The sequence below is a fragment of the Cellulosimicrobium composti genome, assembly GCF_010287905.1.
Lineage (GTDB): Bacteria > Actinomycetota > Actinomycetes > Actinomycetales > Cellulomonadaceae > Cellulosimicrobium > Cellulosimicrobium composti.
On sequence record NZ_JAAFAN010000044.1, the window covers coordinates 1 to 40,488 of the forward strand.

34 protein-coding genes are annotated in these 40,488 nt (G+C 76.2%); 17 read left to right on the forward strand and 17 right to left on the reverse strand.

Features of this window, described 5'->3' with window-relative positions; translation table 11 throughout:
• The 11 genes from GYH36_RS13035 to GYH36_RS13085 form a co-directional block, all read left to right on the forward strand.
• Window positions 1-994 (forward strand): dihydrolipoamide acetyltransferase family protein (locus GYH36_RS13035; RefSeq protein WP_162290054.1); only part of this gene is annotated, 994 nt, incomplete at its 5' end.
• Window positions 995-1,180: 186 nt separating this feature from the next.
• Window positions 1,181-1,576: a hypothetical protein gene (locus tag GYH36_RS13040; RefSeq protein WP_162290055.1), complete on the forward strand. Its 396-nt coding sequence runs from the start codon at window positions 1,181-1,183 to the stop codon at window positions 1,574-1,576.
• An 85-nt stretch (window positions 1,577-1,661) separates the two neighbouring features.
• Window positions 1,662-2,369, forward strand: a complete 708-nt coding sequence (locus GYH36_RS13045; RefSeq protein ID WP_312028632.1) for a DUF6766 family protein — start codon at window positions 1,662-1,664, stop codon at window positions 2,367-2,369.
• Window positions 2,370-2,557: 188 nt separating this feature from the next.
• A complete protein-coding gene (locus GYH36_RS13050; RefSeq protein WP_024839866.1) occupies window positions 2,558-3,997 on the forward strand; it encodes an MFS transporter in 1,440 nt (479 codons plus the stop codon).
• A gap of 41 nt (window positions 3,998-4,038) precedes the next feature.
• Window positions 4,039-6,240, forward strand: coding sequence for a molybdopterin oxidoreductase family protein (locus GYH36_RS13055; protein WP_246209393.1), 2,202 nt, complete (start codon window positions 4,039-4,041; stop codon window positions 6,238-6,240).
• On the forward strand, window positions 6,237-8,039 hold the full coding sequence (locus tag GYH36_RS13060) for an FAD-dependent oxidoreductase (protein WP_162290056.1): 1,803 nt from the start codon (window positions 6,237-6,239) through the stop codon (window positions 8,037-8,039). Before GYH36_RS13055 ends, GYH36_RS13060 begins: the two co-directional genes overlap by 4 nt.
• A 258-nt stretch (window positions 8,040-8,297) precedes the next feature.
• On the forward strand, window positions 8,298-11,027 hold the full coding sequence (nirB, locus tag GYH36_RS13065) for a nitrite reductase large subunit NirB (protein ID WP_312028634.1): 2,730 nt from the start codon (window positions 8,298-8,300) through the stop codon (window positions 11,025-11,027).
• Window positions 11,024-11,443 (forward strand): nitrite reductase small subunit NirD, encoded by a 420-nt coding sequence (gene nirD, locus GYH36_RS13070; RefSeq protein ID WP_162290057.1) that lies wholly within the window; start codon window positions 11,024-11,026, stop codon window positions 11,441-11,443. The genes nirB and nirD overlap by 4 nt, the downstream gene beginning before the upstream one ends.
• Window positions 11,440-12,720, forward strand: a complete 1,281-nt coding sequence (cobA, locus tag GYH36_RS13075; protein ID WP_115941719.1) for a uroporphyrinogen-III C-methyltransferase — start codon at window positions 11,440-11,442, stop codon at window positions 12,718-12,720. The genes nirD and cobA overlap by 4 nt, the downstream gene beginning before the upstream one ends.
• A 56-nt stretch (window positions 12,721-12,776) precedes the next feature.
• Window positions 12,777-13,868 (forward strand): uroporphyrinogen-III synthase, encoded by a 1,092-nt coding sequence (locus GYH36_RS13080; protein ID WP_162290069.1) that lies wholly within the window; start codon window positions 12,777-12,779, stop codon window positions 13,866-13,868.
• Window positions 13,865-14,791 carry a sirohydrochlorin chelatase gene (locus GYH36_RS13085; RefSeq protein ID WP_162290058.1) on the forward strand — a complete coding sequence of 309 codons (927 nt, stop codon included), beginning with the start codon at window positions 13,865-13,867 and terminating at the stop codon, window positions 14,789-14,791. The genes GYH36_RS13080 and GYH36_RS13085 overlap by 4 nt, the downstream gene beginning before the upstream one ends.
• 11 nt (window positions 14,792-14,802) lie before the next feature.
• Here GYH36_RS13085 and GYH36_RS13090 read toward each other — a convergent pair whose 3' ends face one another.
• Window positions 14,803-16,332, reverse strand: a complete 1,530-nt coding sequence (locus GYH36_RS13090; RefSeq protein WP_115941721.1) for an MFS transporter — start codon at window positions 16,330-16,332, stop codon at window positions 14,803-14,805.
• Window positions 16,329-17,360 (reverse strand): alcohol dehydrogenase catalytic domain-containing protein, encoded by a 1,032-nt coding sequence (locus GYH36_RS13095; RefSeq protein ID WP_162290059.1) that lies wholly within the window; start codon window positions 17,358-17,360, stop codon window positions 16,329-16,331. Before GYH36_RS13095 ends, GYH36_RS13090 begins: the two co-directional genes overlap by 4 nt.
• A 144-nt stretch (window positions 17,361-17,504) precedes the next feature.
• Here GYH36_RS13095 and soxR point away from each other — a divergent pair, with 144 nt between their 5' ends.
• Window positions 17,505-17,969 (forward strand): redox-sensitive transcriptional activator SoxR, encoded by a 465-nt coding sequence (soxR, locus tag GYH36_RS13100; protein ID WP_024839856.1) that lies wholly within the window; start codon window positions 17,505-17,507, stop codon window positions 17,967-17,969.
• Window positions 17,970-18,115: 146 nt separating this feature from the next.
• Here soxR and GYH36_RS13105 read toward each other — a convergent pair whose 3' ends face one another.
• From GYH36_RS13105 to GYH36_RS13130, 6 genes are read right to left on the reverse strand one after another with little or no spacing between them, the layout of a single operon-like run.
• A complete protein-coding gene (locus GYH36_RS13105) occupies window positions 18,116-19,153 on the reverse strand; it encodes a hypothetical protein (protein WP_162290060.1) in 1,038 nt (345 codons plus the stop codon).
• Entirely contained in the window at window positions 19,150-20,286 is a 1,137-nt protein-coding gene (locus GYH36_RS13110; RefSeq protein ID WP_115941724.1) for a vWA domain-containing protein, read from the reverse strand. The genes GYH36_RS13105 and GYH36_RS13110 overlap by 4 nt, the downstream gene beginning before the upstream one ends.
• A 7-nt stretch (window positions 20,287-20,293) precedes the next feature.
• The gene (locus GYH36_RS13115; RefSeq protein WP_024839853.1) at window positions 20,294-21,388 is read right to left on the reverse strand and encodes a vWA domain-containing protein; all 1,095 of its coding nucleotides are present in this window, start codon (window positions 21,386-21,388) and stop codon (window positions 20,294-20,296) included.
• Window positions 21,382-21,885 carry a hypothetical protein gene (locus GYH36_RS13120; protein WP_024839852.1) on the reverse strand — a complete coding sequence of 168 codons (504 nt, stop codon included), beginning with the start codon at window positions 21,883-21,885 and terminating at the stop codon, window positions 21,382-21,384. The genes GYH36_RS13115 and GYH36_RS13120 overlap by 7 nt, the downstream gene beginning before the upstream one ends.
• Window positions 21,872-22,774 carry a DUF58 domain-containing protein gene (locus GYH36_RS13125; RefSeq protein ID WP_115941726.1) on the reverse strand — a complete coding sequence of 301 codons (903 nt, stop codon included), beginning with the start codon at window positions 22,772-22,774 and terminating at the stop codon, window positions 21,872-21,874. Before GYH36_RS13125 ends, GYH36_RS13120 begins: the two co-directional genes overlap by 14 nt.
• A 44-nt stretch (window positions 22,775-22,818) precedes the next feature.
• The gene (locus tag GYH36_RS13130; RefSeq protein ID WP_024839850.1) at window positions 22,819-23,817 is read right to left on the reverse strand and encodes an AAA family ATPase; all 999 of its coding nucleotides are present in this window, start codon (window positions 23,815-23,817) and stop codon (window positions 22,819-22,821) included.
• A gap of 259 nt (window positions 23,818-24,076) precedes the next feature.
• Between GYH36_RS13130 and GYH36_RS13135 the strand changes: the two genes are divergently transcribed.
• The gene (locus GYH36_RS13135) at window positions 24,077-26,182 is read left to right on the forward strand and encodes a bifunctional copper resistance protein CopD/cytochrome c oxidase assembly protein (RefSeq protein ID WP_024839849.1); all 2,106 of its coding nucleotides are present in this window, start codon (window positions 24,077-24,079) and stop codon (window positions 26,180-26,182) included.
• Between the two features lie 44 nt (window positions 26,183-26,226).
• Here GYH36_RS13135 and GYH36_RS13140 read toward each other — a convergent pair whose 3' ends face one another.
• Entirely contained in the window at window positions 26,227-27,228 is a 1,002-nt protein-coding gene (locus GYH36_RS13140; protein ID WP_024839848.1) for a type IV toxin-antitoxin system AbiEi family antitoxin domain-containing protein, read from the reverse strand.
• 243 nt (window positions 27,229-27,471) lie between these two features.
• Here GYH36_RS13140 and GYH36_RS13145 point away from each other — a divergent pair, with 243 nt between their 5' ends.
• Entirely contained in the window at window positions 27,472-29,784 is a 2,313-nt protein-coding gene (locus GYH36_RS13145; RefSeq protein WP_162290061.1) for a prolyl oligopeptidase family serine peptidase, read from the forward strand.
• A 112-nt stretch (window positions 29,785-29,896) separates the two neighbouring features.
• Here GYH36_RS13145 and GYH36_RS13150 read toward each other — a convergent pair whose 3' ends face one another.
• From GYH36_RS13150 to GYH36_RS13165, 4 genes are all read right to left on the reverse strand, one after another.
• The gene (locus GYH36_RS13150; protein ID WP_162290062.1) at window positions 29,897-30,508 is read right to left on the reverse strand and encodes an RNA polymerase sigma factor; all 612 of its coding nucleotides are present in this window, start codon (window positions 30,506-30,508) and stop codon (window positions 29,897-29,899) included.
• Window positions 30,509-30,624: 116 nt separating this feature from the next.
• The gene (locus GYH36_RS13155) at window positions 30,625-30,813 is read right to left on the reverse strand and encodes a hypothetical protein (protein ID WP_024839845.1); all 189 of its coding nucleotides are present in this window, start codon (window positions 30,811-30,813) and stop codon (window positions 30,625-30,627) included.
• Between the two features lie 176 nt (window positions 30,814-30,989).
• On the reverse strand, window positions 30,990-31,196 hold the full coding sequence (locus GYH36_RS13160; RefSeq protein WP_024839844.1) for a hypothetical protein: 207 nt from the start codon (window positions 31,194-31,196) through the stop codon (window positions 30,990-30,992).
• A 187-nt stretch (window positions 31,197-31,383) separates the two neighbouring features.
• Complete coding sequence (locus GYH36_RS13165; RefSeq protein WP_162290063.1) at window positions 31,384-32,121, reverse strand: alpha/beta fold hydrolase; 738 nt, start codon at window positions 32,119-32,121, stop codon at window positions 31,384-31,386.
• A 193-nt stretch (window positions 32,122-32,314) separates the two neighbouring features.
• Here GYH36_RS13165 and GYH36_RS13170 point away from each other — a divergent pair, with 193 nt between their 5' ends.
• Window positions 32,315-33,169 (forward strand): helix-turn-helix transcriptional regulator, encoded by an 855-nt coding sequence (locus tag GYH36_RS13170; RefSeq protein WP_024839842.1) that lies wholly within the window; start codon window positions 32,315-32,317, stop codon window positions 33,167-33,169.
• On the opposite strand, the gene GYH36_RS13175 is transcribed toward GYH36_RS13170, so the two are convergent.
• From GYH36_RS13175 to GYH36_RS13190, 4 genes are all read right to left on the reverse strand, one after another.
• Complete coding sequence (locus GYH36_RS13175; RefSeq protein WP_024839841.1) at window positions 33,091-34,092, reverse strand: alpha/beta fold hydrolase; 1,002 nt, start codon at window positions 34,090-34,092, stop codon at window positions 33,091-33,093. The genes GYH36_RS13170 and GYH36_RS13175 overlap by 79 nt on opposite strands.
• A 25-nt stretch (window positions 34,093-34,117) precedes the next feature.
• Window positions 34,118-34,849: an alpha/beta fold hydrolase gene (locus GYH36_RS13180; RefSeq protein ID WP_024839840.1), complete on the reverse strand. Its 732-nt coding sequence runs from the start codon at window positions 34,847-34,849 to the stop codon at window positions 34,118-34,120.
• Between the two features lie 99 nt (window positions 34,850-34,948).
• Entirely contained in the window at window positions 34,949-35,314 is a 366-nt protein-coding gene (locus GYH36_RS13185) for a VOC family protein (protein ID WP_162290064.1), read from the reverse strand.
• Between the two features lie 75 nt (window positions 35,315-35,389).
• Window positions 35,390-36,094, reverse strand: coding sequence for a TetR/AcrR family transcriptional regulator (locus tag GYH36_RS13190; protein WP_081772232.1), 705 nt, complete (start codon window positions 36,092-36,094; stop codon window positions 35,390-35,392).
• A gap of 127 nt (window positions 36,095-36,221) precedes the next feature.
• Here GYH36_RS13190 and GYH36_RS13195 point away from each other — a divergent pair, with 127 nt between their 5' ends.
• Together GYH36_RS13195 and GYH36_RS13200 are read left to right on the forward strand one after the other, a co-directional pair.
• Complete coding sequence (locus GYH36_RS13195; RefSeq protein ID WP_312028635.1) at window positions 36,222-39,191, forward strand: MMPL family transporter; 2,970 nt, start codon at window positions 36,222-36,224, stop codon at window positions 39,189-39,191.
• Window positions 39,188-40,488, forward strand: a 1,301-nt coding sequence (locus GYH36_RS13200; RefSeq protein ID WP_203231840.1) for a YhgE/Pip family protein, incomplete at its 3' end; no start/stop codon positions are given. The genes GYH36_RS13195 and GYH36_RS13200, both read left to right, overlap by 4 nt.

Here is a 40,488-nt window from a genome sequence, read left to right on the forward strand (position 1 = left end):
CCCCGCGCCCGCCGCGCGCCCCGCCCCGAGCGCTCCGCCGGCACCGCGCGCCGCGGCCCCGACGAGCGCGCCCGCGGCCCACGTGCACCTGCCGGTCCTCGCGAAGCCGCCCGTGCGCAAGCTCGCCAAGGACCTCGGCGTCGACCTGGCGAGCGTCGCGGGCACCGGCCCGGGCGGCATCGTCACGCGCGAGGACGTGCAGGCCCACCACGAGCGTGCGCAGGCGCAGCCGCTCGCGACGTACGCCGACGACGACCAGCCCTGGCTCGCGTCCGGCGCCGTCACCCCGGACGGTCGCCAGACGCGCGTGCCCGTGAAGTCGGTGCGCAAGCGCACGGCCGAGGCGATGGTCACGAGCGCGTTCACCGCCCCGCACGTGACGGTGTTCCACACGGTCGACGTCACGAGGACCATGCGGCTCGTGCGCACCCTGCGCGACGACCGCGAGTTCGCTGACGTGCGCGTCACGCCCCTGCTCGTCACGGCGAAGGCGCTCCTGCTCGCGGTGCGTCGGCACCCGGAGATCAACGCCAGCTGGGACGACGCGGCGCAGGAGATCGTCTACAAGCACTACGTGAACCTCGGCATCGCGGCCGCGACGCCGCGCGGTCTCGTGGTGCCGAACATCAAGGACGCGCACCGCCTCGACCTGCACGGGCTCGCGGGCGAGATCGCGGACCTCACCGCCACGGCGCGCGCGGGCCGCACGTCGCCCGCCGACATGTCCGACGGCACGATCACCATCACGAACGTCGGCGTGTTCGGCATCGACACGGGGACGCCCATCCTCAACCCGGGCGAGGCCGCGATACTCGCCTTCGGCGCGATCCGCGAGCAGCCGTGGGTCCACAAGGGGAAGATCAAGAAGCGCTGGGTCACGCAGCTCGCCCTGAGCTTCGACCACCGCCTCGTCGACGGCGAGCTCGGAGCGCGCGTGCTGGCCGACGTCGCGCGCGTCCTGGAGGACCCGGCGCGCGGCCTCGTCTGGGGTTGAGCGCCGGGGGGCCCTCCCGAGGACGGCCCGGCTTGCGGGCGCAGGCAGACGGGCGAGCATGAGCCTCAGGACCCGGTGAATGTCATCGGTGTCGTCCGAGGAGGTCACGTGCGCAGCGCTGGCAGGGCGGGCCGGTCGGAGGCGCCGGGGGTGCGGCCCGCGAGACGTCGCGCGGTTCGGGTCCTCGTGCCCGCCGGTCTCGCGGTCCTGGCGGTCGCGGGGTGCGCCGGGCCCGGCCCGGACGACGCGCGGGACGTCGTCTCCGCGCTCGGCGACGCGGTCGTCGCGGGCGACGGCGCCGCCGCGTGCGCCCTCCTTCTCCCCGATGCCGCGGACGCGCTCGCGGAGGAGTCGGGCGAGCCGTGCGCGCAGGCCGTGACCGCGCCCGACGGGCCGCTCGCCGACCTCGTCGCGACCGGCCGTGTCGTCGTCGAGGACGTCCACGTCGCGGGGCGCCAGGCCCAGGTCGTCACGGCCGACGACACGCTGTTCCTCGCGGTCTCGGGTGACGGCTGGGTCGTCACCGCGGCCGGCTGCACGCCGCGCGAGGGCCGGCCCTACGACTGCGAGGTCGAGGCATGAGGCTCCCGCGGCTGCTGTTCTGGGCGACGCTCGTGCTCGTCGCCGCGGGCCTCGCGCTGACCTTCGTGCTCGCGGCGGTGCACCGGTGAGCGCCGGCTCCGGGAAGGGGCCCGGCGGCGTGCTCGGGGGCCTGCGCGCGAGCTCGCTCAGCCTGTTCTTCGCGGTCGTCTTCCTCGCGTCCCTCGTCGCGCAGGCGGTGAGCGGGGTCGCCGTGTTCAACGCGGACCAGCGCTCCGCCGGCCTCAAGCCGCTGACGCTCGGCCAGTACGTGCTCTCCTCGGCGTTCTGGGTGGACGTCACGGAGAACTGGCAGTCCGAGTACCTGCAGTTCCTCCTCTTCATCACCGCGACCGTCTGGTTCGTGCAGCGCGGGTCGCCCGAGTCCAAGAAGCTCGACCAGGCGGGCCGCGAGTCGGACGAGGACCAGAAGGTGGGCGAGCACGCGACCGACGACTCGCCGGCCTGGGCGCGCACCCGGGGCTGGCGGCTCACGCTCTACTCGCGCTCGCTCTCGCTCGTCATGGGCGCGATCTTCGTCGGCTCGTGGGCCGCGCAGTCCGCCGCGGGCGCCGTCGCGTTCAGCGAGGAGCGGCTCCGCGACCTCGAGGACCCCGTGCCGTGGACCGAGTACCTGTCGATGCCCGACTTCTGGAGCCGGACGTTCCAGAACTGGCAGTCGGAGATGCTCGCGGTCCTGAGCATGGTCGTGCTCGCCATCTTCCTGCGCGAGCGCGGGTCGCCCGAGTCCAAGCCCGTCGGGTCGTCGCACGAGGCGACCGGCGTCGAGGGCTGACGACCCTCACGGCCCGGCGGTCCGGCCCGCGTCCCGGCCCCCGGTCGCGGGCCTCAGCGCGTCGCTCACAGCGGTACCGCCGCGCGTGTGCGGAAGACCTCACACGGGCTTAACGACGGTCGCGCGCGGGGGAAACACGGCGTTCCTAGCGTCTCGGTCACCGACCGGGACCTGCTGAAGGAGCCGCCATGTCCGCGCCCACGAGCCCCACCACCCACGAGGGTGAGCAGTCCGCACAGCACGCGACCGTCGTCGTCCCCGCGCCCGGCCCGACCGCACCGCGGCACCGGTCCGGTCGCTGGATCGACCGCTGGGACCCCGAGGACCCGACCTTCTGGCGCGACGGCGGCCGCACGGTCGCACGCCGCAACCTGTGGATCTCGGTCTTCGCCGAGTTCCTCGGCTTCGCCGTGTGGGCCCTGTGGTCGATCGTCGTGCCGCAGCTCCCCGCCGCCGGGTTCGCGCTCACCGTCGACCAGCAGTTCTGGCTCATCGCCGTGCCGAGCCTCGTCGGCGCGACGCTGCGCATCCCCTACACGTTCGCGGTGCCGGTCTTCGGCGGGCGCAACTGGACCGTCGCGTCCGCCCTCCTGCTGCTGCTCCCGACGGCGGCGCTCGCGGTCGTCGTGCAGGACCCGGGCACGCCGTTCGGGGTGATGCTCGCCGTCGCGGCGCTCGCCGGGTTCGGAGGCGGCAACTTCGCGTCGTCGATGGCCAACATCTCGTTCTTCTACCCCGAGCGCGAGAAGGGCAAGGCGCTGGGCCTGAACGCCGCGGGCGGGAACCTCGGGACGGCCGTCGTGCAGCTCGCCGTGCCGCTCGTCATCGTCGCCGGGGCGGGTGTCGCGCTCGAGCGCGCGGGCCTCATGATGATCCCGTTCGTGCTGCTCGCGGCGTTCCTCGCGTGGCGGTTCATGGACAACCTGTCCACCGCGAAGGCCGACCCGAGGTCGTTCGCCGCCGCGACGCGCAACCGGCACACGTGGATCATCTCGTTCCTCTACATCGGCACGTTCGGGTCGTTCATCGGCTACGCCGGCGCGTTCCCCATGCTCCTCAAGGGCCAGTTCCCCGAGGTGACGCTCTCGATCGCGTTCCTCGGCGCGCTCGTCGGCTCGGTCACGCGCCCGCTCGGCGGGCTCGTCGCGGACCGGGTGGGCGGGACGCGCGTGACGATCGCGTCGTACGGGGTCATGGCGCTCGGGGCGTTCGGCGCGATCCAGGCGCTGCAGTCGCACAGCTTCGGCCTGTTCTTCGCGTCGTTCCTCGTGCTGTTCGTCGCGACCGGGATCGGCAACGGCTCGACGTACCGCATGATCCCGGCCGTCTTCCAGGCGAGCGCCGTCCCCGGCGGCGCGCTCGACGGCGCGACGACCGTCGACCCCGAGGCGCTCGACGCCGCCCGGGCGCGCGCCCGCAAGGCCGCGGCGGGGTGCATCGGGATCGCCGGCGCGGTCGGCGCGTTCGGGGGGTTCCTCATCCCGCGCGGGTTCGCGGCCTCGACGAGCCTCGCCGGCTCGCTCGTGCCCGCGCTGTGGACCTTCATCGGGATGTACGCCGTCATGGCCGTCGTGGCCTGGGCCGTCTACCTGCGCAAGGGCTCGGCCCTCGCGTCGGCAGGGATCTGAGCGTGGACACGCACTGCCCCTACTGCGCGCTGCAGTGCGGCATGACCCTGACGCCGACGGCGGGCCCGCTGCCCGTGACGGTGGCGCCGCGCGACTTCCCGACCAACCGCGGGGGACTGTGCCAGAAGGGCTGGACGAGCGCGACCGTGCTGCGCGCGGCCGACCGGCTCACGACGCCGCTGCTGCGTGCCGCCGACGGTGAGCTCCGCCCGGCCACGTGGGACGACGCGCTCGACGCCGTCGCGGCGGGGATCGAGCGGGTCCAGGCCGAGCACGGGCGCGACGCGGTCGCGGTGTTCGGCGGCGGCGGGCTGACCAACGAGAAGGCGTACGCGCTCGGGAAGTTCGCGCGCACCGTGCTGCGGACGGCGAACATCGACTACAACGGGCGCTTCTGCATGGCGTCGGCGGCCGCGGGCGCGAACCGCGCGTTCGGCGCGGACCGCGGCCTGCCGTTCCCGCTCGCCGACCTCGCCGGGGCCGACGCCGTGCTCCTGCTCGGCTCGAACCTCGCCGAGACCATGCCGCCGTCGGTCCAGCACCTCGCGGGCGTCCGCTCGCGCGGCGGCCTCGTGGTCGTGGACCCGCGGCGCAGCGCGACCGCCGCGCTCACGGGGGAGCCGGGGGACGCCGTCGGGCAGAGGGTGCCCGACGCCGGCCGGTCGCCCCGGCGCCCCGTCCCCGCCCCGGGAGCGGGCCCGGTGGGCGACCAGGGCGTGCACCTGCAGCCCGTGCCGGGCACGGACCTCGTGGTGCTGCTCGCGCTCCTGCACGTCGTCGTGGCGGAGGGGCTCGCCGACGCGGCGTACCTCGCCGAGCGCACGACCGGCGTCGAGGACGTGCGGCGGTCCGTCGCGGCGTGGTGGCCCGAGCGCGCGGAGACGGTGTGCGGCGTCCCGGCCGAGCGGCTGCGTCACGTAGCGCGGCTGCTCGCCGCCGCGTCGCCGGTCCACGGCGGAGCGGGCGCCTACGTGCTCACGGGGCGCGGCGTCGAGCAGTCGTCGCAGGGCACCGCGACCGTGACCGCGGCGATCAACCTCGCGCTCGCGCTCGGCCTGCCGGGCCGCGCCGGCTCCGGGTACGGCGCGGTCACGGGCCAGGGCAACGGGCAGGGCGGCCGCGAGCACGGGCAGAAGGCCGACCAGCTCCCGGGCTACCGGAAGATCGACGACCCGGCCGCCCGCGCGCACGTCGCCGCGGTGTGGGGCGTGGACCCGGCGACGATCCCGGGCCCGGGCAAGCCCGCCGTCGAGCTCCTGCGCTCGCTCGGCGCCCGGGGCACCGGTACGACGTTCGCCGACGACGGGCGCCCGCGCGCGCTGCTCGTGCACGGGTCGAACGTCGTGGTCAGCGCCCCGGACGCGGACCGGGTCACGGCCAACCTGCGCGCGCTCGACCTGCTCGTCGTGTGCGACCTCGTGCCCTCGGAGACGGCGCTGCTCGCGGACGTCGTGCTGCCGGTCACCCAGTGGGCCGAGGAGGAGGGCACCATGACGTCGCTCGAGGGCCGGGTGATCCGGCGCCGTCGCGCCGTCGACGCCCCGGGCGAGGTGCGCTCGGAGCTGTGGATCCTCGCGGAGCTCGCCCGCCGCCTCGGGTCGCCGGTGGCGTTCCCGACCGACCCCGCCGTCGTGTTCGACGAGCTCGCGCGCGCGTCCGCGGGCGGCGTCGCGGACTACTCGGGGCTCAGCCACGCGCGCCTCGACGCGGACGAGGCCGCGGGCGGCCCGGGCCTGCACTGGCCCGTCCCCGCCGCCGACCACCCGGGCACGCCGCGCCTGTTCCTCGAGCGCTTCGCGACGCCCGACGGCCGTGCGCGCCTCGTCCCGGTCGACCACGTGGGCCCCAGCGACGACGTGCGGCCCGACGCGCCGCTCTACCTGGTGACCGGCCGCGTGCTCCAGCACTACCAGTCGGGCGCGCAGACGCGGCGCGTGCCCGAGCTCGACCGCGTCGTCCCCGAGCCGTTCGTCGAGCTGCACCCCGTCCTCGGGCTGCGGCTCGGGGTGGGCGACGGCGACCGCGCCCGCCTGACGACGCGCCGCGGCACGATCGAGGCCGTCGCGCGGTGGACCGACGCGGTCCGGCCCGACACCGTCTTCATGCCCTTCCACTGGAGCGGGGAGGGCAGCGTCAACCGCGTCACGACCGACGCGACCGACCCCGTCTCGGGCATGCCCGAGTTCAAGGTGTGCGCCGTGGACGTGCGGCGCGCCCCCGTGCTGCAGGAGGTCCCCGGATGACGAGGGTCGTCGTGGTCGGCAACGGCATGGTCGGGTCGCGGTTCGCGAGCGACCTCGCGGCGCGGTGGGACGACGCCGCGGGCCGGGACCCGGTGGAGGTCACGGTCCTCGGCGCCGAGGAGTACGAGCCGTACAACCGCGTGCTCCTCAGCGAGGTCGTCGCGGGGAAGGTCGACGTCGCGGCCATCGGGCTGCCCGGCGCCGACGACGCGCGCGTACGGGTCCGTCGCGGCACCGAGGCCATCGCGATCGACCGCGCGGCGCGCCGCGTCGTCACCGGCGAGGGCGCGCACCCGTACGACGTCGTCGTGCTCGCCACGGGCGCGGCCGCCCGCGTGCCCGACGTCCCCGGCCTCACCGACCAGCCGGGCGGCCTGCCCCGCGGCGCGCACGCGCTGCGCACGCTCGACGACGCGCGCGAGGTCGTCGCCGCGTCGGTCAACGCCCGGCACGCCGTCGTCGTCGGCGCGGGAGTGCTGGGGATCGAGGTCGCGTGCGGGCTCGCGCGGCGCGGCGTGCCGGTGAGCCTCGTGCACGGCGGCGAGAGCGTCATGGACCGTCAGCTCGACCGGGCCGCGGGCGCCGTCGTCGCGCGCGGGCTCGCGGGCCTCGGCGTGCGGACGTGGACGGGCGCCCGGACCGAGCGCGTGCTCGTCGTGGACGGGGCCGTCCGGGGCGTGACGCTCCGGGTCACCGACGGCGCGGCAGCCGCCCCCGCGCCGGGCGACCCCGGCGGCCCGGGGCACGGAGGGCAGCGCGCGACGCGCGCCGTCGACCTCGGCGCCGACCTCGTCGTGCTCGCGTGCGGCACCGTGCCCGAGGCGGGTCTCGCGCGCGCGGCGGGGCTCGCCGTCGACCGGGGCGTCGTCGTGGGCCACGACCTCGCGAGCCCCGACGACCCGCGCGTCTTCGCGATCGGCGACTGCGCCCAGCCGCCCGAGGGGGGCACGGGACTGGTCGCGCAGGGCTGGGACCAGGCGCGACGCCTCGCGGAGCACCTCGCGGCACGGCCGACGGCGGACCGCGCGGCAGGGCCGGGAGCCGCCGTGGGCGCGGTGCCGGACGCCACGACCGGCACGGCACCGGGCCGCCCGCGCGTGCGCCTCGGCGACGCCGACCGGCCGAGCATGGCGTTGCGGCTCGCCATGAACGTCGTCGCGCGCCCGGTGGGGGAGCGGCGCACCGCCGCGGTCGGAGCGCCCGGGGCGGCGGGCGGCGGAGGCACGGCGCTCGCGGGACCCGGTGCGCGCTCGACGACGGGGACCGACGTCGTGCGCGTCAAGGCGGCGGGGCTCGAGATGGTGACGATGGGCGTGTGCGGCGCGCACCGGACGCACGACCCGGCGCACCGCTCGGTCACCCTGAGCGACCCGGCGGGCGGGCGGCACGTCGAGGTCGTCGTCGCGGACGGGCTGCTCGTCGGCGCGACGTGCGTCGGCGCGCCCGACGTCGGCGCGGACCTCACGGCGACGTACACGCGCCGGTTCCCGGTGCCCGCCGACCCGGCCCACCTGCTGCTGCGCCCCGTCGCGCAGGCGCCCGCCCCGGCGTCGTCCCCGACCCACATGCCCGACCGCACGACCGTCTGCACGTGCAACGGCGTGACCAAGGGGGACGTCGTGGCGTGCTGGCACGACGGCGCGCGCAGCGTCGACGACGTCGCACGGGCCACGCGCGCCACGACCGGGTGCGGCGGGTGCAAGGACATCGTGTGCGGCCTCGTCGACTGGCTCGCGACGGCGGACCCGGAGCAGCCGGCGGGCGCGGGCGCGCCGACCCCCGTCGAGCTCGGCGCGTGAGATCGGCAGCCGCACGCGGGATCGGCGATCACGACCGCCGAGCCCGCGTGGAGCTGCCGACCTCGGCCCGAGCCGCCGACCTCACACGCGGACGACCCCCCGGGTGAGAACACCGTTACGGACGGGCAACGGACGGGGCACGGTCGCGAAACCGCGTCTCCGTAGCGTCGAGCACGCACCGTCCGGCACGGCTCGCCGCTCACCCGGCCGCCCGCCGCGCGGTGCACGACCCGCCCCGACGCCCCCGAGGAGCCCGCCGTGACCGGACCGCAGACCGATCCCGCCCCCGCCCCGGCCCCCGGTGCGCCCCGGCACCTCGTCGTCGTCGGTGGCGGCATGGTGGCGCAGCGGCTCGTCGAGGCGCTGCGCGCCCGGGATACCGCCGGCACGTGGCGCGTCTCGCTGTTCGCCGAGGAGCCGCGCAAGCCCTACGACCGCGTCGCCCTCACGAGCTATTTCTCGGCCCGCGACGCCGAGGAGCTGACGCTCGGCGACCCTGCGCTGTGGGACGACCCGCTCGTGACGCTGCACCGCGACTGCGCGGTGACGTCGATCGACCGTGCGGCGCGCACCGTCACCGACCGGCTCGGGCGCGTGCACGCCTACGACGAGCTCGTCCTCGCCACGGGGTCGAGCGCCGCGATGCCGCCCATCCCGGGCAACGACCTCCCGGGCGTGTTCGTGTACCGCACGATCGACGACGTCGCGGCGCTGCGCGGCTGGGTCGAGGAGAAGCGCCGGACCGCGACGACCGACGGCGGCTGGGAGCGCCCCGTGCGCGGCGCGGTCATCGGCGGCGGCCTCCTCGGTCTCGAGGCGGCGGGCGCGCTCAAGGCGCTCGGCGCGCAGGCGACCGTGATCCAGTTCGGCACGCACCTCATGGACGCGCAGATCGACCTCGGCGGCGGCGAGGCGCTCAAGCGCCTCATCAACGGCATGGGCATCGCGGTCCGCTGCGACACCGGCACCCAGGCGATGAAGGTCTCGCGCCGCACCGGTCACGTGGGTCGCCTCGACTTCGCCGACGGCGGTCGGCTCGACGTGGACGTCGTCGTCGTCGCGACGGGCGTGCGGCCCCGCGACGAGCTCGCGCGTGCCGCGGGGCTCGCGGTCGGCGAGCGCGGCGGCGCCGTCGTCGACCTCGCGTGCCGCACCGAGGACGAGCACGTGTGGGCGGTCGGGGAGGTCGCGTGCATCGAGGGCCGCTGCATCGGGCTCGTCGCGCCGGGCTACGCGATGGCGGAGGTCGTCGCGGACCGCCTGCTCGGCGGCGAGGCGACGTTCCCGGGCGCGGACACCGCGACGAAGCTCAAGCTCCAGGGCGTCGACGTCGCGAGCTTCGGCGACGCGCACGGGCGCACCGAGGGCGCGATGGAGCTCGTGTGGGCGGACCCGGTCGCGGGCGTCTACAAGAAGCTCGTCCTGTCCGACGACGCGCGCACGCTCCTGGGCGGCGTGTTCGTCGGCGACGCCGCGCCGTACGCGTCGCTGCGGCCGATGCTCGGCACCGAGCTGCCCGGCGACCCGGGGCTGTTCCTGCTGCCCGAGGGCTCCGGGGCCGGCGCGCCGAGCCTCGAGCTGCCCGACGACGCGACGGTCTGCTCGTGCAACAACGTCAGCGCGGGGACGATCCGCGGCGCGGTCACCGAGCACGGGTGCACGGACGTCGCGGGCGTCAAGGCGTGCACGCGCGCCGGCACGAGCTGCGGGTCGTGCCTCCCTCTCGTCAGGAAGATCACGACGACCGAGCTCGCCCGTGCGGGCGTCGAGGTCTCGAACGCGCTGTGCGAGCACTTCGACCTCTCCCGCGCCCAGCTGTTCGACGCCGTGCGCGTCGCGGGGCTGCGCACGTTCAGCGAGATCATCGGGCGGTTCGGGCGGGTGCCGGAGCCGGTCACCGACACCGGGGGCGCCGTGCTGGTGCGAGACGCCGGGCGCGGCTGCGACATCTGCAAGCCGACGATCGCGTCTATCCTCGCGTCGCTCGGCTCGGGGCACATCCTCGACGGCGAGCAGGCCGCGCTCCAGGACACGAACGACCACGTCATGGCGAACATGCAGAAGGACGGCACGTACTCCGTGGTCCCGCGCATCCCGGGCGGCGAGATCACGCCGGACGGGCTGCTCGTCATCGGCCAGGTCGCCAAGGACTTCGGGCTGTACACGAAGATCACGGGCGGCCAGCGCATCGACATGTTCGGCGCGCGCATCGAGCAGCTCCCGCACATCTGGCGCCGGCTCGTGGAGCACGGGTTCGAGTCCGGGCACGCGTACGGCAAGTCGCTGCGCACCGTGAAGTCGTGCGTCGGGTCCACGTGGTGCCGGTTCGGCGTGCAGGACTCGGTGGGCATGGCCGTCGAGCTCGAGCTGCGGTACCGCGGCCTGCGCTCGCCGCACAAGCTCAAGCTCGGCGTCTCCGGGTGCGCGCGCGAGTGCGCGGAGGCGCGCGGCAAGGACGTCGGCGTCATCGCGACGGACAAGGGGTGGAACCTCTACGTCGGTGGCAACGGCGGGTTCACGCCCCGGCACGCGCAGCTCCTCGCCGAGGACCTGGACGACGAGGCGCTGATCCGCACGATCGACCGATTCCTCATGTACTACGTCCGCACGGCCGACCGCCTGCAGCGCACGGCCGCGTGGGTCGAGGACCACGAGGGCGGGCTCGACGCGATCCGCGCCGTGATCCTCGAGGACTCGCTCGGCATCGCCGCCGACCTCGACGCCGCGATGGCCCGCCACGTCGGCGACTACGAGGACGAGTGGCGCGCGGTCCTGGAGGACCCGGAGAAGCTGCGCCGGTTCGGCTCGTTCGTCAACGCGCCCGCCGAGCCCGACCCCGACCTCGCGTACGTCACCGAGCGCGGCCAGATCCGGCCCGCGACGGCGGACGAGCGCGCCGCCCTGGAGGAGGCCCGTGCGGCGGGCCTCGCCACCGTCCCCGCCGGCCCCGTGGTGATCGCCGGCACGACCCTGGAGGTCCGTCGATGAGCGTCGCGTCAGCAGAGCAGGTCGGCCCCGGCACGGCGCACGACGACGGGTGGGAGCGCGTGTGCCTCCTGCGCGACCTCCTCGTCGAGCGGGGCGCCGCGGCCCTCGTCGGCGGGGCGCAGGTCGCGCTGTTCCGGCTCCCGGACGACACGGTGCGCGTCGTGCAGCAGCGCGACCCGTACTCGGGGGCGAACGTCATGTCGCGCGGCATCGTCGGCACGCGCGGCGGCGTGCCGACGGTCGCCGGGCCCATGTACAAGCAGGTCTTCGACCTGACGACGGGCCGCTGCCTCGAGTCCGCCGGGTACGCGCCCGTGCAGGGCCTCGCGCCCGACCTGGCGACGTGGCCCGCCGAGGTGCGCGACGGCGTCGTGCACGTGCGCACGCGCCCCGCACCCGCGGACGGTGCGTCGTGACGACGCTCCTCGGGATCGACCTCGCCGGGCGCACGGTCCTCGTCGCGGGCGGCGGCCCCGTCGCGGCCCGCCGCGCCCGGGCGATGGCCGACGACGGCGCGCACGTCCGCGTCGTGGCTCCCCAGGTCTGCGAGGACCTGCGCGACCTCGTCGCCGCGTCCCTGCACGCCCCGCTGCTGCACCCCGCGTCCGACGCCGCGGCGCACCCGGGCGGGCGCGTCACCTGGGCGCCGCGCGAGGTCCGCGAGTCCGACGTCGCGGACGCGTGGCTCGTGCTCGCCGCGACCGACGACTCGCGGACGAACCGGGACGTCGCCGCGTGGGCCGCCGCGCGCCGCGTCTGGTGCGTCAACGCGGGGGCCGCGCACGAGGGCACCGCGCGCACGCCCGCGGTCGCCCGGAGCGGCGACGTGCTCGTCGGGGTCGTGACCGACGCCGGCGACGGGCCCCCCGACCCGCGGCGCGCCCGCGCGGTGCGCGACGCGGTCGCCGAGCACCTGCGCTCGGGCGGCGCCGACCAGCGCCGCCGCCGGGCGGCGGGAGGGACGGGGCGCGTCACGCTCGTCGGCGGGGGACCGGGCGCCGTCGACCTGCTCACCGTGCGCGGCCGGCGGGCGCTCGCGGAGGCGGACGTCGTCGTCGCGGACCGGCTCGGGCCGGTCGACGTGCTCGACGAGCTCGCGCCCGGCGTCGAGGTGATCGACGTCGGCAAGACGCCCGGGAACCATCCCGTCCCGCAGCACGAGATCAACGCGATCCTCGTCGAGCAGGCGCAGCGGGGGCGGCACGTCGTGCGCCTCAAGGGCGGCGACCCGTTCGTGTACGGGCGCGGCGGCGAGGAGGTCGTCGCGTGCCGCGAGGCGGGCGTGCCGGTCGACGTCGTGCCCGGCGTCTCGAGCGCGCTCAGCGTGCCGGCGCTCGCGGACATCCCGCTCACGCACCGCGGCACCGTCGCGGCGTTCCACGTGACCAGCGGGCACGACGGTCTCGACGCCGGAGCCCTGGCCGGCGTGCGCGACCGCACGGCTACGCTGGTGGTCCTCATGGGTGTCTCGCAGCTCGCACGCATCACGGCCCAGGCGCTCGGCGCCGGGGCCGACCCGGCGCTGCCCGTCGCGATCGTGGAGAGCGGCTCGACGCCGCGCCAGCGCGTCACGCGGGCCACGCTCGGCGACGTCGTCGAGCGTGCGGCCCAGGTCGGGGTCCGGGCCCCGGCGATCATCGTGATGGGGGACGTCGCCGCGGAGGGACGGCTCCACCCGGCGCCGGTCGCGTGACCGCCGACAGCGCCGAGGTCCCGGCCGGCGGGGCGCGCCCCGCGCTCGGGCAGGCGATGGCGGGCTGCACCGTGCTCGTCACCGCGGACCGCCGCAAGAGCGAGCTCGCCGCGGCCCTGCGCCGCCGGGGCGCGGAGGTCCGCCACGCGCCCGCGCTGAGCATGATCCCGCACGCCGACGACGCCCAGCTCCTCGCCGGGACGCGCGACCTCGTGGAGCACCCGCCGGACGTCGTGGTCGTCACCACGGGCATCGGCTTCCGGTCCTGGATCGAGGCCGCGGACGTGCACGGCCTCGCCGACCGCCTGCTGGAGGTGCTCGCCGACGCCCGGATCGTCGCGCGCGGCCCCAAGGCGCGCGGCGCGATCCAGGCCGCCGGGCTCACGGCCGACTGGGTCGCGGAGTCCGAGACGTCCGCCGAGATCGCGGACGTGCTCCTCGGCGAGGGGGTCGCCGGGCTGCGCATCGCCCTCCAGCACCACGGTGCGGGCGCCGACGGGCTCGACGTCGTGTTCGCCGAGGCGGGCGCCGAGGTCACGAGCCTCGTCGTGTACCGCTGGGGCCCGCCCCCGGACCCCGAGGCGCTGCGCGCGTCCGTCGAGGCCGCGGCGGTCGGGGAGATCGACGCCGTCGTGTTCACGTCCGCGCCCGGCGCCGAGGCATGGCTCAGCGCGGCCGAGGAGCACGGCGTCGGCCGGCTCGTGGTGCAGCGGTTCCAGGACGGGTCGATGGTCGCGGCCGCCGTCGGGCCCGTCACCGCGCGACCGCTCGAGCACCGCGGCGTCACCCCGCTGCAGCCCGAGCGCGGCAGGCTCGGCGCGCTCGTGCGCACGCTCGTGGCCCACTACGAGCACGCCGAGACGCTCGCGCTCGCGACCGTCGCCGGGACGCTGCAGATCCGCTCGCGCGTCGCGGTGCTCGACGGCGAGGTGCTGCCCCTGTCGCCCAGCAGCCTCGAGGTGCTGCGCCTGCTCGCCGCGCGGCGCGGCGACGTCGTCACGCGCGACGACGTGCTCGACGTGCTGCCCGGCGACTCGCGCGACCCGCACGCCGCCGAGGTCGCCGTCGCGCGCCTGCGCGAGGCGGCGGGCCGGCGCGACCTCGTCAAGACCGTCGTCAAGCGCGGATACCGATTGGAGCTCGCATGAGCGCGGAGATCCTGGCCTTCCCCTCCGGGGGGACGTCCGACCGGGCCGGGGGGACGTCCGACCGGCCCGACCGGTCGGGGGGCTCGCCCGGCGCCGAGGTGCCGGGCGCCCGGCACCGGGCCGGAGCGCCGGCGCCGGTGCTCGTCGGCTGCTCGCACGGCACCGACGACCCCGCGGGCCGCGAGGTGATCCGCGCGCTCCTCGACGACGTACGGGCGGCGCGCCCCGACCTCGACGTGCGCGAGGCGTTCGTCGACGTGCAGCAGCCCGAGGTCGCGGACGTCGTCACGGCGGTCGTCACGCCCGCGGCCGTCGCGCGCGGCCCGGAGGGGGTCGCGGACGCCGCGCGTCCTGGCGACACCGACCCAGGGGCGGGGGTCGGGCGCCCCGGCGACGCGGTCGTCGTGCCGCTGCTGCTGTCCGCCGGTTTCCACGTGGCCGTCGACGTCGCAGCCGCGGTCGAGGACCGCGGGCCCGGCACGGGCAGCGCCGCGGCGGCGACACCGCTCGGGCCCGACCCGCGCCTCGTCGCGCTGCTCGCCGACCGGCTCGCGGAGGCCGGCGTGCGGCCGGACGACGCGGTGGTCGTCGCCGCCGCCGGGTCGAGCCGGCCGGGCGCGGCGCGCGGCGTGGAGACGCTGGCCGCGGGCCTGCGCGAGCGGCACGCGGGCCCGGTCACGGTCGGGTACGGCGCGATGGCCGAGCCGACCGTGCCCGACGCGGTCGCCGCCGCGCGCGCGGCCCTCGCGCCCGGGGCCCGGGTCGTCGTCGCGGCGTACCTCCTGGCGCCCGGGTTCTTCTACGACCGCGTGCTCGCGGCGGGCGCCGACGTCGTCACCGCGCCGCTCGCACCGGACCCGCGCCTCACCGCGATCGTGCTCGACCGCTACGCCGAGGCCGCGGAGACCCTCGCCGCGCGCTAGCGCGCGCCGGTCTACCGCGCGAGTGCCGGGCGGGTGCGCGGCGCGAGGAGCGCGACGCCCGCGGCGAGGAGCACCGTCACGGCGAAGCAGACGACGTAGGCCGCGAGGCCCAGCGACGCGTGCAGGGCCCACAGGAGCGAGCCGGTGACGGCGAGCGCGGTCGCGGCGGCGACGGCGTCGGACACCTGGAGCGCCGAGGAGTTGGCGCCCTGCTCCGCGACCGGCGAGAGCTCGAGCGTGAGCACCGAGAGCGTCGGGTGGGTCATGCCCATGCCGAGGCCCGCGAGCGTCCACGCAACCATGCCGACGACCGGCGGGACGGCCGTCCACGCGAGCAGCGCCGCGCCGCCGATCCCGAGCGCGACGAGCGTCCCGCCCAGCCGGACGTACCCGGCGTGCTGGAGACCCCAGGTCGCGCGACCGCGCAGCCACGACCCCGTCGACCAGCCCACCGCGCCGAACGTCAGCACGGCACCCGCGAGCGACGGCGCGAGCCCGCGCTCGTGCGACAGGAGCAGCGGGAGCAGCACCTCCGCGCCCGTGAACGCCGCGGCGACGAGGCCGCGGATCGCGACGACGCTCGGCAGGCCGCGCGCGGCGCGGGTCGTGCCGGGGGGCAGCAGGCGCGGGACGGCGAGGGCGACGGCCGCGAGCGCCGCCACGAGCAGCACCGCGAGGGCGATCCCCCGGAGCTGGCCCGCGTAGTTGAGCGCGCCGATCCCGAGCGCCGCGACGACGGCCCAGGCGAGGGACGCCTGCCGCGCGGTCCGGTCGAGCGCCGGCTCCCCGGCGTCGGGCGATCCGGCGTCGTCGCCCGTGCTGCGGGCGGCGCGCATCCCGGGCCGCATGAGGACGAGCGCGGGCATGGCGAGGACGGGGACGGCGAGGAAGACCCAGCGCCAGCCGACGTGCTCGACGACGAGCCCCGCGATGGCGGGCCCGACGATCGACGGGACGACCCACGCCGCCGCGAACGCGGCGAAGACCTTCGGCCGGCGGTCCGCGGGGAAGACGCGCGCGACGAGCACGTAGAGCGCCACGATGTAGAGCCCCGTCCCCACGCCCTGGAGCACGCGGCCGGCGACGAGCACGAGCATGTCGGTCGCGAGACCCGCGACGAGGAGCCCGGCGAGGAAGAGGCCGATGCCGGTCCACAGGGGCGTCGTGGGCCCGGCGCGGTCGCTCCAGCGGCCGGACGCCACCATGCCGACGACGCTCGACGCGAGCGACGCGGCGAACGCGAGCGTGTACAGGGTGAGCCCGTCGAGGGCGACGGCCACGGTCGGCATCGCGGTCGCGACGGCGAGCGCCTCGAACGCGCCGAGGAACACGAACGCGACCATGCCGAACAGCACGGTGCGCTGGGTGCCGGGGGCCAGGGTCGCGACCTCGGCCGCGCCGTCGGTGGTCGCCGGGCTCGCGGCGGCGTCGGTGGTCGCCGGGGTCGCGGCGTCGGGTGCTCCGGTCGCTCCAGGCGTGTCGAGCGCGTCGGGCGCGTCGGGCGCCGACGCGCCGACGACCGCACGAGGGTTCGCCGTCATACGAGAACGACCTTTCCGGTGGTGGCGCGCGCTTCGAGCTCGCGGTGGGCGCGCGCGGCCTCCGCGAGGGGTACCTGGTGCGTGACGACGCGCCACGTCCCGTCCGCCGCGAGCGCGAGCGCGCGCTCCTGCAGCGCGTACAGGTCTCCCCAGGGTCGAGCCTGGGGGCCCACGGCCCACCGTACGTCGCGGGCCGCGGTCCCGGTCCCGGAATTCCCGACGCCGTGGCCGACGTCACCGGCGCGGGTGGGCTCGCCCGCGGACCAGCCGTGGAGCACGAGGCGGCCGTCGGGCGCGACGAGCGTGGCGGCGTCCGTGCCCGCGTCCCCGCCGACGCCGTCGAGCAGCACCGTGGCGCCGCCGGGAGCGTGCTGCACGACGGCGGCCCGCGCCTCGTCGAGCCAGCCGTCGGCGCGGTAGTCGACGGCCGCGAGCCGGTCGGCGTGCTCCGGGCGGGCGAGCGAGCGCACGAGCGCGACCTTCTCCGGACCGCCTGCGAGCGCGACGACGCGGGCCCCGGCCGCGAGCGCGCTCTGCACGAGGAGCGTGCCGAGCCCGCCGGCCGCGGCGGTGACGACGACGGTGTCCGCGGCGGTGATCTCCGCGAGGTCGAGGATCCCGACGGCGGTACGGCCCGTGCCGATCATGGCGATCGCCTCGGGTGCGGTGACGTGGTCGGGCACGCGGTGCAACGCCTCGACGGGGACGACGGCGAGCCGGGCGTACCCGCCGCCGTCGGGCGTCGCGCCGAGGTGGGCCGCGACGCGGCGTCCGCGCCACGCGGCGTCGACGCCGGGCCCGACGACGTCCACGACCCCGGCGACCTCGCGGCCGGGGATCGTCGGCAGGTCGGGCAGGGGGAGGGGGCCTCCCGTCGCCTCGCCGCGGCGCAGCGTCGTGTCGAGCAGGTGGACGCCGTGCGCGCGGACGGCGACGCGGACCTGCCCGGGGCCGGGCTGCGGGTCGGGGACGGAGTCGAGGACGAGATTCTCGGGCGGTCCGAACGCGTGCAGACGGATGGCGTCCACGGGTGCTCCTCGGGTGTGGGTGGGACCGCCGTCGGCGCCGGCGGGCTGCCCGGTCCGGGCGCGCCCTGCTAGTCTCGAACCTCAACTAATGTTGAGGTCAAGGGGTCGTGCGACGCCGTCGCGCCGGCCCGGTGAGGAGCCCGCGTGCCCGACCCGTCCCCGAGCGACGAGCTCACCGTCGGCCAGCTCGCCGCGCGCAGCGGCGTCACCGTGTCCGCGCTGCACTTCTACGAGCGCGAAGGGCTCATCACGAGCCGCCGGACCCCCGGCAACCAGCGGCGCTTCGCGCGCGAGACGCTGCGCCGGGTCGCGTTCGTGCGCGCGTCCCAGCGCGTCGGCATCCCGCTCGCGCGCATCCGGGCCGCGCTCGCGACGCTGCCCGGCGACCGCACTCCCACCGCGAAGGACTGGCACCGGCTCTCGGCCGGCTGGCACGCGGACCTCGACGCGCGCATCGAGCAGCTCACGCGCCTGCGCGACCACCTCACCGACTGCATCGGGTGCGGGTGCCTGTCCCTGCGCAAGTGCGTCCTCGTCAACCCGCACGACGCCCTCGCCGACGAGGGCCCCGGCCCGCGCACGCTGCTCGTGGACGGGATCGAGGACTGAGCCGCGCCGTCCCGTGACACCCGACCTGGCCCACGGCCGACCCGACCTGGCCTACGCCCGACCGGACCCGCCTGCCAACGCCTGGCCCGGCCCCAGGGTGGCGTCCGGACCGGCCGACGACGAGGCGGGCGGACAACGGGGCGGCGTCACCAGTTCTTCGTGCCGCCCCCGCTGCCGTCGCCCGGGTCGGTGCCGCTCCCGGGCTGGTCGCCGTACAGGTCCCGGTACTCCTGCTCGAGCCGCTCCTGCTCCTCGCGCGCCTCGGACCCCTGCTCCTGGAGCCGTTCCTGGCGCTGCTGCTCCTCGCGCTCCGCCTGGCTCTTCTGGTCCCCGCCCTCGGAACCCTCGCCGGACGCCTCGGACTGCTCGTCGCCGTCCGACCCCTCGCCCTCCTGCGTGTCACCACCGTCGGTCTCGGGCTGGGCGTCCCGCGCCTGCTGCTGCTTGTCCTGCAGGCGCTGCGTCGCGGCGGCGTCCTGCTCCTCCTCCTCGGGCGTCCGCTCGGACTCCCCGCAGTCGGGCCAGCCGCGAACCTGCTCGGCCGTCGCGTACTCGCGCTCCGCGTACTGGTACCAGTCCTGGACGTCCTGGCGCAGCTCCGCGGGGTCCGGCTCCTCGCTGCCGTCCCCGTACGGGTCGAGGACGCCCTCGTCGTACGGCCGGCCCGCGTCGCGCGCGGCGATCGCCTCCTCGACGAGGGCGAGCTCCGCGGCCAGCTCGTCCGCGTACGCCATGTCGACGTCGCCCTGGATCTCGTAGGTCAGCGACAGGTTGGTCTGGATCAGGCAGCGTTCCTCGGGAGACTCGCTCTCCGCGAGGTCGTACGCGCGGTCGAGCGACGTGATCGCGTCGTACAGGGCCCAGGTGTCCTCGGTGCTCGCGAGAGCCGTCCCGTGGTTGAAGTGCGCCTTCCACGGCTCCACGAGGTTGAAGGTCCGCTGGATCCCGAACGTGTCCGCCGCGCCGTCGCCGTCCCCCGCGGCGTAGCGGTCGGCGCCCGCCGCCGCGATCGGCGCGAGGAACGCGAGCTTGAACCCGAGGACGAGCAGCGCGACCACCACGGGCACCGCGCCGAGCAGCCACCACGTGCGGCGCCGCAGGCGTGCGGAGCGCAACGCGGCCGCGCCGGTGGACCGCGACGGCCGGGAGCCGGGCGGCGGGGTCGGGGGCGGGGCCCAGGTCATCGGCGCACCTCCACCCGGTCCGCGGCGGGAGCGCCCGACGGCGGGCTGCCGCCCGTGGAGGGAGCGTCGGTCGCCGCTGCGGGCCGCACGAGCGAACGGCTCGCGGAGCGGGCCCAGAACCACGCCTCGACGCCGAGCAGCGCGACGAGCGCGAGCGCGAACGGCCACACGACCGGCCGGTACGCCGTGACGTCGCGGCGTCCGTCGGCCGCGACCTGCTGCGGGTCGACGCCCGCGACGAGCGACGCCGTCTCGCCCGGCTCCTGCCGGTGCACGTACGGCACGCCGAGCTGCTCGGCGAGCGCCGTGAGCGTCTCCTCGTCGATGACCGAGAGCGCCTCGACGGGCTCGCCGTCCTCGCTCTGCTGCGACCAGTCGATGATGTACTCCGCGTCCTCGGGCGCCACGTCGGGGTCGTACTCCTTCATGCGACCGCCCTCGGACGTGCCGTAGCCGAGCACGGCGCCGCCGTCGACGAGCGGCGCGAGGTCGGCGAACGACCTCGGCTCGCCCTCCGCCGTCTGCTCCCCGTCGCTGAGGAAGAACACGAGCCGCACGTTCGCGGGGTGCTGCTCCGCCGAGCCCTGGAGCGCCGACCGAAGCTCGTCGAGGGGCCGGTCAGTGAGCGAGCCCTGCGAGTAGCGCGTGATCTCGCGGTGGAACGTGTCGGCCCAGGAGGTGATCGCGCGCGCGTCCGTCGTCAGCGGGAGCTGGCGCGACGCCTGCGAGTCGAACGAGATGATCGAGTAGCGCGCCCCGGGGATCGCCTCGGTGAGGCTCGTGATGTCGTGCCGCACGCCGTCGAGCCGCTCCTGGCCGCCCTGCGGCCCGTAGTCCTCGGCCGCCATCGAGCCCGTGCGGTCGACGACGAAGAACATGTCGACGTTCGCGACCGACGTGTCCCGGTCGGTCGACGCGACCGACGGCCCGAGGCCGATGATCCCCAGCAGCACGACGGCCCCGGCGCGGCGCAGCCACGCCCCGCGGGGTGCGCCCGCGCGCGGGGCGCCGCCCGGTCCGGGGCGACCGGCGACGACGGCCTGCCACACCGCGAGGCCGAGCAGGGGCAGCACGAGGAGCGCGAGCGCCCAGACGGGCACGAGCGGCTGCAGGGTCGTTCCGGCGAGAGTCATCGGCGTGTCACTCCTTCACCCGCCACGCGACGACGAGCAGCAGCGCGACGCCGAGGACCGCGACGAGGAACCAGCCCGCGGGCCGGTCCGTCACGATCACCTCGGGCGACGCGTCGAGCTCGACCGCCTGCTGCGCGACGACGTCGTCGACCATGCCCTGCACCGCGGCCGGGTCGTCCGCGAGGAAGTACAGCCCGCCCCCCGCCTCGACGGTGTCGCGGTACTCGCTCTCCTCGGGCGTGCCCTCGTAGCGCTTCGAGCCGCCGAAGATGCCGTGCAGCCGGATGTCGCGCGACGCGACGAGCTCCGCCGCCTGCGGGAGCGTGTAGATCGGCTCTCCCGAGACGTAGTTGTCGGTCGCGAGGATGATCGAGCGCGAGCGCTCGGTGTCCTCCGCGTCGAACTGGAGCGCGCAGCTCGCGAGGCCGTCGCCGATGAGGCTCGCGCCCGCGAGGTTGGCCGTCGTCCCGGCGGTGAACTGCGCGTACTCGAGGATCTCCGCGTCGTCGGAGCCGCCCGTGTAGTCGAACGTCGCCGGGTCCTTGTCGAGCGCGTCGATCCCGGCCTGGAGCTCCTCCTGGACGAGCGTGTAGTCGTCCGTCAGCGGGAACACCGTGCGCGACGTCGAGTTGAAGATGGACAGCGCGATCCGCTCGCCCTCGAAGTTGTCGACGAGCTCCTGGAACACCTTGAGCACCGCGCCGTCGTACTCGATCATCGAGCCCGACACGTCGAGGCACAGCACGATGTCGCGCGTGCCGAGCCGGTCGACGACGACGTCCGTCTCGACCGGCCGCGCGGCGACCGCCCCCGCGCCGACGACGGCGACGAGGAGCCCCGCCGCGGTCAGGCCCTGCAGCGCGCGGTAGCGGCGCACCCACGACGTGAACGCCGGGACGCGCGCGAGGTAGTCGGTGTTCGCGACCCACAGCACGTCGCCGTCCGCGTCGCGCGCCCGGCGACGCCGCGTGAGCCACCACGCGAGCGCCCCCGCCGCGGCCACGGCGACGACGAGCACGACCCACAGCCACGGCCACAGGATCGACGACCCCTGCGGCCCCGGGACGACGGCGGCGCTCGCCGCGAGCACGGGCGTCACCATCCGCGCACCACCGACCGGGCGCGGTCGATCGAGTCCTCGGCGTCCGTCGAGCGGGCCGCGGGGTCGTTGTCGTGGTCGGCGAACGACGGCCGGTAGTACCGCGCGATGAGCTGCGTGAGGCGCCCGGCCTCGGCGAGCTGCTGGATCTCCGAGAGCGTCATGGACGACGCGTCCTGGCCGAGCCGGCCCGTCGCGAAGCCGCGCATCTCGGCCGAGAGCGCGAGGTGCAGGGAGCGCTCGTCGAGCTCGCCGGCGCGGAACCGCTCGGCGAGGGCGTCGAGGCGGCCCTCGTACTCGGCGCGCAGCGGGGCGTACGGGTCGTACGGGCCGGTCGGCAGGAGCGGCGCGGGCGGCGGTGCGGCCTTCTCCGCCGCGCTCGCGCGCGTCAGCCAGAGGACGAGGAACACGACGGCCGCCGCCGCGAGGACCAGCACGATCCCCAGGACGGTCCACCACCCCGAGTAGCCCACGGGGTCGACGAGCTCATCGACGGGCACGCTTCTGCCTCCCCAGGAGCTCGACGAACCGCTGCACGACGTCGTGCGACCCCTCCACGAGCACGCCCTCCACCTGGAGCGCGCGCAGCCGGCCGGCGACCTCGGCGCGGCGTGCGGCGACCGCCCGGGAGGCCGACTCGGCGAGCGCGGCCCGCCCGCGCAGGAACGGCGGCAGGCGCAGCGTGCCGTCCACGTCCGCGACGTCCCCGGGCGGGCGCGGCCCGGCGGCCGCACCCACGGGCGACAGGTCGGCGACCTGGACGACCATGACCTCGTGCCGCACGCGCAACGACCGCAGGAGCTGCTCGTGCTCCGGTCCGGGCCGTGCCTCGTCGGTCACGACGACCACGAGCGAGCGGCGCCGGAACGCCGTCTGCGCGCGGTCGAGCGGACGCGACAGGTCGCTCGGCGGGGCGTCTGGCCGCCACAGGTCCTCGACCGTGCGCAGCAGCACCTCGAGGTCGCGCGTGCTCGCGCGGGGCGGGAGCTGGACGAGGCGCTCGGCGTCGCCCGCGACGAGCGCGACGCGGTCGCCGCGGTCGCGCGCGAGGTACGCGACGAGTGCGCAGCAGAAGCTCGCGACCTCCGCCTTCGTCTCGCCGCTCGGCGCGGTGGCGCCCATCGTGCGGCCCGTGTCCACGACGAGCACGAGGTTGAGGTTCGACTCGCGCACGAACCGGCGGATGATCGGCAGCCCGGCGCGCGCCGACGACTTCCAGTCGATGTCGCCGACGTCCTCGCCGGGCGCGTACAGGTGCAGGTCGTCGAAGTCCTGCCCGTGGCCCTTGAACACCGAGCGGTGCCGTCCCTCGAGCAGGCCGGACGCCCGGCGCGCGACCGGGAGGTCGAGCCGGGCCCGGACCTGGGCGAGACGGGAGACGTCGGGCACGTGGGCGCTTCCTGGTGGCGTGCTGGCGGGGGCGGGCGGGGCGCTCAGGGCGTGGGGACGGCGTCGAACACCGCGTCCACGAGCTGCTCCGGCGGGACGTTGTTCGCGAGCGCGTCGAACGTGCGCACGAGGCGGTGCCGCAGCACCGAGTAGCGCACGGCCTTGATGTCGTCCGGGATGACGAACGCGCGACCGGCGAGGATCGCGAGCGCCTGGCCCACGCGCATGAGCGCGATGCCGCCGCGCGGGGAGGCCCCGACGCGCACGTGCCGGTCGAGGCCCGGGACCGGGCGGGGGCCCGAGAAGCGCGTCGTGTTGATGATGTCGACGACGTACCGCTTGATCGAGTCGTCCACGTAGACGTCGTCGACGAGGCCGCGCAGGAAGCGGACGTCGTCGAGCGAGACCGGCTGCGCGGTGAGGGGCTGCGTCATCTGCCCGGTCGCGATCCGCTGGAGGATCTCGAGCTCCTGCGCGGGGGTCGGGTAGGTGAGCACCTCCTTCATGAGGAAGCGGTCCATCTGGGCCTCGGGCAGCACGTAGGTGCCCTCCTCCTCGATGGGGTTCTGCGTCGCGAGCACCATGAACGGGTCCGGCAGCGCGTAGTTCTCGCCGCCGATCGACGTCTGCTTCTCCTGCATCGCCTCGAGCATCGCGGACTGCGTCTTGGCCGACGAGCGGTTGATCTCGTCGAGCAGCACGACGTTCGCGTGCACCGGGCCGAGCTGCGTCGTGAACTCGCCCGTCGCGTAGTTGAAGATCTGCGTGCCGACGATGTCGTTCGGCATGAGGTCCGGCGTGCACTGGATGCGGTGGAACGAGCCGTCGATCGCCGCGGCGAGCGTCTGGGCGGCCGTCGTCTTGGCGAGGCCCGGGACCGACTCCAGGAGGATGTGCCCGCCCGCGAGGAGCGCGCTCACCAGCGCGGTGCGCAGCGCCTCCTGGCCGACGACCCGCTGGTCGAAGACCTGGCCGACGCGCTTGAGCAGGTGGCTCGCGCGGTCGAGGTCCTGCGTGGAGATGCTGCCGTGCCCTGCGGCCATCGAACGTCCCTCGTGTCGTGGGTGCGGTCCCTGCGCGGCCGAGGGCGGACGGAGCGTCGCGAGCCCCCGGCGAACCCGGCCCAGTATGCCAGCGGGTGCCCCGCCGGACGGGGCGCGATCCACAGGTCCGGGTGGGGAGAGGTCCCCACCCGACGCCCGCCGTGCACCCCCGGCGCCGCCCTCGGCGGCCTCCGCGGGGGCCGGCGAGCGGCCTCCGGGGCCGGTCCGGAGGGGCTCGCAACCTCGATACCCTGGACGGGTGACCACCACTGCCCTGCGCCGCGCGCCGTCGGACTCCCGACCCGCGAACCCGTGGTGGCTGGTCCTCGCCGGGCCGCTCGCCGTCGTCGTCGCGATCGTCGCCGTGCTCGCCGCCGGGGCGTTCTCCTCCGCGTTCACCGTGCCCGTCGGGTTCCCCGACCCCGGCGCCCTCGCGCGCCTCGGCACGCCCGTCGTCACGGTCCTCACCGAGCTCGCCGTCGCGGTGACCCTCGGCTCGCTCGTCCTCGCGGCGTGCGTGCTGCCCGCCGGCACGCCCGTGCGCAAGGCCCTCGGCGTCGCGGGCGCGGCGTCGGCCACGTGGGCCGTGCTCGCCGTCGTGCAGGTCGTGCTGCGCTACTCCTCGATCTCGGGCACACCCGTCACGGCGGCCACGTTCGGCGACCAGCTCGGCCTGTTCGTCTCGCAGGTCAGCCTCGGGCGCAACTACCTGGCGATCGTCGTCGTGGCGGCGCTGACGTCGGCCGCGGCGCTCGCCGTGCGCGGCGCGACCGGCGCGATGTGGACGGCCGCGCTCGCGCTCGTCGCCCTCGCGATGCAGGCCAACACGGGCCACGCCGCGGGCGCGGTGAGCCACGAGCTCGCGGTCTCCTCGATGTTCCTCCACCTCGGCGGCGCGGCGCTGTGGGTCGGCGGCCTCGGCACGCTCGCCGTCGTGCGGGTGCGCGGCGGCCTCGACCGGGCGGCGTTCGCGACGTCCGTCGCGCGCTACTCCGCGATCGCGCTGTGGTGCTACGTCGCCGTCGCCGTGTCGGGCGTCGCGAACGCGAGCATCCGCATCGACACGCTCGCGGGCCTGACCACCGACTACGGCGTGCTCCTGCTCACCAAGGTCGCGCTCCTGCTCGTCCTCGGGGCCGTCGGCTTCGCGCACCGCGAGCTCGTCGTGCGGCGTCTCGCCGGCCCGACGGCGGTCGGTCGCCCGGCCGGGGGACGCACCCCGGCGGCGGGCTCTGCCGGGGGCGGGTCGTCGTCCACGGGGACGAAGGGCACGGCCGCGGAGGGCACGCGCTGGCTGTTCTGGCGCCTCGTCGCCGTCGAGCTCGCGATCATGGGCGCGGTCTCCGGCGTCGCCGTCGCGCTCGGGTCCACCGCGCCGCCGGTGCCGCAGGAGGAGCCGCTCGACACGTCCGCCGCGTACCAGGTCACGGGGCACGCGCTGCCGCCCGAGCCGACGCTCGCGCGCTGGTTCACCGAGTGGCGCTGGGACCTGCTGCCCGCGTTCGCGTGCGTCGCAGCGCTCGTCGTCTACCTGCGCTGGGTGCGCCGCCTCGCGCGGCGCGGCGACTCGTGGTCCGTGGGGCGCACCGTGTCGTGGTGCGTCGGCGTCGTCGTCCTCTTCTGGGTGACGTCGGGCGGCCCGGCCATGTACGGGCACGTGCTGTTCAGCGCGCACATGGTCCAGCACATGATCCTCGCGATGGTGGTGCCGATCTTCCTCGTGCTCGCCGCGCCCGTGACGCTGCTCGTGCGGGCCGTCCCGCCGCGCAAGGACGGGTCGCGCGGGCCCCGCGAGTGGGTCCTCGCCGTCGTGACGTCGCGCGTCGGGCAGTTCTTCGCGAACCCGATCGTCGCCGCGGTGAACTTCGCCGGCTCGATGATCGTCTTCTACTACACGCCCGCGTTCGAGTACGCGCTCACGACGTACGCCGGGCACCTCGCGATGCTCCTGCACTTCACGCTCGCCGGGTACCTGTTCGCGAACGCGCTCGTCGGGATCGACCCCGGGCCGCACCGCCCGCCGTACCCGCAGCGGCTCCTCTTGCTGTTCGCGACGATGGCGTTCCACGCGTTCTTCGGCGTCGCCCTCACGTCGGGCGAGGTGCTGCTCGTGCCCGAGTGGTTCGGCCTCCTCGGCCGCGACTGGGGCCCGAGCGCGATCGCCGACCAGCAGCGCGGCGGCGGCGTCGCGTGGGGCATCGGCGAGCTCCCGACGCTGGTCCTCGCGATCGTCGTCGCGGTCATGTGGACCCGCTCCGACGAGCGCGAGGCCAAGCGTCGCGACCGTCAGGCCGACCGCGACGGCGACGCCGAGCTCGAGGAGTACAACGCGATGCTCGCGCGGATGTCCGAGCGCGACGACTGACCCCCTCCCCGCCGAGCACGGGGTTGATGTCGTCATCCCGCCGATCACGACATCAACCCCGTGCTCGAGACCGCGGAACCTCGGGTTCGGCCGAGGTGCCGACGCAGCGCCGTGGTCATGCGTCCCGGGCGGCTCGTGCCCGGGGTCGCGAGATCCCGACCCGTGAAGCGCAGGAGCTCCACGCCGCCGTGGCTCACGAGCGCGTTCTGGCGCGACCGGTCCCGCAGGAGCGCGTCCGGCGCCCCGTGCACGTCCACGCCGTCCATCTCGGCGATCAGCCACCGACCCTGCGGCAGCCGCCACCCCAGATCCCCGCGGCCGAGGAAGCGGCCGTCGTCGAACACGTCGACCTGGAGCTCGTCGGGCGCGAGACCTGCGTCCGCGCACTCGAGGCGGGCGAACGTCTCGAGCGGCGACTCGGCCCGCGCGTCGTGCTCGGACCACCACGCGTGCGTCCGCGCGACGCCCCGCCTCCCCCGCGCGAGGTCGTGGGCCCGGGCCAGGCCCTCGGCGTCGAGCAGCCCGAGGTGGCCCGCGCTGTCCATCGCCGCCACGGCACGACGACGGCCCGACTCGGGGACGGACTGCGCGAGCGCCCAGTCAGGGGTCGCGACGAGCCGGCCCTCGACCCGCACGACCGTCATGCCGTCGTCGAACTGACGCAGGTGGATCCCGTCGCGCGACAGCGTGCCCCGCGCTCCGGGGAGCGTCGCCTGCGGGACGACGCGCGGGCTGACGCCCTGGACACCGAGCAGGACCAGGGCGCACGGACCGACCGCGATCGCGTCCGGCCCGTAGGCGAGGAGCGCGAGCCAGGCCGCGCGCCGCCGGCGACGGTCGTACGACCGCGGGTCCGACGGGTCGGGCGGACCCGGCGTCGTCTCGAAGACGCCGCGCGTCGGACGGCGCCACCGCCCCTGGTCGACGAGGCGCGACCGGCGGTGCGCGGTGACGCCGTGCTCGTCGCACTGCGCGGCGGAGACGAGACCGGCCTGGCGCTCGGCGACGGAGAGGAGCTCGGACGGGACGGCGGTGAGCGTGCGCACCCGGCGATCCGACCAGGAGCCGGGCTCGTCGTGCCGCCGCTGCGCGTCGGGCCGTGGACGGTCCGCAGGGTTCTGGGTCCTGTGGACGGCGGGACCGCGGCCGCCCGCGCCCACCGCCGTCGGCCGAGCACGAGGTTGCGCCACGTCGAGCACGGGGTTGCTGTCGTTATCGACGGGATAACGACAGCAACCCCGTGTTCGGCGGGTGGCGGGGGAGCCGGGGCGACGTGATAGGACGTACGGGTGAGTAACGACGCCGCCACGCCCGGAACCTCCGTCCCGCCGGACCCGCCCGGCACCGACCCGTCGTCCGGCAGCCCGACGCCGTTCCACGACCTCGACCGCTACCTCGCGATCCCGCGCGTCGGCGGGCTGGCGCTGTCGCCCGACGGGACGCGCCTCGTCACCACCGTCCAGACGCTCGACGCGCAGCGCACCGGGTACCGCACGGCGCTGTGGGAGGTCGACCCGGCGGGCCACGCCCCCGCGCGTCGGCTGACGCGCAGCACGAAGGGCGAGTCGAGCGCGACGTTCACGGCCGCGGGCGACGTGCTCTTCACCTCGGCGCGGCCCGACCCCGACGCCGGGTCCGACGACGACCCGACGTCCGCGCTGTGGCTCCTGCCCGCATCGGGCGGCGAGGCGCGCGTGGTCGCGACGGCGCCCGCGGGCGTGAGCGGTCCGCTCGCCGCCGCGGACGCCCCGGTCGTGTCCGTCGCGGCGCCGGTGCTCCCGAGCGCGCGCGGCCTCACGCACGACGGCGAGCTCCGGAAGGCGCGCAAGGACGCCAAGGTCGCGGCGATCCTCCACACCGCGTACCCCGTGCGGCAGTGGGACCACGACCGCGGCCCGGACGAGGCGCACCGGTTCGTCGGTGACCTCACGACCCTCGTCGACGAGCCCGCGCAGCCGCTCCCCGTGGCCGAGGGCGAGGACGCCCCCGCGGAGCACGACCCGCGGCTGCTCGACCTGCGCGACGTGAGCCGCGGCGCCGAGGGGAGCGCCGCCCCCGGCCGTGCGCTGCACGAGCACGCGGCGGACCTGTCCGCGGACGGCACGACTCTCGTCACCACGTGGCAGGTCGCCGGTCCGGGCCCGCAGGTGCGCAACACGCTCGTCGCGATCGACACCGCGACGGGGGCGCGCCGCACCCTCGTGGACGAGCCGCGCGCCGAGGCGCACTGGCCGCGCATCTCGCCCGACGGCGCGTGGGTCGCGTTCGTGCGCGAGACGATCTCGACGCCGCACCAGGCGCCGGAGGAGAGCCTCGCCGTCGTGCCGCTGCACGCGCCGGACGGCCCCGCGGGCGCGGCGGAGGGCCACGACGACTCGGCGACGACGCGCGCCGAGAACCACGCGACGCCCCGCACGCTCGTGCGGCACTGGGACCGCTGGCCCACGTCGCTGCGCTGGCTCCCCGACGGCTCCGGCCTGCTCGTCACGGCCGACGACGACGGTCGCGGGCCGGTCTTCCTCGTCGCCTTCGCGCCGGACGGGGCCACCGAGAACGGCACCGCCGAGCGGGTGACGAGCGACGACGCCGTGTTCACCGACCTCCAGGTCGCCGCCGACGGCCGCACCCTGTACGCGCTGCGCACGAGCTACCTCGAGCCGTCGCACCCCGTGCGGGTCGACCTCGGGGCGTTCCTCGACTCCGGCGCCGCGGGCGCGCGCACCCCCGTCCCGGCGACGCCGCTGCGCGGTCCCGTCGCGACCCCTGACCTGCCGGGCACGCTCGTCGACGTCGAGACGGCCGCGGCGGACGACGTCCGCGTGCGCGGGTGGCTCGCCCTCCCGCACGGGGCGTCGGCCGAGAACCCGGCGCCGCTGCTGCTGTGGATCCACGGCGGCCCTCTGGGGTCGTGGAACGCGTGGAGCTGGCGCTGGAACCCGTGGCTGATGGTCGCGCGCGGGTACGCGGTGCTGCTGCCGGACCCGGCGCTGTCGACCGGGTACGGGCAGGACTTCGTCCAGCGCGGGTGGGGCGCGTGGGGCAAGGCCCCGTACACGGACCTGCTCGCGATCACCGACGCGGTCGAGGCACGGCCCGACGTCGACGCGACGCGCACCGCCGCGATGGGCGGGTCGTTCGGCGGGTACATGGCGAACTGGGTCGCGGGCCACACGGACCGCTTCCGCGCGATCGTCACGCACGCGAGCCTGTGGGCGCTCGACCAGTTCGGCCCCACGACCGACCACGCGTACTACTGGGCCCGCGAGATGACGCCCGAGATGGCGCTGGAGAACAGCCCGCACCGGTTCGTGGGCGACATCGTCACGCCGATGCTCGTCATCCACGGAGACAAGGACTACCGCGTCCCGATCGGGGAGGGCCTGCGGCTCTGGTACGAGCTGCTCGAGAGGTCCGGCCTGCCCGCCGGCCCCTCCGGGGAGACCGTGCACCGGTTCCTCTACTACCTGGACGAGAACCACTGGGTCCTCCAGCCGCAGCACGCGAAGGTCTGGTACCAGGTGGTGCTCGCGTTCCTCGCGGAGCACGTGCTGGGTGCCGCGCCGGGTGAGGGAGACGCGGAGCTGCCGACGACGCTCGGCTGAGCACGAGGTTGCTCGGCGCCGAACACGGGGTTGGTGTCGTTATCGGGCTGATAACGGCACCAACCCCGTGTTCGGCGCGGCGGGGCGCGGTTCGGCGGGGCGGGCGTGGCGGTCAGGGGCGGGTGCGGGCGCGGAGCTGGGCGAGGCCGCGGCGCGCGTGGCTCTTGACCGTGCCGAGCGGCAGGCCCGTCTCGGCCGCGACCTGGGCGTGCGTGCGGTCGTGCGCGTAGACGAGGCGCACGACGCCCCGGCGGACCGGCGCGAGCCGGCGCAGGGCTCGCTCGAGGTCGACGCGCGCCGCGACGTCGTCGGCGGCGTCCGGGACGGCGGTCGCGACGCGGTGCCGCCCCGCCGCCTCACGACGCCGGGCCTCGCGGGCCCGTGCCCGGCGCAGGTCGGCGCACACGTGGTCGGCGATGCCGATCAGCCAGACCGGGAGGTCGCCGCGGTCCGGGTCGAACCGGTCGCGCGAGCGCCACGCGGCGAGGAACACGAGCTGGGTCGCGTCGTCGGTGTCCGCGGGGTCGTCGAGCCGTCGCGCGACGACGGCGCGGACCAGCGCGACCCACCGGGCGTAGGCGGTGGTGAGGTCGAGCGCCCCGTCGCACGAGGCGGTGCCGGGCGCGCCCTCGTCCTGCCTCGCGCCCTGGTCGGTGCCGGGCGCGCGCTCGTCCTGCCTCGCGCCCTGGTCGGCGCGGGGCCCACGACCCGCGGTCCTCGCCATCGCGTCACCGGCCCTCGTCCCTCCCTCCAGTGTCCGCCGCCGCAGCGCGGACGGCGAGGCCGACGGGTCGGGACGGGCGGCCGGTGACGCGACGGCGCGTCCGGCGGGTGCCGTGTTCAGCGGTGCACGGGGCGGCGCGGGTGGACGTGCCGGTCGTGCACGGCCTTGCCGAGCTCGTAGAACGCGCCCACGAGGATCGCGGTGATGACGAGCGCCCCGAAGATCAGGAACCACTGCGACATGCCGTTCCCGATCCCGGTGATGCCGATCGTCCCGCCGGAGCCGGCAGCGAGCGACGTGAACATGACGACCTCCTCCCGAAGGGCGGACGTGCCCTCTCGTCCGGGGTTCGTCCGCGGGCCCGCCCACGGATGCGCCCGGGCGCGGCGCGGACCCGTGCGGACGACCGCCGTCGGACCGACGACCGCCGTCGGCCCGACGACCGTCGCGCCCGCCGTCGGGCGAGCGCCGGCCGCTCCGGTCAGGCGACGGTCGAGGGGACCGGTGCCGCCGCGGCGCGCCAGCGGCGGACGAGGCGGCGGTCGGCGGCACCCCGGGCCGCCGCCCACGCGCAGTGCTGCGTGGTCTCGCGGTGCTCGAGCAGGGCGTCGCGGTCGTGCTCGAGGGCCCACAGCAGGGCGGAGCGCACCTCGGTGCGGGAGGGGGCGGAAGGCAGGGTGTCGTGCATGGTCCGTCTCGTCGTCAATCGGGCTACTACGGTCTGATGACCGCTTCACCCGACAAGACGGCATAAGTCGCCGTTCGTGACGCGGGTTCGGTGACTTTTTCGAAGACGGCGTGACGACGGTCGCACGGGGCCCTCGGTCCGTCCGGTCGGCCGCGGAGCGGGGCCCATCGGGGGGCACCGCGGTCGGTCAGGAGACGGCGTCGACGAGGACGGCGGCGAGGTCGCGGGGGCGCGAGAACATGGGCCAGTGGCCCGTCGGGAGGTCGACCCACGTGAGGTCGGCGAGGTCGCCGAGCTCGGTGTGCAGCGGCGGGCCGGGGTGGGCGAGCTCGGCGAGCGTCGCGGACGGGATCGAGCAGCAGACCGCCGTGGCGGGCACGCGCAGGCGTTCCGGGTTCGTGACGCGCACCGGTCCGCGCGCGACGGGACCCGGCGTGGGCACCGCACGGTCGCGGAACCGCGCGAGCGCGGCGTCGTCGAGGCCGTCGAGGCTCGACCCGTCGGCGCCGACCTCGTCCCAGCCGGGGAGCGGGAGCTCCGCCGCGTCGGCGGGCAGGTCGGGTGCGAGCGACGCGCCGTCGACGAGGGGGCCCGTGTCGACGTAGACGACGCGCTCGATGCGCCCGGGGTCACGGTCCGCGACCTGCTGCACGACCGGCCCGCCCCCGCTGTGCCCGACGAGCACGACCCGGCCGTCGAGGCCGTCGACGAGCCGTGCGACCGCGTCGACGTGGTCGTCGCGCGTCACGCGGGCGCGGTCCTCGGTGGTCGTGCCCGGCTCCAGGCCCGGGAGTGTCACCGCGTGCGGGACGAGGCCGGCTGCCTCGAGGTGGGGGACGACGTCGTCCCACGCCCAGGCGCCCAGCCAGAAGCCGGGCACGAGGACGACGTGGACGGCCTGCTCCGTGCTCTCGTTCGTGGTCATGCCCCCAGCCTTGCAGGGCATCGGTGACACCGGTCTGTCACCGATGTCAGGCGCGTTCCGACCGCACCTTCGTCCCTGTCGTCCCCTGCCGTCCCTGCCGGGGAGCCGAGCCGGGTCCGTACGCTGGTGCGGCGCACCGTGCCCGGGCGGCGGGCGACGAGCCCGTGGCCCGGCTCGCGGCGAGGGGAGGGTCGTGAACAGGACGGAGCGGCTCTACGCCGTGGCCGAGGAGCTGCGCCGTGCGGGCCCGACGGGGACGACCGGCGCCCGGCTCGCCGCCGCGCTGGAGGTGAGCGAGCGCACGATCAAGCGCGACGTCGCGGCGCTCCAGCAGGCCGGGCTGACGGTCTGGGCCCAGCCCGGCCCGGGCGGCGGTTACGTGCTCGACCCGAGCGCGTCGCTCCCGCCGGTGAACTTCACGCCCGGGCAGGCGGTCGCCGTCGCGGTCGCGCTCGCGACGCTCCCGCCCGGCAGCCCGTTCGCCGTCGACGCGCGCGTCGCGCGCGGCAAGGTGTGGGACGCGCTCGCCGCGGGCGACCGGGCGCGGGCGGAGGCGCTCGCCGCGCGCGTCTGGGTCCGCCACGCCACGGACGACGCGACCACGTACGACGCGACCACGGACGACGACGCCACGGACGACGGCGTCCCGGCGGGCGACGGCGCTGCGGAGCGAGGCAGTGCGGACGACGCCGCGGCCGGGCCGGGTCGTGCGGCCGGGGGCGACGTCGTCGGGCGCGCGCGCACGCACCTGGGTGTGCTGCGCGCGGTCGAGCAGTCGCTCGCCGACGCGCGCGTCCTGGCCGTCCGGTACCGCGACGGCCGGGGCGACGTCACCGCGCGCCGCGTCGAGCCGGTGCTGCTCGCGCACACCGACGGCCGCTGGTACCTCGTGGCCTGGTGCCGCTCGCGCGAGGCGATCCGCTGGTTCCGGCTCTCGCGCGTCGAGCGTGCGGACCTCACGGCCGAGACCTACGCGCCCCGCCCGGTCGACGACGTGGGGGAGCCGCCGCCGAGCGCGGCGGCCGTGTACGTGCCCGGCTCGGGCTGAGCGTCGCCGCGCGCCGGCCGCACGAGGTCGAGCACCGCCTGCGCGAACGCCTCCGGCGCGTCGGCGGGGAGGTCGTGGCCGGCGTGCGGCACCTGGCGGTGCTCGCGCGGCCCGCCGAAGAACCGCGCCGTGGAGGACCCGTCCGTCGCGGGGAAGTTGCCGTCGGCGAGGCCGTCGAGCGTGACCGCCGGGACGTCGATCCGCGGCAGGTCGGCCAGGCGGCGCTCGACGTCGTCGTACGCCGGGTCGCCCGGCGCGAGCCCGAGCCGGTGGCGGTAGGAGTGGATGACGACGTCGACGTAGTCGGGGTTGTCGAACGCGGCGGCCGCGCGCACGAGCTCCGCGTCGGTGACCGTGCGCTCGGGCGAGTTCCGGGCCCGGATGACGCGCGCGACCTCGGCGCGGTTCTGCGTGAGCCCGCGGCGCCCGCGCTCGGTCGAGAAGTACCAGAAGTACCAGAAGCCGGCCTCGAGGTCGGGGGGCAGCGGGGTTCGCGAGGCGGCGACGTCCTGCACGAGGTAGCCGTTGACGCTCACGAGCCCGGTGACGCGCTCCGGCCAGAGCGCGGCCGCCACGCACGCGGCGCGACCGCCCCAGTCGTAGCCCGCGAGCACCGCGGCGTCGATGCCGAGCGCGTCGAGGAGCGCGACGACGTCGGCGCCGAGCGCGCCCTGCTGGCCCGAGCGCGGCGTGCGCCGGTCGCGGAACGTCGTGGGGCCGTGCCCGCGCAGGTACGGCACGACGACGCGCAGCCCCTGGGCGGCGAGCAGCGGCACCACGTCGACGTAGGAGTGCACGTCGTACGGGTACCCGTGCAGGAGCAGCACGGGCGGCCCGGCGGGGTCGCCCGCCTCGACGTAGCCGACGGTGAGCGGTCCGGCGTCGACCGTCCGGACCGGTCCGAGCGCGGTGGTGGTGATCATGGTCGTCCCCGTCCGTCCCGCGCCGTCACGCCGCGACCGCGCGCGACGACCCGAGCGCGTCGAGCACGGCGCGCGCGACCCGGTCCGGCGCCGAGACGGCGACGGCGTGCGACGCGCCCGGGACCTCGTCGACGCCGCGCGCCCCGGCGCGGCCCGCCATCCAGCGGTGGGCCGCCGCAGGGATGGTGCGGTCCTCGGACCCGAACACGAACCACGACGGCACCGTCTTCCACGCCGGTGTGCCGGCGAGCAGCACCTGGCTCAGCGCGACGTCCGTGACGGGCCGCTGGGTGCGCGCGGCCACGTACGCGGTCTGCTCGTCGACGTCGGCCGCGACCTGCGCGTGGTACGCGTCGGGGCGGACCCACAGGTCGTCGAGGTCGTCGACGAGCGACGTGCGCCCGAGGGCGGCGTCGAGCGTGCTGCCGGGGAACCGGCCGACGAGGTCGACCGCGCTCTCGCCGGTGTCCGGGGCGAGCCCCGCGACGTAGACGATGCCCCGCACGTCCCCGAGCCCCTCGGCGACGGCCTCCGTGGCGACGACGCCGCCGTACGCGTGCGCCGCGAGGACGAGCGGGCGGCCGGAGTCCCCGACCGCGTCGCGCACGTACTGCGCGTCCGTGACGACGCTGCGCAGCGGGTTCGCGAGGGCGAGGGCGTCGACGTCGTGCGCGCGCAGGCGCGCGATGACGCCCGACCAGTGCGCGGAGTCGGTGAACGCGCCGTGCAGGAGCACGACGAGCGGGTTCTCGGGCATGGCAGTCTCCTCGTCGGTCGCGAGGACGCGGCGCGTGCACCGGCGTCCCTGACGAGGGGTCGACCGCCCAGCGGTCCGGCGCGTGACAGCGCCGCGCGGTCAGTCCTCGCGCAGCACGCAGAACTCGTTCCCCTCGACGTCCGCCATGACGACGAACGTGTCCTGCGGGCTCTGCCCCACGTCGACGCGGCGCGCGCCGAGGCCCTCGAGCCGCGCGACGTCGTCCGCCTGCCCGGACGACGCGAAGTCGAGGTGCACGCGGTTCTTCACGGCCTTGCCCTCGGGGACGCGCTGGAAGACGAGGCTCGGCGGCCCGAGGACGGTCTCGCCGTCGCGCGGGAAGAGCACGGACTCGCCGTGCGGTCCGGTCTCGCGCCTGGACCAGCCGAGCGCGGCCTGCCAGAAGTCCGCCACGACGGCGGGGTCGGCGCAGTCGAACACGGCGCCGCTGAAGGTGAGAGTCATGCGGCCAGTGTGACCTGCGCCACTGACAGGGCGGCCGTCGTGGCGTCGGGCGGTCGCGACGTCGGGCGGCCGCGGTCAGGCGGCCGCGGGGTCCGGCTCGACGAGGCGGCCGACGAGCGCCGGGAGCCAGTCGGTCGACTGCGCCCGCAGCACCGCGTCCTCGCCCGCCGGGCCGAGGAACGCGTCGCGCGCGGCGCCCGTGTACGCGCTGATGAGGACGCGCGTCGCGGCGACGGGGTCGATCGCGAACCGCATGCCGACCTGGGTGAGCACGCGCGTGAGGAGGTCCGCGAGCTCGTCGCGGAACGACTCCTCCTGCTCGGCGAACCGCACGGCGACCTGGGGGTCGCGCAGCGCGAGGAGCTCGAGCTCGGCGTTCATGAGGCACCAGCGGCGCTCGTCGCGCGAGTCGGCCATGACGGCCGCGACGATGGCCGCGATCGTGTCGGGGGCGATCACCCCGTCCCGCACCGGGTCGTCCGGGAGGTGCTCGACGGCGACCTCGAGGCTGCGCATCCGGGTGCGGATCTCGCGCTCGGTGAGGGCGAGGAAGAGCTCGTCCTTGGAGTCGAAGTTCGAGTAGAACGCGCCACGCGTGAACCCGGCGGCCTCGCAGACCGCCTCGATCGAGGTGCCGTTGATGCCGTGCTCGGCGAACAGCCCGTAGGCGGCGTCGAGCAGGCGCTCGCGGGTGCGCTCGCGGCGCCGGGAGAGCGGGGGCTCGCTCTCGGTGCCGCGGTCCACGCGGGTCGGGTCGAGGTCCGTCGTCACGCCGGACATGCTCCCACTGTCGGCCGGTGCCGCCCGCACGGCGGCCTTGCGATACACCAGTGTATCCGATACGTTCGCGCATCGGATACAGCGGCGTATCCTAATTCTCGTCCAGCACTCTCCCAGGAGGCCGCCCGTGTCCTCAGCGCTGTACTCGCTCGGCAGGTGGGCGGTCGGGGCGCGCCGCCTGGTGCTCGCCGCCTGGATCGGCGTCCTCGTGCTCGCCGGGGCGCTCGCCGGGCTCGTGGGCCAGGGGCTCGACGACCAGGTCACCATCCCCGGCACGGAGTCCCAGGCCGCGCTCGACCGCCTGGCGACCACGTTCCCGCAGGTCAGCGGCGCGACCGCGCAGGTCGTCGTCGTGGCGCCCGACGGCTCGACCATCGAGGACGACGCCGTCCGCGGGCCCGTCGAGGACGCGGTCGACGCGCTCGGCGCCGTCGACGGCGTCGTCGCCGTCACCTCGCCCTACGACGACACCATGCCCGCGTCCGTCAGCGACGACGACGTCGCGACGCTCATGACGATCCAGCTCGACGAGGGCCAGAGCGAGGTCAGCGACGCCACGAAGGACGCGCTCGACGACGTCGTCGACGACCTCGCCGCCGCGCTGCCCGACGGCGCGCAGGCCTCGCTCGGGGGCCAGCTCTTCAGCACCGAGTTCCCCAGCCTCTCCGTCACCGAGGCGCTCGGCCTCGTCGTCGCGCTCGTCGTCCTCGTCCTCACGTTCGGCTCGTTCGTCGCCGCGGGCATGCCGCTCCTCAACGCCGTCACCGGCGTCGGCGTGACCATGGGCCTGCTGTTCGCCGCGACCGCCGTCGCCCAGATCAACTCGACGACCCCGATGCTCGCCGTCATGCTCGGCCTCGCCGTCGGCATCGACTACGCGCTGTTCATCGTGTCCCGGCACCGCGACGAGCTCGCGAGCGGCCTGCCCGTCCCCGAGGCCGCCGCGCGATCCGTCGCGACCGCCGGGTCCGCCGTCATCTTCGCCGGCCTCACCGTGATGATCGCGCTCGTCGGCCTCGGCGTCGCCGGCATCCCGTTCCTCACCGTGATGGGCGTCGCCGCCGCCGTCGGCGTCGGGCTCGCCGTCCTCGTCTCGATCACGCTGCTGCCCGCGATGCTGGGGTTCGCGGGCGAGCGCCTCCGCCCGAAGGCTCCGCGTCGCCGTCGGGGGCGCCGCCGCTCGGGCGGCCGGTCGGGGACGACGGGGCGAGGCGCTCGCCGAGCGGCGGGGGCGGACCCGGAGGCGACCACGGCGCCCGACGCGACCACGGCGCCCGCCGCGACCACGGCGCCCGACGCGACCTCGACGGCCGAGCCCGCTGCGGCTGAGCCCGCTGCGGCTGAGCCGAGCGCGCCCGTGGAGCACCACAACCGGTTCTTCGCCGGGTGGGTGCGGACCGTGACGCGGGTGCCGCTGCTGACGATCGGGATCGTCGTCGCGGCGATCGTGCTGCTGACGCTGCCGGCGCGGGACCTCCAGCTCGCGCTGCCCGACGCGGGCACGCTGCCGGAGGACAACCAGGCGCGCGTCACGTACGACCTGGTGTCGGAGCACTTCGGGCCGGGGTTCAACGGGCCGCTCATCGTGACGGGCACGATCGTCACGTCCACGGACCCGCTCGGCCTGATGGACGACCTGGGCGACGAGATCGCGACGCTGCCCGGCGTCGCGGACGTGCCGCTCTCGACGCCCAACCCGACGGCGGACACGGGCATCGTGCAGGTCGTGCCCACGGGGGCACCCGACTCCGAGGAGACGAAGGACCTCGTGAACGAGCTCCGGGCGCTGCACGACCACTTCCTCGACGAGTACGGCGTCGACCTGTCCGTCACGGGGTTCACGGCCGTCGGGATCGACGTGTCGGCGAAGCTGGGGGCGGCGCTGCTGCCGTTCGCGTTCGTCGTCGTCGGGCTGTCGCTCGTGCTGCTGACCATGGTGTTCCGGTCGATCGCGGTGCCGGTCAAGGCGACGCTCGGGTACCTGTTCTCGGTGGGTGCGGCGTTCGGCGTCGTGACGCTCGTGTTCGAGCAGGGCGTGCTGGCCGACGCGCTCAACGTCACGCGGCTCGGCCCGGTGATCAGCTTCATGCCGATCGTGCTCATGGGCGTGCTGTTCGGCCTCGCGATGGACTACGAGGTGTTCCTCGTCGCGCGCATCCGCGAGGACTACGTGCACTCGGGCCGGGCGCGGCGGTCGATCTCGACGGGCTTCCAGGCGTCGGCGAAGGTCGTCACCGCGGCCGCGGTCATCATGTTCGCCGTGTTCGTGGCGTTCGTGCCCGAGGGCGACATGAGCCTCAAGCCGATCGCGCTCGGGCTGGCCGTCGGCGTGCTCGTCGACGCGTTCGTGGTGCGCATGACGCTCGTGCCGGCGGTGCTCGCGCTGCTCGGGGAGCGGGCGTGGTGGATGCCGCGCTGGCTCGACCGGGTGCTGCCGTCCTTCGACGTCGAGGGCGAGGGCCTGTCGAGGGAGATCGCGCTCGCCGACTGGCCGGAGCCGGGGAGCACGGACGCCGTCGTCGCGCACGGTCTCGTCGTCGCGGGGGCGCACGGCCCGCTCGCGGAGCCGGTCACGGTCCGCGTGCCCGACGGCGGTGCGCTCGTCGTGCACGGCACGTCGCCCGCGGCGGTGTCCGGGGTGGTGCTCGCGCTCGGGGGGCGGCTCAAGCCCGCCGGGGGCGCGCTCAAGGTGACGGGCCTCGTGCTGCCCGAGCGCGCGGGCAGCGTGCGGCGCCGGGTCGCGCTCGTCGACCTCGCGGCCGACGTCGCCGCGCTGCCGGGCGACGCGCCCGCGCCCGCGGCGCACCGCGTGCCCGCCGCGGCCGCGGTCGTCGCGGTGCTGCGCGAGTCCCCGCGGCTCCTCGTCGTGGTCGGCACCGATGCGGTGACCGCGCCGGCGGAGCGGGGGGCGCTCGCGGCGTCGCTCGCGCGGGCCGTGGGGGGCGGGACGGCGGTCGTGCTCGGCGCCGTCGGCCCGGCCCCGACCGACCTGGCCCCACCGGGGACGCCGGTGCTGGACGTGCACGACCCCGACCCCGCCCACACGGTGCCCGCCGCGCCCGTCGTCGGCCCGCGCACCGAGGAGGTGCCCGCATGAGCGTCTTCCCGCCCGAGCCCGCGCAGGCCGAGCCCGCCGTCCCGGACGCACCCGCGGCGGGTGCGCGCCGCGTCGACGCGCGCCGCGCGTGGACCGTGGCCGCCGCGCTCGTCCTGCCGCTCGCCGTGCTCGGCCTGCTGCTGGGGGCGCTGTGGGACCCGCAGGAGCGCCTCGACACCGTGCAGGCCGCGATCGTCAACCTCGACGAGCCCGTCGAGGTCGACGGCCAGACCGTGCCGCTCGGGCGCCAGCTCACCGCGGGGCTCGTCAGCGGCGGGGCGTCGTCCACGGACACCGGCCCGGTCGCGGTGCAGCCCGCGCCGGGGACGACGAACTACGACTGGGTCATCACCGACGCCGAGGACGCGGCGTCCGGCCTCGCCGACGGCACGTACGCGGCGGTCGTGACCATCCCGGAGGACTTCTCGGCCGCCGCGACGTCCTTCAGCGGCGACGCGGCGGACGCGACGCAGGCCACGCTCTCCGTCGAGACCGCGCCCGGTGGCCGCGTGGTGGACGAGGCCCTCGCGCGGATCGTCACGACGACCGCGACGACCGTGCTCGGCACGACCCTCACCGAGAACTACGTCGACGGCGTCCTCGTCGGCTTCACGACCCTCCACGACCAGCTCGGGGACGCCGCCGACGGCGCGGGCCAGCTCGCCGACGGTGCGTCCCGGGCGAGCGACGGCGCCACGCAGCTCGCGTCGGGCGCGGACGACCTCGCGACCGGCGCGGGCGAGCTCGCGTCGGGCGTGGGCGAGCTCGGGGACGGGGCCGACCGGCTCGTGTCCGGGGCGGGCGACCTCGCGAGCGGGGCGCAGGGCGTCGCCTCCGGGTCGCGCCAGGTCGCGGACGGCGTCGCGCGGTCGGCGTCCGGGGCGGGCTCGCTCGCGACGGGAGCCCAGGGTCTGGCGGACGGCGTGGCGAGCCTGTCGACGGGCGCGGCCGGGCTCGCGAGCGGGCTCGGGACGCTCGACGCGTCGATCACCTCCGTCCCGCTGCCCGGCGGCGGCTCGACGTCGCTCCCCGCGTTCGCGACGCGGGTCTCGACGGGCGCGCGGGGCGTCGCCGACGGCCTCGCCCAGGTCGTCGCGGGGATCGAGCGGCAGCGGGTCGACGCCGGTTGCGTGACGGACCCGGCGACGCCCACGTGCGCCGCGCTCGACGAGCAGCTCGCCGCGCTGCGACCCCTCGCCGTCGGCGCGGCGGAGGTCGCGGTCGGCAGCGCCGCGCTCGCCGGGCAGCCGTCCGGCGCGGACGGGCCGAGCGGGCTCTACGCGCTCGCGGCCGGGGT

Coding starts and splice junctions, on each gene's coding strand:
- GYH36_RS13050 (WP_024839866.1), top strand. CDS start 2,558: ATGTCCGCGCCCACGAGCCCCACCACCCACGAGGGTGAGCAGTCCGCA.
- GYH36_RS13055 (WP_246209393.1), top strand. CDS start 4,039: ATGACCCTGACGCCGACGGCGGGCCCGCTGCCCGTGACGGTGGCGCCG.
- GYH36_RS13060 (WP_162290056.1), top strand. CDS start 6,237: ATGACGAGGGTCGTCGTGGTCGGCAACGGCATGGTCGGGTCGCGGTTC.
- nirD (WP_162290057.1), top strand. CDS start 11,024: ATGAGCGTCGCGTCAGCAGAGCAGGTCGGCCCCGGCACGGCGCACGAC.
- GYH36_RS13080 (WP_162290069.1), top strand. CDS start 12,777: ATGGCGGGCTGCACCGTGCTCGTCACCGCGGACCGCCGCAAGAGCGAG.
- GYH36_RS13085 (WP_162290058.1), top strand. CDS start 13,865: ATGAGCGCGGAGATCCTGGCCTTCCCCTCCGGGGGGACGTCCGACCGG.
- GYH36_RS13090 (WP_115941721.1), bottom strand. CDS start 16,332: ATGACGGCGAACCCTCGTGCGGTCGTCGGCGCGTCGGCGCCCGACGCG.
- GYH36_RS13105 (WP_162290060.1), bottom strand. CDS start 19,153: ATGACCTGGGCCCCGCCCCCGACCCCGCCGCCCGGCTCCCGGCCGTCG.
- GYH36_RS13110 (WP_115941724.1), bottom strand. CDS start 20,286: ATGACTCTCGCCGGAACGACCCTGCAGCCGCTCGTGCCCGTCTGGGCG.
- GYH36_RS13115 (WP_024839853.1), bottom strand. CDS start 21,388: ATGGTGACGCCCGTGCTCGCGGCGAGCGCCGCCGTCGTCCCGGGGCCG.
- GYH36_RS13130 (WP_024839850.1), bottom strand. CDS start 23,817: ATGGCCGCAGGGCACGGCAGCATCTCCACGCAGGACCTCGACCGCGCG.
- GYH36_RS13150 (WP_162290062.1), bottom strand. CDS start 30,508: ATGGCGAGGACCGCGGGTCGTGGGCCCCGCGCCGACCAGGGCGCGAGG.
- GYH36_RS13155 (WP_024839845.1), bottom strand. CDS start 30,813: ATGTTCACGTCGCTCGCTGCCGGCTCCGGCGGGACGATCGGCATCACC.
- GYH36_RS13160 (WP_024839844.1), bottom strand. CDS start 31,196: ATGCACGACACCCTGCCTTCCGCCCCCTCCCGCACCGAGGTGCGCTCC.
- GYH36_RS13165 (WP_162290063.1), bottom strand. CDS start 32,121: ATGACCACGAACGAGAGCACGGAGCAGGCCGTCCACGTCGTCCTCGTG.
- GYH36_RS13175 (WP_024839841.1), bottom strand. CDS start 34,092: ATGATCACCACCACCGCGCTCGGACCGGTCCGGACGGTCGACGCCGGA.
- GYH36_RS13180 (WP_024839840.1), bottom strand. CDS start 34,849: ATGCCCGAGAACCCGCTCGTCGTGCTCCTGCACGGCGCGTTCACCGAC.
- GYH36_RS13185 (WP_162290064.1), bottom strand. CDS start 35,314: ATGACTCTCACCTTCAGCGGCGCCGTGTTCGACTGCGCCGACCCCGCC.
- GYH36_RS13190 (WP_081772232.1), bottom strand. CDS start 36,094: ATGTCCGGCGTGACGACGGACCTCGACCCGACCCGCGTGGACCGCGGC.